This is a genomic window from Collinsella aerofaciens (genome assembly GCF_028209625.1).
Taxonomy (GTDB): domain Bacteria; phylum Actinomycetota; class Coriobacteriia; order Coriobacteriales; family Coriobacteriaceae; genus Collinsella; species Collinsella aerofaciens_AM.
The window spans coordinates 115343-173013 of sequence record NZ_JAQLDU010000002.1 but is presented as its reverse complement, the minus strand read 5'-3'; the positions used below and the strand labels follow the sequence as shown (position 1 = coordinate 173013).

The following is a 57671-nucleotide window of genomic DNA, read 5'->3' as shown; positions in this document are numbered from 1 at the left end:
CTGGCGCTCATCCTGGGCGAGGTCGGGCAGAACTTCGCTGCCGGCATGACGGGTGGCGTGGCTTATGTCTTTGACCAGTACGGCACGCTCGATGCCCGCGTGAACCACGAGAGCGTTGAGCTCAAGGCCCCGACGGCCGGCGAGCTGGCGCAGATTCGTGCGCTCATCCAAGAGCACGTGGACGCGACGCAGAGCCCGCGCGGCATTAAGCTGCTCTATAGCTTCGGCTCGATGAGCAAGCACTTTGTGAAGGTCATTCCGACCGAGTACGAGCGCGTGCTGGCGATTGTCGCTGCGGCCGAGGCCGTGGGCAAGACGCGTGCGCAGGCCGAGGAGTTGGCGTTTGACATCGTGACCGGTCGCGCGAGCGCCGCGGATGTCGCTCGCTTCGATATTGCGGGCGGTGCTGCGGGTGCTGCGTCCGCGGCCGCCAGCTCTGTTGCTTCGACCAAGAAGGAGGCGTAAGTGCCATGGGTAAGCCCGGTGCTTTTCTTGATATCGATCGCGTGACCCACGAGCTTCGCCCCGTGGAGGAGCGCAGCCGTGATTTCGATCCGCTGTACGTGGAGCTCGACGACGACGCACGTCGCGCCCAGGCGAGCCGCTGCATGATGTGCGGCGTGGCGTTTTGCCAGATGGGCGCGAGCTTTGGCAAGGCACGTCCGAGCGGCTGCCCGCTGCACAACTTGATTCCCGAGTGGAACGAGCTGGTGTACCGCGGCCGCTGGGATGAGGCTGCCGAGCGCCTGTCGCTCACCTCGCCCATGCCTGAGTTCACGAGCCGCGTGTGCCCGGCGCTGTGCGAGGCCGCGTGCAACCTGGGCTCGGTCGACGGCCAACCCACGACGATTCACGATAACGAGCGTGCGATCAGCGACCATGAGTGGGGAAACGGCGGCCCACGTCGCTTTGAGCCGGCAGGGGAGGACGCGCCCTCGGTCGCCGTGGTTGGTTCCGGCCCGGCTGGCCTGGTGGCAGCATGGGAGCTTGCGCGTCGCGGTGCTCGCGTGACGGTGTTTGAGCGCGACGACCGCCCCGGCGGCCTACTCATGTACGGCATTCCCAACATGAAGCTCGAGAAGTCTGTGGTCGAGCGTCGCGTGGCGCTCATGCGCGAGCTGGGTGTTGTGTTCGAGCTGGGCGCCGACGTGAGCGATCCCAAGGTTACCGCCAGGCTCGACGACTTTGACGCCGTCGTGGTGGCTGCCGGCGCCCGTGCTCCGCGTGGGCTTTCGGCTGCGAACATTGATGCCCCGGGCGTGGTGTATGCCGTGGACTACCTGACGGCTTCGACCGTCTCGGTGCTCGATGGCGGTGAGCCTGCTATTGACGCACGCGGCCTGGACGTCGTGGTCATTGGCGGTGGCGATACCGGCAACGACTGCGTGGGTACCGCGGTGCGTCAGGGCGCGCGCAGCGTGCGCCAGTTTGAGTTCTTGCCGGCTGCGCCCGATAAGCGCGCGGCAGGTAACCCCTGGCCGCAGTGGCCCAACGTTAAGAAGACCGATTACGGCCAGCAGGAGGCTATCGCTGCGATGGGTGGCGAGATGCGTGCCTGGGCCGTGGATACACTCGAGGTGCTGCTGGACAAGAAGGGTGCGGCTGCGGGTCTGCGCGTGGTCGATCTGGACTGGTCGGCGGGAAAGCCCGAGCGCATCGCGGGCTCCGAGCACGAGGTGCCAGCGCAGCTGGTGCTCATCGCCTGCGGCTTTACGGGTCCGGAGTACGGTGTGTTCGATGCGGTGAGCGTGCCTGTTGCCATCGCTGGTCGTCCGCTGCCGGTGATGGCTGTCGAGGGCTCGCATCTCGCGGCTCGCACGGAGGGCGTCGCCGCGGATGCCGCGCCGGTGTATGTGGCGGGTGATGCCCGCAACGGCAGCTCGCTCGTGGTGAGTGCCATGGCCGATGCCCTGGCCTGCGCAGCCGAAGTCGCCGAGGCGCTGGAGCTGTAAAGTAGTCATTTAAGAACGTCCCCAATGACTAGCCTTTTTTGTCTAGTCGTTGGGGACACTCTTTGCGAGCAGTTTGCGCGTTTGTCGACGTAAGGATGTTCATTTGTCGACTTCTTGGGCTGTGGTCACCTGTTGTTTCTGTGGTGGCTGCAGGCATCTGGCTCAAAAGGGCGGGTTGGCCGTCTATGTTTGCCTGCGGTTTTGTTGCGGTGCGCATTTTCGGTCAAGCTTTTCGTCAAGTGTTTGGTCAGCATCTGGTTTGCAGCCGGAGGCCTATTTTGCCCGCGCTGGTCGTGGCTGCCCACCCTCCTCGTAAGCTCAAATTGAGGTCCATCAGTTTGAGGAGGATGCCATGACTGACCACGCTTTTGACCGAGCAGAGCTGGCTGAAGCCGTCGGCAACGATATTGCCGACATGGCTCACTTTTGGATGCTGCGGAAGTTTCAATTCCTGGAGCCGGCACGCGAACAGTTCGAGGTCATTGTCGACCCGTGGCTCAGCTATTGCGAGGGGCCTTCTCAAAACGAAATCATGGCCTACAACATGGCGTTTACCGATTGGCTGCTCTTCGAGCGCCCCTATCGCCATGGCAAAACGCTGCTCGAGCTATATGTTGACGAGCCGCCGGCATCGCTTTCGCCTGCCTCGCTCAAGCGGCTCGAGCAGGTACGCGACACGCAGTATTTCTCGCGCTTTGGCATTTTGGACAAGAATCCTGCGTCCGGCATGGTCGTGCTGAAGGACACGCGCACCGATCATCGCTTTGATGTCTACGACCCGCATATCGTGCAGAAGGAGCATTGGAACGACGGCGCGATTGCGGTGCGCCTTGCCTGCGTCGACGATGCCTGGCTTACGGCGGGACAGCTCTACCTGTATGACATCGCGCGCCTGAACGACACGGCGGTCGATGGGCCGGGTGCGGTGCATCCCGAGGACCTGCAGGACGGCTTTGACACCTCGTGCATCAGCTTTTTCTTGCGTCTGGTCCGCGACATCATGGGCGCCCAGGGGCGTTACGTAAAGTCGCTCAATATTTACGAGCAAGAATGGGAGTAGGGGATGGGCGGTTGTCGCCTGCCTCGCCTTCTGCCTTTATGTGTCGATCTGTAACGTTTGGGGACAAAAAACCGGTCTACCTGTTACGGATCGAGACGAATGCTTGGGCGCCGCTGGTTTGTCTCAATCTGTAACGTTTAGGGGTCTGGAGAACGTCTTACTGTTACAGATCGAGACGTTTGGCACCTGGCTGGGGGGAATGTCTCAATCTGTAACATCTACAGTCCAAAAATCGGTCTTCTTGTTACAGATCAAGACGTTTGTCGGTGGAGGCAACGGTGACGATGGTCCATTTGTCCGATGTGGTGGTGATGGAAGTGTCTAATACCGTTTTCAAGCACAAGCATACGACTCGCAACACGTTGGCGCGGAATAGGATGCTCGCGCGACTCACGGAGGCGACCGAGCAAGGTGCGCTGCTCGCAACGCATGACAATGCCGAGCTCATGTGGCTGCGGCGTCATGTTGGAACCGACGATATCGCGGAACCCGAGCCGTATTTGTTCTGCTTTCAACATGATTGGGGTGTGCTGACGCCGGCGGAGCGAACGCTGCGTACCATCAAAGGGCTTGCAGAGTTTCATCCCGATTGGGCGTTTTGGGGCTATGACGCGGCGCTTTTGTGGGGTCTGGAGGTGCCGAATGATCTGCTTGGGTCGCGTTTTCTTGTTAAGACGGGTTGTTCGGTGACGTTGAGCGGCGGGTGCAGGTTGTTGCGTCCGCAGATGGCGGGCGCACTCGAGCATGTTGATGGCGTGCGGGTGACGTCGTTTTGGCGCACGGTGGAGGATTGCCTACTGCGTGCGCCGTTCTCCTATGGGTTGGCGATTGCCGATTCTGCACTGCGGGCGAAAGGCGTATCACGTGGGGATTTGTGCGAGCGCCTCCGCGCCGATTGCGAGGGCAGGCGAGGGTATCGCAGGGCACAGGTGATTGCGTCGTATGCGGACGGGCTGCCTGAAAACGGCGGCGAGTCTCGGTTCCGAGCATTCTTTATTGCGTACGGCTTTCCGGTTCCGGAGCTGCAGGTGGAGTTTCGCGACCCGCTCGATCCGAGCCAGGTGTTTCGCGTCGACTATTTTTGGCGGCTCGAGGACGGGACGTGTGTCATCGGCGAGCTCGACGGAAAGGGGAAGTACACCTTGCAGAGCGGCGAGGGTCGGGAGTCGGTTGACCCATTCGTGGCAGAACGTCAGCGAGAGTCTCATCTGACGATGCTCGGACACAAGGTGCTTCGGTTTACGTTTGATGAACTCAAGAACCCGGGGAACCTGGCTGAAAAGATGAGACTGGCGGGAATTCCACAGCGGGCCGATCTGGCTGAGGAATGGAGACGCCAGTGGTATGGGCGCTGAGAGGTTTTGTCTCGATCTGTAACGTTTAGAGGCTGTTTGAGCTCGTAATTGTTACAGATCGAGACATTTCCCTGGTGTCGCTGGGGTGGGACTGCAACGTGTTCCGTCTCCCCACATCCCCTCTTTCTTCCGTTAACCGATGCGTCTGCAGCAATCCAGCGGGACTAGGTGATAATGGACAAATGTTCAAGTTAATCGTGAGGGAGGAGCTCGATATGGCATCTGCCGATCGTTCCACGTTGTTTATCAATGCGACCATTCTGGATGGTTCGGAGCATATGGAGCCGCAGCCCGATATGGCCGTGACTGTTGAGCGCGGCATCATCACCTGGATGGGGCCGAGTGCTGTGGCGCAGGCGCCCGCGGGCGCCGAGGTTATCGACCTGGGTGGTGCGTATCTCATGCCCGGTCTCATCAATATGCACGTGCACCTGTGCGGCTCGGGCAAGCCTGTCTCGGCCGGCGATGCGGGAGCGCTGATGAAGAAACTCGATAATCCCGTGGGCCGTGCCATCGTCCGCCGCATCCTCAAGGGCAGTGCCCAGCAGCAGCTGGCAAGCGGCGTGACCACGGTGCGCGGCGCGGGCGACCCGTTGTTTGCCGACATTGCCGTGCGCGACGCTATCGACGCCGGCAAGTATCAGGGCCCGCGCCTGGTAGCGCCGGGAACGGGCGTCACGGTGCCGGGCGGCCATGGCGCGGGCTTGTTCGCCCAGGTGGCCAACAGCCCCGTCGAGGCAGCCGAGCAGGTGCGAGACCTGTATGCGCGCGGCGCCGACGTCATTAAGCTGTTCGTGACGGGCGGTGTGTTCGATGCGACCGAGGTGGGCGAGCCGGGCGTGCTGCGTATGCCGGTGGAGGTTGCCGCGGCGGCGTGCAAGGCGGCGCACGAGGTGGGCCTGCCGGTTATGGCTCATGTCGAGAGCACCGAGGGCGTGAAGGCCGCGCTTGAGGCCGGGGTCGACACGATCGAGCACGGTGCCCCGATGACGCCCGAGATCCTGGAGCTGTACCGTGGCGCCGCGGGCACGCAGCTCGAGGGACGTGCGCCCAGCGTTACCTGCACTATCAGCCCGGCGCTGCCGTTTGTGTTGCTCGATCCGGAGAAGACCCATTCGACTGACACGCAAAAGAAGAACGGCGACATCGTGTGCTCGGGCATTATCGAGAGTGCTCGTGCGGCGCTGGATGCCGGCGTTAAGGTGGGCTTGGGCACGGACTCAAGCTGCCCGTTCGTGACGCAGTACGACATGTGGCGTGAGGTTGCCTATTTTGCCAAGTATGTCGGTGTGAGCAACGCCTTCGCGCTGCATACGGCTACGCAAGTCAACGCCGAGCTGCTGGGGCTGGGCGGCGAGACCGGTACGATCGAGTGCGGCAAGGCCGCCGATATCCTGGTGACGCGCAAGAATCCGCTCGATGACCTGTGCGCTCTGCGTGAGCCGACGCATGTGATGTGTCGCGGTGATTTGGTACGCAAGCTCAAGGTGAAGCGTATTCCCGAGGTGGACGCCGAGCTCGACGCGATTATGGCCATGCCTGCCGAAGCGCTGGCTGAGGAGCTGGCCCGCGACGGTGTGGCGTAGATGTGACAAAGGGGCAGCTCCGTTGCCGCATGCAAAAAGCCGAGGTCTCAACACGAGGCCTCGGCTTTTTTATCGAACAAATACTTAAGATTTGGGACAAACAAACCTGATTAATTTGTCCCGCGTGCGGGCGCTAGGAGCGGGTTTCCATCTTGGCGTGGCACTTGGGGCAGGTGACGCGGATCTTGCCTTTGCCCTTGGGGACGGAGAGCATCTGGCCGCAGTTGGGGCACTTGAGGTATGCCGTGGTCTTGCGACCCTTCCACATCTTCTTGGCCGTGCGCTTGGCACGCTCAAAGTCTTCCTTGCTGGTACCGGCCGTGCGCGAGGCGTTGGCAGCCGCGGCGCCGCTACCCAAGCTCGCTACGAACTTGCCCAGGCCGGGGACGTTAGCGGTCGCGGCGACAAAGGCCGCGTTTTCCTTGCGACGTGCGTCGATGTTTTTGGACAGGCCGCGCAGCACGCCAATCACGATTACGGCGATGGCAATCCAGCTGAGCCACTGGATATGGGCTATCGATCCGATCATCGCGATGACGATGCCGACAAAGCCCATAACGATGGTGAGCTCATCGGCGCCATTGCGGCCCTTCATAAAGTCATTCATGCAAATTGCCTTTCGTTCGATATGCTGCACGCCTTTATACCCGATTTAGAGCAAGGGGGACAGGTCAATCTGCACCAAGGTGGTGCAAACATACCTGTCCCCGATGCACCAAGAAGGTGCAAAGCAGTCCGTCCCCAATGCCCCAATTACTTGGAGAGCTTGTCGACGACGCGTTCGATCTCGGCGAGCTTGGCGGCTTTGAGGTCTTCGTCGCCCGATTCGATTGCCGAAGTCACGCAGCCCTCGATATGCGCCTTGAGCACATCGGCGTTGATGCGCGCAATGAGCGCCTGCGTTGCCATGAGCTGCGTGGAAATATCGACGCAGTAGCGGTCCTCATCGACCATCCGCAAGATGCCGTCGATCTGGCCGCGTGCCGTCTTGAGCATGCGGGTCACCGATTTGTGGTCTGCCATCATGGCGGGTCCTCGTTTCTGGTCGGGGTGCGCGTGGGTCGTTACGCGGCGGTTACGGACAGGGCGTGGAACTTCTCGCCGGCGCCCTCGACGGCGGCGGCGAGCTGCTCGGCGGTCACGGTGTCGGCGCACTCCACCTGGACGGTCTGGGTCTCGTGATCGGCGTCGGCGTCGGTCACGCCGGCCACGTTGAGCAGTGCCGTCTCGACAGCAGCGTCGCAGTGGCCGCACATGAGGCCGGAAGTCTTGATTGTGTAACGCATGGGTATTCCTCTCTGTTGTGTCGGCTTTCCCAGGCACCCGACCTTGACCTTCAAGCCGTCGCTCGCGTACCAAAGTACGCGTCGCTCCTCTTTCAGGTCAATCTCTGGCACCTGGAAAACCCGTTCTAAATGGACGTAATAGTGAGCCTATTTTGCCACTTTAGGCTTAAAGGTTCGCAGGCGCAGCGCATTGCTTACGACGCACACGCTCGACAGGCTCATGGCCGCGGCGCCAAACATCGGCGAGAGCTGCCAACCGGTGAGGGGGAAGAACACACCGGCCGCCAGCGGAATGCCGATGCCGTTGTAGAACAGCGCCCAGAACAGGTCCTGCTTGATGTTGCGGATTGTGGCACGTGACAGCTCGATGGCACGGGCGACGTCCATGAGATCGCTGCGCATGAGTACCACGTCGGCGCCCTCCTTGGCGATGTCGGCGCCGGTGCCGATAGCAAGGCCCACGTCGGCGCGCGCCAGGGCGGGGGAGTCGTTGATGCCGTCGCCCACCATGGCGACCTTGCTGCCCGCATCCTGCAGTTCGCGCACGTGGCGCTCCTTGTCGGCGGGGAGGACGTCGGCGATGACCTGTTCGCTGCTCAGCCCCACGCGGCGGGCGATGGCCTCGGCCGTCACGCGGTTGTCGCCGGTGAGCATGCGCACGTCGACGCCGAGCGAACGCAGCGCGGCGATGGCCTCGGCGCTCGTCTCTTTGACCTCGTCAGCCACGGCGATGGTACCGACAAGCTCGCTGTTCTTGGCAAAGAACAGCGGTGTCTTGCCTTCGGCGGCGAGCTGTTCGGCAAGGCCCGCGGGCACGGTAACGCCCAGCTCGTCCATCAGACGCACGTTGCCGGCTGCGATGACATTTTGTCCCTCGCGCGCCGTAACGCCACGACCGGGCACGGCGGCAAAGTCCTCGACCATGCGCGCGACAATTCCGCGTGCCTCGCACTCGGCCATAATCGCCTCGGCCAGCGGGTGCTCGCTCGAGCGCTCCAACGCGGCGGCCAGCTTGAGCAGCGACTTTTCGCTCATGGCGGGCGAGCCGTCAGCACGCGTGGCTACTACGATATCGGTCACGGCAGGCTTGCCGCGGGTGACCGTGCCCGTCTTGTCGAGCACCACGGTGCCCACACTGCGCAGATTCTCCAGCGCCTCGGCACTCTTGAACAGAATGCCCATCTCGGCGCCCTTGCCGGTACCCACCATAATGGCGACGGGCGTGGCCAGACCCAGTGCGCACGGGCAGCTGATCACCAGCACGGCCACGGCGGAGGTGAGCGCCTCGTTCATGCTGCCGGTCAGTGCCATCCACACTACAAAGGTCACGACCGAGATTACAAACACCACGGGCACGAACACGCCGGCGACCTTGTCGGCCATGCGGGCGATGGGCGCCTTGGTGGCGTTGGCGTCCTCGACGAGCTGGATAATCTTGGCGAGCGACGTGTCGGCGCCCACACGCGTGGCGCGGAAGGTAAACGAGCCCGTGCGGTTGACCGTGGCCGCGTTGACGGTGGCACCGGCGGTCTTTTCCACGGGGATGGACTCGCCGGTGAGCGCACTCTCGTCCACGGCCGAGCTGCCCTCGAGCACCACGCCATCGACGGGGATGGACTCTCCGGGGCGTACGCGCAGGACCTGGCCGGGAAGGATGCTGTCGACGTCGACGGTGGTCTCGGTGCCGTCCTCTGCCACGACGGTCGCGCTCTTGGGCGCCAGGTCGATGAGCGCCTCGATGGCGCCGCCGGTCTTGGATTTGCTGCGTGTCTCGAGGTATTTGCCCACGGTGACGAGCGACAGGATCGTGCCCGCACTCTCAAAATACAGGTTGCCCATGCTCGTCATCATGGCCTCGTGGATTTGCCCGGCGGCCAGCTGGTCGGCCATGATAAACATGGCATAGAACGACCAGGCGACGGAAGCGGTGGCGCCCACGGCAATAAGGGCGTCCATGGTGGGCGCGCCGTGCGCGAGCGATTTAAACCCGTTGATAAAGTACGCGTCGTTGACATAGACGATGGGGATAAGCAGGACGAGCTCGGTGAGGGCGAGCGTCATGCTGTGGGTATGGTCGGTGAAAATGCCGGGCAGTGGCCAGCCAAGCATGTGCCCCATGCCTATGTAGAACAGTGGGATGAGGAATACGATCGAGACGATGAGACGAGTGCGCATGGCAGAGGCGGCGGCCTCCAGTTTTTTGGTGGGCGACTCCATATGGGCGGCGCCGGACCTGGCTTGCGTACTGCCGCTTTGGGCGGCGTCGGTGCCCGTGCTGACGGGTGAGGCCGAGTAGCCAGCGCGATCGACGGCGGTGCAGATGTCGTCGGGGGTGACCTGCGCGGGGTCGTAGTCCACCAGCATAGAGCCGGCGAGCAGATTGACCGCGACGCTCTCGACGCCGTCGAGCTTGCTCACGGCACGATCCACGTGCGCCTGGCAGGCGGCGCATGTCATGCCACCCACGTCGAACTTATCTTGAGCCATGGCTTCTCCTTTCTGTGGTTCGCTGTTGGAATTGTTAACCTGCTGATACTATACACCCATACCCCCTGGGGGTGTCCAGTAATGGTTGGAATGTATGACTTTTCATTACAGATGAGGGTGGCTGCTCAATCGGTGGCCGTCCCAACCAATCATCTCAATCTGTAACATCTAGAGAAGTTTTAACCCCTTACTGTTACAGATTGAGATGTTGTCTCGCGGGGTTGGGGTTTTGTCTCGTTCCGTAACATCTAGACCTGTATCTGCCGAGCTGGTGTTACAGATCGAGACAATTGCCGGGGAGGGGTCCCGTCACGGCAAGACGCCCGCTCCCTAGATGCAGAACCCGGGGATCACGCAGGTTCGCTTGCTTGGCTTTTCCGCAGGCGTTGCGTACGTAAAGACGTCGCCGTCGTAGCCCACACGGTTCATATAGAGCGTGCCTTCGCTCTCCGATGTGTCGGGGCTCACCGTTCGTTCCCACCAGCAGGTGTCCTTGCCCTTCCACTGGCGGACCATCGTCTCGTTCGTGGAATACGGGCTCACCTTGAGCTCGCGGAAGAGCTGATACTCCTTGCCCTCGCCGTTGTAGATGTCTGCCAGGTAGTGATAGCCCTCGGCAAACGAATCGGGCGGTTGCGTACCGCACAGCTCGACCATGGCGGGCAGCCAAAGGGTTGCGGGCAACTCGCTCAGACACGATGCACTGTTGGCGGCGCCCACATTGTTCGAGACCTTCTTGACCCCTTTAATGAGCGCGCGCAACTCGTTGGGCAGCAGCTTAAGGCCGTCGCCGTCGAGCCATTCCCGCAGCTCGCAATCTGCCCAGCCGGCGCTCGGCGGTTCAGTCGCAGCATCGCGCTCGGCAATACCCGCGTCGAACATAAACGTCAGCCCGGCCTTGCCCGTCCCGTCCAGAAGCTCATCGTGGCGGATGCCCACAAGCTGAGCGCCGACCTCCAGCCCGTTGGCGAGCTTCACACGCTTGGTGCACGGATAGGGGATATGCCCATCAACGTCGAGCAGGTGGTAGCGCTTGGCAATCTCGTGTGCCTCGCTACGGGTCTCGGCGGCCTTAATCTTGAGCGAAATCTCCTGCAGCTGAGCCCAGGTGTAGTCGTCAAGCGAACCGCGGATGCCGTCCAGGTAGTCGGGGATGCCAAAGCCATGGGTTGCCGCCCCGATAACGCCGAGCCCCGCAACGGCTGCAACGACGCCGCCGATGACAAAGCGACGGCGTGTCATGGCGTCGTGCCGGGCCTGCTCCAAAATCTCTCGCGTGCGCTCGCCGGCGACGTCGACCTTAAGGTGCGTGCCAGAATCGATATCAATTGCGGCCTCGTCTCCTGCACCCTCGTGGTCCTCAGATTCTGCAGCGGGGAGGTATGTCGAGAGCACCTCGAGCATCTGCTGCTCGGTAGGGCGATCGCCCTGTTCGACCGAGATGCCTTTCATGATGATCTGGACAAGCGCTTTGTCGCCCTCGCAGCGCGGCTCGAGCGGCGCCGGTTTGGTCTTGGTCTTTATGAGGTAGAACGAGCCGGTCGCCGCGGCACCCGTCGACTCGACATCGAACGGTTTGCGACCGCTGTAGAGCTGGTACAGAATGCTCGAAAGCGCATAGACGTCGATCGCGGGCGAGCGGCGAAGGGCCGCGATGCCTTCGATATCCTGCGTGAGCATTTCGGGCGCGGCGTATGCGGGCGTGGCAAAGCGCCAGATGTCGGCGCGCCGGGTGATCGTGTCGTCGCCGAGGGCCATGGTCGCGGAGCCCATGTCGATGAGACAGGGGTCAAAGGAGCAATCGGCAATCTGCTGCTTGAGCGTTCGGCTGGTGGTGCGGAACATGATATTGGCAGGCGACAGGTCGCGATGGATGACCGGATTCACGAGGCCTTGGGTCATCAAGAGCGCGCGAAGCACGGCGTTTCCGACGGCGGCGACCATCTGGGTGGTCAGCCCGCCCGAGGCGTCGTGCGGAAGCAAGGGCAGCGCCTGCTTGAGCGAGGTGCCCTCGACCCACTCCATGAGGATGAGTGGGTCATCCTCGCACGATCCGTAGCCATAGACGCGCGGAAATCCGCGCAGGTGCGAGACGGTACACAGATGACGGTACTCCTCGAACAGCGCGGCGGTGTTGGCCAGGTGAGCGGCCGATTGCTCGGCGGAGCGGTCGGGGGCTTGGCCGGAAAGGATGGCGTTGTCCTTGAGTAGCTTGACGGCAAAGACCTCGCCGCTCGTGTTGGTCGCGCGCAGCACGTGCCCGATGTTGCCGTTGTTGCGGTGGGCCGTCTGGAGAATAAGCGTCATAAACCGACGCTTGGCGTCGTCCTCGGCGCTGGGGTCGACCGCCACGGCGGTGTCGAACGTGTCAAGACGGATGAGTTTGTCGCCATAGGCGCTATCGGTAGTATCCATGGCGTTCCTTTGTCTAGCATGGGTTGCTGCGCGTATACGTGGGCAGTGTGGATATCGGTAAAGTACCATGATAGCCACACTGCCCACGTATACCGCTGAGTATTGTCGTTTACGACGCAGAAGGTAGAAGACGAAAGACGGACGGCGACCGTCTTTCGATCGCCGTCCGCGCTAGTCCACAATGACAAGGAATGTCGTGTAGAGACCCAGATGGAGCCTGTCGCTGTTTTCGATTTCCACCGGGGGATAGACTTTGCCGGGCTCGCGTTGGTCGCGCGGCGGCTCGATTACGATATCGCCGTCGCCCGCGCCCGATTCGAGCACTGTGCCGTTGGTCGACCCAAGGCCCTGGGCGTACCAGTGTCCGCCTTCGAGCCAAATGCGGAGATGCTCGCGCGATGCATCAGCGCCTACATCGGTGATGCTGGGCGAGGTTTTGGGCAAGGACCCAATTACCGTGCCGCGCGGATCGCGTGTGAGGGGATGGATTTGCATGTCGGCGCAGTTGTCGGCATGGGTTCTGAGCAGACCGAGGTTGGGGGCGACAGTGCGCGGCTGCTCCAGGCTGCTCATAAAGCCACGTCCGACGGTAGTTTCGGTGGTGCCAAAGTGCCCGCCTGTCTTGCTGTCGCAAAAGCGCTCGACGGTGGCCACGCCTTGGATGGGGTCAGCGAGCGCCCCCGTTGCCACAAAGAGCATAAGGTAAAGCGTACTCTTCTCGCGCACGGCATTGCCGTCAAAGTTGTCGATGTGATTGAGGGCATTTGCATATAGGCGGCTGTCCAGCTTGTAGCTGGCGAGAGCCGACATCATTTCGTTGGCGGCCGGGCCGCGATAGTGCTCGGCGATTGCCTGATAGGCGGACTCGCCGCCGAGCTTGCTGCAGATTGCCGCGGAAAGATTGAGCGTGGTGACGGCAAAGTCGCTGTAGATGGCGGGCGCGCACTGGTCAGGCTCGCGATGGACGATGTAACGGGTGAGATACGAGCGGTTGGAAGAGCATTTCTCGAGCAGGGTACTGCCGAGATAAGAGTTTCCATTGATGAGCATTCGGGCGATCTCGAGATGTTTAAGACCGCCGAACGAGCGAATATCGTTATAGAGGACCGAGCAAGGCGTCTCTGCTGCCACGGATACCTCCTTTGATTGCTTCCTAGCCAATAAGGCGATAGGAATTAATGGCCCCCGGTGGGCGACGTATTAAATGGCTGCGCAATATGTAGCGTAACCAAAGCAACATTATAGGCCACATGTTCGAAATTGCAGGAAGACTGAGAGATTTGGTTTGGACCGGACGGAAATCCCCCTCTGTCTTGATCTATAACAATTAGGACCGATTTTACTCGGTAACTGTTACAGATTGAGACGTTTGTGAACCGTGTCGACCGTTTGTCTCGATCTGTAACACGTAGAGGAAGATTTGCCCTGTTGATGTTACAGATTGAGACAATTGGCCCAGACCTGCTCCGTCATCTGTGGTTTACGTGGGGGCATACGGAGTACGGGTATACTAACCCGCGGCGAATCTGCTCCATCGCTTAGAGCTGCTGCGTCTGGACGGCGCGCGATAGGGCTGCCAAAGCGATCGCCAGCGTGCTGAGCAACGTCCTCTCTGTGCGCACCCGTTTTTGTATGTATTGGCGCACTACCAAGCACGCCCGCGCGGCCGCATGCCGTGCCCATTGCGCGTGCAGATAAGGAACAACAACATATGCGTAATTCTGTATCCGACGTCACCGACGCCGAGATCCTGGACGAGACCCGCGAGGCCATGACCCAGGCTGCCTTCGATGCCGCCGATGAGGCCAATGCTGCCCAGGCCGTCGAGTCCGCTACCAAGAGCCTGCCCGCCTTTGACGAGCTGGGCCTTTCTGACGAGATGCTTCGTGCTATCGAGAACCTGGGCTACACGGCGCCGACGCCCGTGCAGGCCGGCTCGATCCCCGTGGTGCTCGAAGGCCGCGACCTGCTTGCCGCCGCTCAGACCGGCACCGGCAAGACGGCCGCCTTTTTGCTGCCGACCATGAACAACCTGGAGCACATCGCTCCGCCCAAGCCTGTGCGCGAGCGCAGCGGCCGCAACCGTCGTCGCGGTGCTAAAAAGCCCGAGGGCAACGGCCGCGGCCCCGTGATGCTCGTCATCACCCCTACGCGCGAGCTTGCCCAGCAGATCGACGAGGTCGCGAGCAAAATCGCCGACGTCACCGGCCATGTTGCCGTGACCGTCGTGGGCGGCGTGAGCTACAAGCCCCAGACCGCTGCCCTCAAGTACGGTTGCGACATCCTGGTCGCAACGCCGGGCCGTCTGGTCGATCTGATCGAGCAGGGTGCCTGCCACCTGGGCGAGGTCAAAGTGCTGGTACTCGACGAGGCCGACCGCATGCTCGACATGGGCTTTTTGCCCGCCGTCCGCCGCATTGTGCGCGAGACGCCGGCCGAGCGCCAGACGCTGCTGTTCTCGGCGACGCTCGACGAGGAGGCCGTGGGCGAGATCACCGACCTGGTGAGCGACCCGGCTCGCGTGGAGATCGCGCCCGCCACGTCGACCGCCGACACCGTCGACCAGTTTGTGTTCCCGGTGTCCATAGAGGCCAAGAACAACCTGCTGCCCGAGTTCCTCAAGAAGGAGGGTCCGGAGCGCACTATCGTCTTTATGCGCACCAAGCACCGCGCCGACAGCTGCTGCCGTCGTCTGGAGCGTAAGGGCATCAAGGCCGCCGCGATTCACGGCAACCGCAGCCAGGCCCAGCGCGAGCGTGCCCTTTCGGCCTTCCGCGACGGCACCGTCGACGTGCTGGTGGCAACCGACGTGCTCGCCCGCGGCATCGACATTAGCGACGTGCGCTACGTTGTGAATTTTGACGTGCCGGCCGAGCCGACTGACTATATCCACCGCATTGGCCGTACGGGCCGCGCCGGCGAACTGGGCTGGGCCATCACGTTTGTGACCGAGCAGGACGTGGACGAGTTCTACGAGATCGAGAAGCTCATGGACAAGACCGCCGACATCTACGAGGCCGGCGACCTGCACGTGGGTCCCAACCCGCCCGCGGTTGATCCCGAGCGCGACCCTGCGGCCTTTAAGGCGAAGAAGAAGACCAAGCGCGGCAAGTCCAAGAGCAAGAAGAAGCTTGAGCAGGCGCGTCGCGACGGCAAGCGCAACGGCGACGATTACGGCGATGTTGCCGGTCATTCCAACCGCGGTCGCGACGAGCGCCGCGGCGACGGCGAGCGTCCGAGCCGTCCCAAGCGCGGCGGCAAGACCCGCGTGCGCGAGGGCGTTCAGGCTCGCGTAGACGAGGCTGTTGAGAGCGTGGCCCGCGAGGTAGCTGCCGAGGAGCGCGGCGGTGCCGCTGCCGTCGAGCAGGCCCCGCGCGGTAACCGTGCCGAGCGTCGTGCCAAGCAGTTCCAGGGCGAGGCGCATCGCCGCCGTCGCGAGGATGGGGATCGCGGTGGCCGTCGTCGTGTCGAGCGCGAGGACGAGGGCCGCGGTTCGCGCGGTGGCAAGCGCGGTGCGGGCGACCACCGTCGTTCCGGTCGTGATGACGAGCGCGGTGGCCGTGACGAGCGCCGCGGCGGCGAGGGCCGTGGTGAGCGTAGCACCCGCGGCGGCGAGTCCCGTGGCGGCAAGCGCTTTGAAGAGCGCGGTAGCCGCGGCGGCGAGCGTCGCGAGGGTGCTCGCGGCAATGGCGGCCGCGGCGGCGCTGGTCGTTCTAACGAGTCGCGCGATCGTCGTGACCCGCGTGCCAGCCGCGATCGTCGCGATGACTGGCGCAACTACGACGATACCCGCGAAGAGCGTCGCGGCGGCTACCGTGGTGGTCGCGGCGGCAACCAGGCCGGTTCCCGTGGCGGTCGTGCCGGCGGTCGCGATAACCGTGGCAGCTATGGCAATAGTCGTGGTGGCAAGCGCGGTAGCAGCTCCCGTCGCCCCGGTGACGGCGGCGGCAAGCGCAAGTAACATACGCGTCGCACGCTAGTGTGAGGCAAGCTAAGGGCCCCGAGCAACTACGCTCGGGGCCCTTTTTGGTGCAAAGGGGCCAGAGCAAGGAGTGTCCCTGGGTGCCGGCAGAAAAGGAACGCCCCTAAGTGCCGCCTAAATACCGTTTATCGAAGAAAAAATACCGCTCACCGGTCATAATGATTGTTCTGGCTTTGGGCTTGTCTACAATAACTCCCGTAAAAAGAAATGCGGAAGGTTACCGAGTCCCTCGGACGTGGGCCTAACCAAAGTCTTTGAACGGATGTGTCTCTATGGACGCATTCGCTTGATTTTGGTTGGGCTATATTTATGAAGGGACATGCCACCATGGGTTTCTTTTCTCGCCTGATGGGCGGTTCGGATGAGCAGAAGACTGCAACTTCCGAGTTCGAAATCCTCGCTCCTGTTTCCGGCGAGCTTGTTCATCTAGAAAATACCAATGACCCCGCTTTTAGCAGCCGTGCCGTGGGCGATGGCGTTGCCGTGGTTCCCCAAGAGGGAACGGTGTGCGCTCCTGTTTCCGGCACCGTCGCCGCGCTGTTTCCGACTGAGCACGCGCTGGGCATCATGTCCGACGACAGCTCTGCTCAGGTGATGCTGCATATCGGAATCGATACTGTTAAGCTTGAGGGCAAGGGCTTCCATGCGCTCGTTGCCCAGGGCGATCATGTCGACGCGGGCCAGCCCCTCGTCGAGGTCGATTTCGACGCGGTCCGCGCCGCCGGCTTCGATCCCACGGTCTTCGTTATCGTGTGCGAGCGCTCGGAGAACTCGACTCTTCGTGAGCATGCTTCCGGCCCTGTTGCTGTTAAAGAGCCTGTCGTCTGGCTTTCCGAGTAAATTCTTGTGGTGGGTACCGTGGTTATCAAGCGAGTTTTTAACAACAACGTCGCAATGGTCACTTCGGACGATGGCTCCGAGCTCATCGTCATCGGTCGAGGCCTCTGCTTTGGCCGTCATGCCGGCGATGCCATCGACGAGGCGTCAGTCGAAAAGACCTACGCGTTGCAGGAGGGAACTTCTCAGGATTCGCGTACGATTGACCGCTTGGCTCATCTTTTGGAGTCCATCCCCACCGTCAACCTCGTGATTTCCGAGGAAATCGTTCAGATGCTTCGTCGAGAGCTCAATGTCGACATCAACGATAAGATTCTCATTGCTCTCGCAGACCATATCAGCCTTGCCTTGGAGCGCGAGCGCAAGGGCGTTCCCTGCGAGAACCCGCTGCTGCTCGAGATCCAGCAGTTCTATCGCAAGGAGTATGCGCTTGCGGGCCGTGCGCTGCAGATTATCAAGGAGTATATGGGCATCCAGATGAGCGAAGAAGAGCAGGGTTTTATTACGCTGCATATCGTCAACGCCACTATGCCGCAGCGCTCTGACCGTCTGATTGTTTCGGTCCAGCTTGTTCGCGACGTGCTCGCGATTGTTTCCGAGCACTATGCCACGACCCTTGACGTCACCTCGTTGCCGTACGAGCGTTTCGTTCGCCATCTGCAGTTTTTTGCGCAGCGAGCGCTCGATCCCGCGGCGGGGCAGGTCAATGGCGACGCGCTGTTCCGTATCGATGAAACGGCGTATCCGAGGGCGTTCTCGTGTGCGGAGTCAATTGCCGACCACTTAGCGTCTACCTATAACGTTGTCGTTACCGATGCCGAGAAGAGTTATCTCGCATATCACATTGTTAACCTGCTTGGAGAACCTGGTCTCTAGGCATAACGTGCCCACACATCGATTGATATAAGGCAAGGCTCACGGTCTTGCCCAGGGCACATCTGTCTTAATTTGCGGAAAAGGAAGGGGAGTACCGCTATGACCGCAAAAAAGAAGTTCAATTTCAAAGCGCCGTTGGAGGTGTTCGCGAAGTCAATCGTTCAGCCGATGATGTATCTCTCGGTTGCCGGCATTCTGCTCATCGTGGGCATTATTCTGACCAACAAGACCATCTGCGCCGTGATTCCTGTGCTGGGCTCCGGTCCGTTCCAGCTTGTGGGCGCCGTTGTCTATCAGTCGCTGATGTTTATCATCAACAACCTCTCGATTCTGTTCTGCGTGGGCATCGCCGGCGCCATGGCAAAGAAGAACAAGGGCCATGCTTCGCTGATCGCCCTGATGTCGTTCTTCCTGTTCCTGCAGGCCAATAACATCGTGCTCAACGCCACCGGCTCTCTTGCCGAAGCGAGCGGCATGCTCGGCCTTACCGGAACCGGCCAGGCCACCGTTATGGGCATCCAGGTGCTCGATACCGGCGTGTTTGGCGGCATCATCCTGGGCTGCATCACCGGTGCTGTGTTCAACAAGTACTCGAACAAGCAGTTCCCCATTGCCCTTTCGATGTTCTCGGGCGTTCGCTTTCCGTTCCTGATCATGATCATCATTTCCTGGATTATGGGCGCTGGCTTCTGCATCGTTTGGCCTCCGGTTCAGGGTGCCATCTCCTCCGTTGCCGGCATCATTAAGGAGTCGGGCAACATCGGTCTGTTTATCTACGGCATGCTCAACAAGCTGCTCGTTCCCACCGGTCTGCACCACCTCATCTACACCCCGTTCCAGTTCTCCGATGTGGGTGGCACCCTGACGCTGGGTGATCAGGTTATCGCCGGCGCCTATCCCATCCGTGTTGCCGAGATGGCAATGACGGGCCAGCCCTTCTCCGATAGCACGTATTTCAACAGCTACACCTTCAACAACCTGTGGCCCTACATCGGTATCGGTCTCGCCTTTATCTTCACCGCTTACAAGGGGAACAAGGATAAGACCAAGGCCGTTATCATCCCGCTGATTATCACCGCCGTGCTCTCCTGTGTCACCGAGCCCATGGACTTCCTCTTTGTCTTTGCCGCTCCCGTGCTCTTTGTCGTTCACTCGGTTCTTTCCGGCATCTTCCTGGTTCTGCTCAAGGTCCTCTCCGTGCCCGCTTCGACTGCAGGCGGTATCATCAACATCGTGGTTTCCAACCTGGTCCTCGGTGTCGACAAGACCAACTGGCCGATGATGCTGGTGCTTGGAGTCGTCAACGCCGCTCTGTACTTCTTCCTCTTCACCTTCCTTATTAAGAAGCTCAACCTCCACACGCCTGGCCGCGAGGAGGAGTCCGAGCTCGCCGAGTCCGTTGCCGAGGGCGAGGCCGCCGCGTCTGTCGCGGTGAAGCAGGGCGCTGTTGCCGCAGCTCCCGCAGAGGGCGTCGATGCAGGTATTGCCGACCTGGTCGCAGGTCTTGGCGGCAAGGACAACATCGAGGAGCTCGAGAACTGCTTTACGCGTCTTCGCGTGAACGTTAAGAACCCGGACCTCATCGATGAGAACCTCATCAACCACGTGCCCAACAGCGGCATCAACCGCAACGGCAACAATATCCAGATCATCTTTGGCATGAAGGTCGCCGAGATGCGCGACAAGGTCGAAAACGCAATTGAGAAGGAGCAGTAAACAATGATCATTACTCTGTGTGGTGGCGGATCCACCTTTACCCCCGGCATCGTCAAGTCCATCGCCCTGCGCAAGGACGAGCTCGACGTTGACGAGATTCGTCTGTACGACATCAACGAGGAGCGTCAGCGCAAGATCGGCGTGCTCGTGGACTGGATTTTGCACGAGGACCTTGGCCTGGACATCAAGCTTACGGTGACCACCGACAAAAAGACGGCTTTTACCGACGCGAGCTTCGTGTTTGCCCAGATGCGCGTGGGCGGCTACGCCATGCGCGAGCAGGACGAGAAGATTCCGCTGCGCCACGGTTGCGTGGGTCAGGAGACCTGCGGCTGCGGCGGCCTTGCCTACGGCATGCGCACCATCTTCCCCATGGTCGAGATGATCGATGACGTTGAGAAGTACGCCAAGAAGGACTACTGGATTCTCAACTACTCCAACCCTGCTGCCATCGTGTCCGAGGGCTGCCGCGTGCTGCGTCCCAACGCTCGCATCATCAACATCTGCGACATGCCGATCGCGATCATCGACGTGGTTTGCGCCGCACTCGATATCGACAAGAAGGATGTCGAGTACGATTACTTTGGCCTCAACCACTTTGGTTGGTTCACCTCGATCCGCCACAAGGGCGAGGAGGTGCTCCCGCAGCTGCGCGAGTACATCAAGGAGCATGAGATTCTGCTGCCCGACTCCTACCTCAAGGGCATGGGCTCGCTCATGGCAAAGAAGCCCGAGGAGGCCACTGACGAGCACCCCGAGCAGAACCGCCACACCAAGGGCAGCTGGTACTACGTCTGGAAGGGCGAGTACGAGATCATGGAGTGCTTCCCGGAGTACCTGCCCAACACGTATCTGAACTACTACCTGCAGCAGAAGGAGTTCGTCGAGCATTCCAACCCCGAGCGCACCCGTGCTAACGAGGTTGAGGAGACGCGTGAGAAGAACCTCTTCGACGGCATCGACCACTACGAGAAGACGGGCGAGATCGACGAGAGCACGTTCTATGCGGGCAGCCACGGCGACTGGATTGCCGATTTGGCTATCGCTCTGAAGAACGACACCAAGCAGCGCTTCCTGGTCATTTGCGAGAACAAGGGCGCTATCCCCAACATGCCCTACGACGCTATGGTCGAGCTGCCTGCCTACATTGGCAAGAATGGCCCCGAGGTCATCAGCCGCGACAACATTCCTCTGTTCCAGCAGGGCCTCATGATGCAGCAGCTGAACTCCGAGAAGCTCGTGGTCGAGGCTACGATCGAGGGTTCTTACGAGAAGGCGCTCAAGGCCTTTACGCTGAACAAGACCGTGCCTTCGATGAAGGTCGCCAAGGAGGTTCTCGACGACATGATCGAGGCCAACAAGGGTTACTGGCCCGAGCTTAAGTAAAAGCAACAGGGTCGCTGGCCGCATACCTGGAGCAATGCCCCGTCCACGTGATTGCGTGGGCGGGGCATTGTCATTTGGTAACGCGTTTTACCAAATATGGCATTTATCTGCGGTAATGTTCTATTTCACCGCCGAGGGTGACATTTCATACCGCCTGCCGAACTGCGTGGAGACCTAACAACTTTTTAGGTCAGTGTTGTGCGTGTAGCAACTTCGCCCGGCCTCGCCTCCGGGCTGCCATGTGAGAGGGGATCTTATGGCTCGACTGCACGTAATGGAACGCAGCCACGCTCAGGCCGTCATGGACGACCTGCACGATGCGCTCGGACGTCGTCTGGCGGTGAGTTCGCTCGCCCCGTGCCCCGTTGAGTTTACGGCAGCGCTCGTCAATCTGTGCTCCACCCAGAGCTGCGGCAAGTGCACGCCCTGCCGCGTGGGCCTGAGCGCGCTGAGCGACCTGCTCGCCGATGTGCTCGAAGGGCGCGCCGATGAGTCCACGCTCAACTTGATTGAGCGCACCGCCCGCACCATCTATCTTTCGAGCGATTGCGCCATCGGCTACGAAGCTGGCGCCATGGCACTCACGGCCATTCGCGGCTTCCGCGACGATTTTGAGCATCACATCCGCGAGCGCTCCTGCGGCTTTGACCGCGAGGCCCGCGTCCCGTGCGTTTCGGGCTGCCCGGCGCACGTCGACATTCCCGGGTACATTTCGCTGGTCGAGGCCGGCCGCTATGCCGACGCCGTCAAGGTCATCCGCAAGAACAATCCGCTGCCGCTCGTCTGCGGCCTGGTGTGCGAGCATCCCTGCGAGATGCACTGCCGCCGTGGCATGGTCGACGACCCCATGAACATCCTTGCCCTCAAGCGTTTTGCCGTCGAGCACAGTGACCTCAACGACCACAAGCCGCATGTAGTGGACAACACCGGCAAGCGCGTCGCCGTGATCGGCGGCGGCCCGGCCGGCCTTTCCTGCGCCTACTACCTGGCCGTGATGGGCCATAAGGTGACCATCTTTGAGCAGCGCCACCACCTGGGCGGCATGCTGCGCTATGGCATCCCCAGCTACCGTCTGCCGCGCGAGCGCCTGCAGGCCGAGATCGACTGGATCTTGAGCGCCGGCATCGACGTGGAACTCGACCACTCCGTCAACGGCGAGGAGCTTGCCCTCCTGCGCGACGAGTTCGATGCCGTCTACCTGGCCATTGGCGCCCACAGCGATAAGAAGCTCGGCCTTCCGGGCGAAGAGGCGCTCGGCGTGGAGTCGGCCGTCAAGATGCTGCGCGCCATCGGCGACGACGAACTGCCCGACCTGAGCGGCCAGCGCGTGTGCGTCATCGGCGGCGGCAATGTGGCCATGGACGTGGCGCGCTTCGCCGTGCGCTGCGGTGCCGAAAAGGTGAGCATCGTCTACCGCCGTCGCATCTGCGATATGACGGCTCAGGATGCCGAGATTGCCGGCGCCCAGGCCGAGGGCTGCGAGGTTCTGGAGCTGACGGCGCCGCTCGCTATCGAGACGGGCGAGGACGGTCGCGTGAGCGGCCTGCGCGTGCAGCCGCAGATTATCGGTGAGCCCCGTCGTGGACGTCCGGCCCCGCGTGCCGCCGCCACGCCCGAGCGCGTCATTCCCTGCGAGCGCGTGTTTGTGGCCATTGGCCAGGACATCGATTCCAAGCCGTTTGAGGACATGGGCATCGCTTGCAAGTGGGGTCGCGTCGTCACCGATTCGGATGGCGCCGTGCCCAACTTCGATGGCCTCTTTAGCGGCGGCGACTGCCAGACCGGCCCCGCCACTGTCATCCGTGCCATCAACGCCGGCCGCGTTGCTTCGGCAAATATCGACCGCTATCTGGGCTTTGACCACAAGATCAAGCTCGACGTTGGGCTGCCGACCGTGCAGTTTAAGGGCAAGCACGAGTGCGGCCGCTGCGAGCTGGGCGAGCGCGAGGCCGGCGAGCGCATTCACGATTGGAATCTGGTTGAGCAGGGCCTTACCGAGGAGGAGGCGCGCCAGGAGGCGAGCCGCTGCCTGCGTTGCGACCACTTTGGCTTTGGCGCGTTCCGCGGAGGGAGGAACCTGGAATGGTAGAGCCCAACAAAACCACTGTCAGCGACAACACAAAAAACGGAGCGCATAACATGGTCAAGCTCACTATCGATAATTGCGAGGTTGTGGTTCCCGAGCACACCACGATCCTGGACGCGGCTAAGTCCGTCGGCATCCAGATTCCCACCCTGTGCTATCTGCGCGATCTGAACGAGATCGGCGGCTGCCGCGTGTGCGTGGTCGAGGTCGAGGGCTGCGACCAGCTGGTTGCCGCCTGCAACAACTACGTGCTCGACGGCATGGTGGTCCACACCAACAGCCCCAAGGCCCGCGAGGCCCGTCGCACCAACGTGCAGCTGCTGCTGTCGCAGCACGATGCGCAGTGTGCGAGCTGCGTGCGCAGCGGCAACTGCAACTTGCAGACCATCGCCAACGACCTGGGTATTTTCTACCTGCCGTATCAAAAGCACTTGACGGGTGAGGACTGGGACTTCGATTTCCCCATCATTCGCGACAACGACAAGTGCATTAAATGCATGCGCTGCATCAAGGTATGCGAGAGCGTGCAGGGCTTAGGGATTTGGGACCTGACCAACCGCGCCACGCATACCGCCGTGGGCACCCGCGGGCGTGCGCCGATCGGCAAGACCGATTGCGTCGCGTGCGGTCAGTGCATCACGCATTGCCCGACGGGCGCCCTGCGCGAGCGTGACGATACCGAGACCGTGTTCGACGCCATCGCCGATCCCGACAAGATCGTACTGGTGCAGATTGCGCCGGCCGTGCGTAGCGCCTGGGGCGAGGAGCTCGGCATTCCGCGCGAGGAGGCCACCGTCGAGCGCCTGGCTTGCGCCCTGCGCCGCGTTGGCTTTGAGTACGTGTTCGACACCGATTTCTCGGCCGACCTCACCATTATGGAGGAGGGCTCCGAACTGCTCGAGCGCCTGGGCGCCGCCGCCAAGGGCGAAGGTGACAGCCGCGGCTGGCCCATGTTTACGAGCTGCTGCCCGGGTTGGGTTCGCTTTGTGAAGGCGCGTTATCCGGAGTTTGTCGACAGCCTGTCCACGTCCAAGTCGCCGCAGCAGATGTTCGGCGCCATCGCCAAGACCTACTACGCCAAGGTGCTGGGCGTGGAGCCCGAGCGTCTGTTCGTGGTGTCCGTTATGCCGTGCACGGCCAAGAAGGCCGAGTGTGCGCTGCCGAGCATGATGGGCGAGGGCGGCGCGCCCGACGTGGACGTTGCGCTGACGGTGCGCGAGATGGTGCGCATGATCCGCGCGAGCCACGTGAGCGTGGACACGCTGGTTGAGGAGCCGCTCGATACGCCGCTGGGCTTTGGCACGGGCGCGGGCGTGATCTTTGGCGCCACGGGCGGCGTGATGGAGGCCGCCGTGCGCTCGGCCTATTACCTGGTGACGGGCAAGAACCCCGACGCCGACTTCTTTACCGACGTGCGCGGCCTGGACGGCTGGAAGGAAGCCGTGGCCGATATCGATGGCACCAAGGTGCGCGTCGCCGTGGCGCACGGGCTGGGCAACGCCGCCCGTCTGCTCGACGCGATTCGCGACGGTCGCGTGAGCTATGACTTCGTTGAGGTCATGGCGTGCCCGGGCGGCTGCGTCGGTGGCGGCGGTCAGCCCATTCACGACGGCTGCGAGCTGGCAGCTGAGCGCGGCCAGGTGCTGTGGGGCCTGGATGCGAAGGCGGACATTCGCTTCTCGCACGAGAACCCCGATGTCCAGGCATGCTACCGCGAGTTTTTGGGCGAGCCGCTCTCGCCGCTGGCCGAGGAGCTGCTGCATACCGACCATCACGCATGGACGATGCCCAACGAGGGGGCGTGCTAGCGATGCGCACGTTTGATGTTGAGATGACGCGCCGAGGATTTGCCTCGGCGCTTGCCGCGGGCGCGTTGTCGCTCGCGCTGGCTGGCTGCGGCGGCGGAGCTGTGGGGGCGGGGTCTGCAGCGGGTTCGGCTGCCGGGAAGGCCGCCGACGGTGCCGCTGCCGAGCCGGTTGAGGTGCACGTCGCGTCGCTCAAGGGCCCGACGTCGATTGGGCTGGTGCAGTTTATGGACCAGGCGGCCGATGGCGAGACGGACAATGAGTTCGACTTTGCGATCAACACTGCCGCCGACGAGATTGTGCCCAAGGTCATTCAGGGCGATATCGACATTGCCCTGGTGCCCGCCAATGTGGCGAGCGTGCTCTACAACAAGACCGAGGGCGCGGTGCAGGTCATCGACATCAACACGCTGGGCGTGCTGAGCGTGGTGACGGGCGACGCGGGCGTGATCTCGTTTGGCGACCTGGCGGGCCGCACCGTCTATATGACGGGTAAGGGCACCACGCCGGAGTACGTCATGAACTACCTGCTGGAGCGCGCAGGTCTGACTGGCCAGGTGGCGCTTGAGTTTAAGAGCGAACCCACCGAGGTGCTGTCGGCCCTGCTTGCCGACCCGTCCGCCGTGGGCGTGCTGCCGGAGCCATTCAAGACCGCTGCCATCGCCAAGAGCGAGGGCAAGCTGTCGGCACCGGTGAGCCTGACCGATGTGTGGGACGAGCTCGCGGATAACACGGGCTCCCGTTTGCTGACGGGCGTGACCGTGGTGCGCCGTGCCTTTGCCGAGGAGCATCCCGAGGCTGTGGCGGAGTTCTTAAGCTGCCATGCGGCGAGCGTTGAGGCCGTAAACGCGGCACCGGCGGACTGGGCTCAGGCGGTGGTCGATGCGGGTATCGTCGATAACGCCACGATTGCCGAAAAGGCGATTCCCGGGTGCATGCTCGTGTGCCAGACGGGGAAAGATATGAAGGCGGCGCTCGGTGGGTACCTGCAGGTGCTGGCCGATGCGGACGCGAGTGCCGTGGGCGGTAAGCTCCCGGCTGACGATTTTTACTACATGGAGTAGCCCGTGCGTGCGTTTGCTCGACACATGACTGAGCGTGCGAAGGCGGTGGCGGCAGTGGGTGCCGTCGCCGCCTTTTGGCTTGCCGTGTGGATCTTTGCGGCGTCGCTGGTGGCGCAGCCGCTGATCTTGCCGGGGCCGGGTGCTGTTGCCTTGGCGCTTCTGCGCCTGGTGTGCGATGGCGGTACCTGGGCGATTTTGGCGGGCTCGGGCGCGCGGATACTGGGCGGGCTGGCGCTTGCCGCGGTGTGTGGTGGTGTGCTTGCCGGGATTTCGTCACGTTCGCGGGCGTTTGCGCACCTGGTGGCTCCGGCGCTGTCGTTTGTAAAGGCGACACCGGTCGCCTGCGTGGTGGTCCTGTTGCTAATCTGGCTGGGGTCGGCGCGCGTGAGCATCGCGGCAGTCTTTTTGATGGCGCTGCCGGGCGTGTATTTTTCGCTGGCCGAGGGCTTGGCACAGGTGAATAAACCGCTGGAGCAGATGTTCCGTCTGCATGGCGTGCGCGGCTGGCGACTGTTTTGCGCCCATACCTGGCGCGAAGTCCTGCCGTTTGTGCTTTCGTGTGCGCGTGCCGTGATTGGCATGAGCTGGAAGGCCGGCGTGGCAGCCGAGCTCATCGGCATGGCGGTGGGCACCGTGGGTGAGCGCATCTATCAGGCGAAGCTTTTGATCGAGACAGCTGATCTGCTGGCGTGGACCGTGCTGGTCGTTGCCGCCTCGTGGGCGTGTGAGCGCGTGCTGGTGTGGCTGCTGCGGGTTTCGGGACCCGTGGCGTGGCGCGTGGCCGTGCGGGCGCATGGGCGCGGCGCTCGCGGGCGTGCGGGGGCTGCCGGGGGCGGCGCTGCGGCGGAGCTTGCGCTCGCCGTGGGCGAGCGGGCGCCCTGGGCTCCGGCGCTCGACGGACTGACACTCCGTGTGCCCGCCGGTGGGCGCGCCTGCGTGATGGGCGCCTCGGGTGTGGGCAAGTCGACGTTGCTTGCGCTGGCTGCGGGGGAGTGCGCGCCGTGCTCCATGGTGTTTCAGGACGTGCGCTTGGTTGAGGACGTTTCGGCTTTGGAAAACGTGCTGGTGTGCGCCGACGCGCGCGTGGACGCCTCGGGTGCCGCGGCCCTGCTGCGCCTGTTGGTGCCGGGGGTCGATTTGCATGCTCGCGTGGCCGAGCTCTCGGGTGGGCAGCGTCGTCGCGTCGAGATTGCCCGAGCACTGCTGTGCCCGGGCGGCGCGGTGATTCTGGACGAGCCCTTTACCGGCCTGGATGTCGTCGCGCGCGATGCGACGGCCGAGGTCGTGCTCGATCTGCTCGACGGTCGCACGCTCCTACTCGCCACACACGATGCCGCTGACGCTCGGGCCCTCAATATCTCGGACATCATCACGCTCTAAATACTTACTCAGCAACAAAATAATCCGTTTTTCTCCGTCCCCATGGGGCGGGTGTGGTATTCTATCTGCGGGGTAATACTTAGGAATACCAAGTAATACCAATGCCGTAGAAACAAACTCAGGATGCGGGCCAATCGGGTTGCCTTCACAGCCCGTCGCCCAGCCGCGTGGCCCGCATCTATCCGCACCACCGTCGTTTCAAAAAGGAAGCGCCATGGCAGAACACATGACCCCGGTTGTCGCGAAGGTCTTGCCCGAGGAAAAGGCGGCCTTCGCGGCGGCAACTCAGCTCGTGGGCACCACGCCGTCCAACGCCATCCGCATGTTTATCGCTGCGTTCAATCGCTGCGGCACCTTCCCGTTCGACATCTCGCCGAGCGGGGCTTTTGGCACTGCGCCCGATTCTCATCAACAATGACTGTCCCAAACTGCCGGCACTTGGGGACGTTCCTTTTCTGCCGGCAGTTAAGGAACGTCCCCAAGTGCCGGGTTTTGAGGAGGTTGGCATGCTCAATGCGCTGGTTTGGGCGCTTGCTTGTTTTGGCGTCGTCGCTGCCGATATTGCCCTGAGCATCGTTTTGTTCTCCGCGCTGGACATCGTGTCGGCACTGACGGGTTTCCCGATCGACAACCTCGATATTCAATGGTTTCAGGCCGCCGCTCAGACGGCGTCGTTTTTGATGGCGCTGCTGTGGTGGCGCTATCTGTGGCCCCGCTCCTTCATGGCGCGCCGGCAAGGTGAGCGCCCGCTCGGCGGGGGAGCAAATGCTGCATGGAAGCGCATCGCATGCGTTGTCGTGATCGGCCTATCCATGCAGGTGGTCATTAGCTACCTATGCGACGGCGTGCTGTCGCTGCTGCCCGAGGTTGCGGCAGACTATAGCGAGCTCGTCGAGGAAACAGGCATGGGCGATACCAACCTTCTTGCCGTCCTGACCACGGTGCTTGGTGCGCCGTTTTGTGAAGAGCTCCTGGTACGCGGCGTCATCTTTGAGTTTTCACTCCGGGCGTTTAACTCCCAATGTCGCCCACTTTGGAAGCGGCGGCGTCGTGCGAGCGCGCAGGACGGCGCCATGGTGCCCTGGGCGGCCCCGAGCACGCGGGGTATCGCCGCGGCGGTCGTGCTGCAGGCGGCGATCTTCGGTTTTATGCACATGAACTGGGTGCAGGGCTGTTATGCAGGTGCCGCCGGCCTCATCTTTGGCTGGGTGCTTGTGACCACCGGAAAGCTCCGCTACACGATCCTGCTGCACTTTGCTTTTAACGCCGGGTCGTACCTGATGGGTCTGTTGTGGTTTGTGAACACACCGCTCGACGTGGTAATCACGGTCACCATAGCCGGCATCGTCCTCGTGGAGGCGATGCGCTCGCTGCGCCGCGCGTGTGGGATGGATGCAGCGAGCGCACCGCTGCCCTAGTTGCGGCGTCCGCCTCCGTTGGCGCCTTGACGTCCCTGAGCTGCACGGTTGCGCCCGGCAGTGTTTTGCGCGCGCGACATGCCGCCGTGCCCCTTGCTGCCTTTGGGTCCCTTGCCAGCGCCGCCAGCGCCGCCGTGGGCCTTGCCGCCCTTCTTGCCGGTGCTATGCCCCCCGCCAGCAGATGTCTCGCCCGGGCGTGGCGGCACGGGGCGAATCAGGCAATGCTTGGTGTAGCCGATCAGGTCGCGACGGCCAGCCTTTTCCAGCGCCTCGCGCACGAGCTTGTAGTTCTCGGGTTTGCGATACTGAATCAGCGCACGCTGCATGGCCTTTTCGTGCGGGTCGCGCGCCACATAGATCGGCTGCATGGTGCGCGGATCCACGCCGGTGTAGTACATGCACGTCGACATGGTGGACGGCGTGGGGTAAAAGTCCTGCACCTGCTCGGGCATGTAGCCCATGTCGCGCACGGCCTCGGCAAGGTCCACAGCTTCCTTCATGGTCGAGCCGGGGTGGCTCGAGATCAGATACGGCACCACGTACTGCTTGAGTCCGTACTCGCGGTTCAGGCGTTCAAATTTACGGCAGAACGCGTCGTAGACGGCGCGGCTCGGCTTGCCCATCACGGAGAGCACCGCGTCGCTCACGTGCTCGGGCGCTACGCGCAGCTGGCCCGAGACGTGATGTTCCAGCAGCTCGCGCAAAAACTCGTCCGAGGTGTCGGCCATGGTGTAGTCAAAACGGATGCCGCTGCGGACGAAGACCTTTTTGACGCCCGGCAGCTGGCGCAGGTCGCGCAACAGCTGCGTGTAGCCGCTCTCATCGACCACCATGTTCTTGCATACGCTCGGCCACAGGCAGCGCTTGTTCTTGCACACGCCGTGCTTGAGCTGTTTGTCGCAGGCAGGGCGGCTAAAGTTTGCCGTCGGTCCGCCCACGTCGTTGATATAGCCCTTAAACTCGGGATCGCGCGTGAGCAGCTCGGCCTCGCGTATGATCGAGTCGTGGCTGCGCATCTGCAACACGCGGCCCTGGTGGAAGGTGAGGGCGCAAAACGAGCACTCGCCAAAACAGCCGCGGTTGGAGCTAATGGAAAACTTGATCTCTGCAAAGGCCGGCACGCCGCCTGCCGCGTCGTAGTCGGGATGCCAATCGCGTGCGTAGGGGAGCTCGGCCACCTCGTCCATCTCATCGGTCGTTAACGTCGCCGACGGCGGGTTCTGCACCACATAGACGCCGTTGGGGTAGGGCTCTACCAGGCGGTGTCCGGTGATGGGATCCATGTTCTGCTGCTGCACATTAAAGCTGCGCGCGTAGTTGAGCTTGTCGGCGGCAAGGTCGTCCCAGCTGGGCAGCAGGTCGTAGTCGTAGACCTCGTCGAGCGAGCTGGTGCGGTAGACGGTGCCGTTGATGTAGGTGATCTGATCGACGGGCAGTCCCGCGTCGAGCGCGTCGGCGATCTCGACAATCGCGTGCTCGCCCATGCCGTAGATGAGGATGTCGGCGCCCGAGTCGAGCAGTACCGAGCGCTTGAGCTTGTCCTGCCAGTAGTCGTAGTGGGCCAGACGACGCAGGCTCGCCTCGATGCCGCCGATGATAATGGGGGCGTCCTTGAACGTTTGGCGGATGAGGTTGCCGTAGACCGTGACGGCGCGGTTGGGGCGGTGACCCTCCTCGCCACCAGGGGTATAGGCGTCGGTGTGGCGGCGGTGCTTGGTCACCGAATAGTGGTTGACCATGGAGTCCATGTTGCCGGCGCTGACGAGAAAGCCCAGGCGTGGCTCGCCAAGCACCGTGATGCTGGCGGGGTCGGTCCAGTTGGGCTGACAGATAATGCCCACTTTGTAGCCGTGCGCGTCGAGGACGCGGCTGATGATGGCCATGCCAAAGCTAGGGTGGTCCACGTAGGCGTCGCCGCAGATGTAGACAAAGTCGCACTGGTCCCAGCCGCGCGCGTCCATATCGGCGCGGCTGACGGGGAGGAACTTGTCGCGGCCCGGACGCCAGGGGCGGACGGGTGTCGCCTTGACGGTTGTGGCCTGTGCCTTACCGCCGCGCTTTCGCTGCTGGCCCTGTTTGCCCTGCTGACTGCGCTGGTTGTTCTGAGCGTGCTGAGGCTTTTTTGCCACGATCCCTCCCGGTGTTTGTATGCTGCACGTAATTGTAACCAGTCTTTTTAGGACGGGGCTAAAAAGACTGGTGGAGTACACGAGGTCTCGGGTGTCGGTGCCGCGCCCGCCGTTTGTTTCCAGACTGTGTATCTGCGCGTTGGAGAACCCGTCTCGCGCGCACGCCATGTTGTCAATGGGTTACAGTATGAACGGCGGCTATGTCTCCGCCAACGCACGAGAGGGTCGTCAACAAGGAGGATGCACGACGATGCAGCGTGCCAAACAGATATCGGAGTCCATTGAGCTGGGCATCATCTTGGCGCTCGCCGGTGGCTTTATGGATGTGTATTCGTACATTGGGCGCGACCATGTTTTCGCCAACGCGCAGACGGGCAACATCCTGCTGGTGGGCGTGAGCATCTCGGAGGGCAATTGGGCACTTGCGGGGCGTTACTTCTTCCCTGTGGTTTCGTTTGCTGTGGGCATTATGCTTGCCGACCTGGTACACGAGCGGTTTGGCAGTGTGATTCACTGGCGCCAGGTGACGGTGTTCTTTGAAGCCGTCATCTTGCTGGGCGTGAGCTTTATCCCCGGTGGCGGTTACAACCTGCTCGCCAACTGCCTTACTTCGTTTGCCTGCGGTATGCAGGTCGAGAGCTTCCGCAAGATTCATGGACACGGCATCGCCACGACCATGTGTATCGGCAACCTCCGTAATGCCTTGCAAAACGTGGACGATTACATCATTACCCACAAGCGCGGCTTTTTGGAAAACGGCCTGCTGTACTTTGGTGTGATCTTTACCTTTGTGTTTGGCGCCGTGCTGGGCAATTGGTGCATTGAGCGCATGGGTCTGCACGCCATCGTCGTGGCGAGCGTGCTGCTGTTTGTCGCGTTTGCCATCATGTTCATCGACCGCGAGCGCGACTTGCGTTTTCGCTGGAAGGTTGCGGCCGAGGCTTGGAAAGAGGGCTGTCGAAAGTAACCGAATGCGGCAAAGGGACAGCCCCTTTGCCGCAATATATTTTCATCTCTATGTAGTACAGCTTCAGGAGCCAGAAAAAAACTATCTAGCTCCTGAATGTTGTTACGAACTGCTTTTTGCAATTTATTCGAGATGCTCTTCAATCCGAGCCCTCAGAAGGGCAATGGCTGTGGGTATTCCAATTGCGGCGGCTAATTCGGCTTTATCCAAAACCTGTATGTTAAAGCACGATTGTTTATCACATTGAAGGACGTTAACTGAAGATAGCTTCACTTCCCGTTGACTGAATATATCGTAATCTCCAAATAGGAAGTTACCTTTTATTGTGTAATTCGGTATGTTCGTTACGCACTTCATCTCAAGTCTGTTTAGGCCATAATCGAACACCGCAACTTCCTTGTGTTCGATTATGAGCGCAACCCTGGGCATGTTACTAAAACCACCGTCGACGACAGTAAAGAGCTTTTCATTTGCATCGTCATAAACGGTGTATTTAAGACTCAATAGCTGTCCTAGTGGACCCGTGAACCCATGTCTTTTGATGTTGAGGTTGTCTCCCGCTGGGTTGACGAGAGCCAGAGCATGCGGATAAGGGTTACCTTCAATTGAGATTCGATATTCGTTTGTAGCCGTCTTGCTCGATTTAGGACCAGTAGCCATCACGCGTCATCGCCTCGATCGAATTGGAACCGTCTTCTGCTTCGTGCGGAGAATTACGCTGTACGTTGCAGTACATGCAGCTGCAATAACCGCATGGGCAATTTCTAACAAAATGAATGACACTATTTGCTGCATGCATATTAATTACTATAAAGTATCCTTTTATAAACGTATTGTCAAACATATATTGCTAAAACAGAAACAATTTATAGACTGAGTTGGTCGTATTCTTTGGGCAATTGCTCCTATAATCTAGCCTTCGCTGCAGTCGGGAGGGAAGGGCTGGGGCTCCGTTATTATGTTGAAACGCTTTAACACTTTTGACGTTCTCATGCATTTTTTGTTTCAAAAGCGTTAGGATGGAACTTGCAGCGCGGGGCGTAATGGGTGCCCCGCACACGATGGGAGGCTATCAATGGCTAATCGTTTCGTTCTCAATACCATTTCTTATCATGGTTCCGGCGCCATCAAGGAGATCCCCGGCGAGCTCCAGCGTCGCGGCTACAAGAAGATCTTCGTCTGCTCCGATCCCGACCTGGTCAAGTTTGGCGTTACCGCTAAGGTGACCGACGAGCTCGACGCCGCCGGCATCGCTTGGAGCCTCTACTCCGAGATTAAGCCCAACCCCACCATCCAGAACGTCAAGGACGGCGTCGAGGCCTTCAAGGCCGCCGAAGCTGACGCTATCGTGACCATCGGTGGCGGCTCCTCCATGGACACCGCTAAGGCCATTGGCATCATCATCAACAACCCCGAGTTTGCCGATGTCCGCAGCCTCGAGGGCGTTGCTCCCACTAAGAACCACGCCGTGTTCACCATCGCCGTGCCGACGACCGCCGGTACTGCTGCCGAGGTGACCATCAACTACGTCATCACCGACCCCGAGAAGGTCCGCAAGTTCGTGTGCGTCGACACCAACGACGCCCCTGAGGTCGCCGTCGTCGACCCCGACATGATGGCTTCCATGCCCGCCGGCCTGACCGCTTCTACCGGCATGGATGCTCTGACCCACGCCATCGAGGGCTACACCACCAAGGGTGCTTGGGAGCTCTCCGACATGTTCCACTTTGAGGCCATTAAGCTGATCAGCGAGAACCTGCGCGACTCCGTTGCCGAGGCCAAGTCTGGTCAGCCCGGCTCCGGCCGCGAGGGTATGGCTCTTGGCCAGTATGTCGCCGGCATGGGCTTCTCCAACGTCGGCCTGGGCATCGACCATGCCATGGCTCACACCCTGTCTGCCCACTACGACACTCCGCACGGCGTCGCTTGCGCCATGCTGCTGCCGATCGCCATGGAGTTCAACAAGCCGGTTTGCGCCGAGCGCCTGGCCAAGGTTGCCGTTGCCATGGGTGTTGACACCACGGGCATGAGCACCGACGAGGCTGCCGACGCCGCCATCGCCGCCGTCAAGCAACTCTCCGCCGACGTGAACATTCCGCATGTCTGCGAGGCCATGAAGGCCGACGAGATCGAGGTCCTGGCCAAGGACGCCATGGCTGACGCCTGCTTCCCGGGCAACCCGCGCGAGGCGACGCTCGACGACGTCATCGAGCTCTTCAAGAAGATCTGCCCGGCTGCCTAGCCCAGTTTGGTGGTCCTTCGCCCGTAGGCGTATGGTCTTTTGACTTGCTGCTGGCCCCGCCGTGCTACGCGCGGCGGGGCTTTTTGTGCCGCGCCGATGCCCCAAGATGGGCAAAACCAAGGCATGCTGCCCGCTGCGGATAGGTGTTGCACTTCTCAGCGTGCATTTTTGGGAGTATTCAGCAAGCTCTGAAAAATGCATAACGTTGTGAATGGCCCGCAGACGCCCATCGACAGCCCTTGTGGGCGGGCTATCGATGAGCGGAGGGGGCTGCCACCGCGTTTTTGGTTTGCGACGACCTGCAACACTGCTGTAACCGCGTCGCTTTGCCGTTTGCGATGGGGCTGACGGGGTCCACGGTGCTGAATACTCCGTATTTTGCACGGTCCAAGGTGGGGTACCCTGAGACGAAGCAAATAGATGCCTCATATTTATGCAGATACCGATAGGATTTATGCAAGATTGGGACTGTAAACCGAGCGCGTGCACAAAACCGGTGCGGGGACGTCTGGAGTCGGCTCGGTTTCTAGAGTATTGCACGTGCAGAAAGGTTAAAATCGGGGCTCGGTCTTAGTTTTACTTGGAAGGATGCATATGGCTTCTAATGTTGATGCTTCTCTAGAGGAGACGCTCTCCTATATTACTGACCAGTTGAAGACGCTGACTTCTATTGCTTCACCTACGGGCTATACCCGTGCGGCTACTGACTATCTAATGGAAACGTTGCGCGATATGGGCTTTGGCCCCGAGCGCTCCAATAAGGGCAACGTGTTGGTTGAGCTTGGCGGCGAGGGCGAGCCGCTCGTATTGGCGAGCCATGTCGATACCCTGGGCGCCATGGTGCGCTCCATCAAGGACAATGGTCGCCTGCGTCCCACGACGCTTGGCGGGCATCAGTGGTCTACGGCCGATGGCGAGAACTGCACCGTTTACACGCGCGATGGCAATGTCTACACGGGTGTGGTTCTCAATACCGAGCCCTCGGCGCATGTGGCCGATGAGCCGGTCAAGACCATCGAGAAGAATATGGAAATCCTGCTCGATGAGAATGTCGACAGCAAGGACGACGTACTTGAGCTGGGCATTCAGACTGGTGACATCATCGCTATGGATCCGCGCACCACGGTGACGGAGAGCGGCTACATCAAGAGTCGTTTCCTTGACGACAAGCTGTCCGCGTCGATTCTGCTGGGCTTGGCGCGTGCCGTCGCCGCTGGCGAGGTGACGCTCTCGCGCAGGGTGTCACTGCTCTTTACCGTGTACGAGGAGGTCGGTCACGGCGGCGCTTTTGTGCCGGCCGACACGCGCGAGATGATCAGCGTGGACATGGGCTGCGTGGGCGACGACCTGGGCTGCACCGAGCGCATGGTTTCGATTTGCGCCAAGGATTCGGGCGGTCCGTACAACTACGACCTGGTAACCACGCTGTCCAACATCGCGCGCGAGCTGGAGCTCGATTACGCCATCGATGTGTACCCGCACTACGGTTCCGACGTCGAGGCCGCGCTCTCGGCCGGCTATGACATTCGCCATGGTCTGATCGGCCCCGGCGTGTACGCGAGCCACAACTACGAGCGCAGCCACATCGACGGTGTGCGCAATACCTACGAGCTCGTTCGCGCCTACGTTCAGCGCTAGGGGAGCAGCTTGCGACTCGGCTGACCAATCGCTAAGGCCCGATTTCTCGGGCCTTTTTTCGCTTTTGGTCGTTTAGTATTATGATGTCTGTAATCTATTAACTAAACGTGTAAATTACTTAACGAGGTGATGCAGTGTATGGATACGTTTGAGTACTTGTCTATGGGTGATGCTGCCCGCCTGTTGGGCGTTACGAAAGCCCGCATATCTCAACTTGCCGCATCGGGAACGCTCGCGTGCGATATTGTGGGCGGACGGAAGATGGTTGAGTATGATTCTGCGCTCGCTTATCAAAAGATCCGCAAACGTGGACGCCGTCCTGCGGCCGATGTGGGGCGCAAGTTTACGCTGATGTCGGCCGACCATGAGATCGCTCATGTCTCATTTGATCCGACGCGCGAGTTTCCCTTCGAAATCGCCGAGGTCCTCGATGCGCAACGAATGCCGTTTGGCACATGCTCGAGCTCTTCTCCAACGGTGAATAAGCGGGAGCTCAACGCGTGGTGGGGGCATCGGTCGGTGCCCGATGTCCGCCCTGGGCTTATCTCGCGCTATCGCGAGCTGGGAATTGTCAGTGGCATCGAGGTTCCGGTTCGGTGCCTGGGCCTATCGCTTTCGGATTGCTATTGGCTGCGGCCGGCAGAATGCGACGGACTCGAATGGCGAAATCTCAATTACTTCGAGAATGATTTTGAGCGATCGGCGCCCGAGGGGCGTTCGAGTTGGCTGGAGGGCATCGGTCTTAAAAATCCCGATAACACATCCGAGGGCGAGCTTCCTAAATCGTGGATGATCCGAAACGGCATTCGCGTTTTGGCTAAAGGGTGCTGGATGGACGATCAGCGTCCCTTTAACGAGGCGGTTGCAACGGCTCTGCATCGTCGCTTGCTTCCCAAGGGGGAGTTTGTTCCTTACACGGTTGAGCGCATGTTCGATGGCCCTGTGTGCTTGTGCGAGGATTTTCTTGACGGCCGCGAGGAATATGTTCCGGCTGTTTACGTTAAGAACGCCCTTGGCGGCCAGCGAGGAAGCTCGACGTACGACCGGTACTGCCGCTTTCTTGGTAAGCATGGAGCAGACGAGGCTGTCGTGAGAAGGTCTATGTCGCAGATGATTGTCTGCGATGCCCTTTTGGCCAACAGCGACCGCCATTGGCGAAACTTCGGCATCATCCGCAATGTCGATACCCTGGAGATAAAACCTGCTCCGCTGTTCGATAGCGGCAACTGCCTGTGGTACAACGTACCAACTGCCGTGCTCGCAGCTGGGGAGTTTGGGTTTTCCGCTAAGCCGTTTGGGCCCGACCCTTCCGTCCAGCTGGCGCTTGCGGATTTGCTCGATTGGTTCGATTCATCGCGGCTCAACGGATTTGTTGATGAAGCGATCGAGATTCTTTCGCAGAGCGAGTGGGCGACGGCGGAGGGTCGACTCGAGGCCATCCGCCGCGGCCTCGAGCGTCGCATAATCGAGGTTGGTGCCGCTGTTGAGGTACTTCGACACGTGCAGCGATAAACCCGCGGCTACTTAAGCGCGCCGGTCACGGTGCCGCCGCCCAGGACGATGTCGCCGCGGTAGACGACGACTGCCTGGCCGGGGGCGATGGCTCGCTGTGGCTCGTCAAAAGTTAGCAGCATTTGCCCGTCTTCGCCACGTGTAAGGGTTGCTACCTGGTCCTTTTGACGGTAGCGGTACTTGGCGCCCACGTGAATGCCGCCGGCGTCGAGCTCTGCCTCCATGCGGTCAGCAGGGGCGCTCCAGATCCAGTCGTTGGCCGTGAGCGCTGCGGCCGTCAGGTCCTCGGCCTCGCCCAGATGCACAATGTTGTTGGCGGCATCGACGCCCGTTACGTACACGGGGTGCGCCATCGCGACGCCCAGGCCCTTGCGCTGGCCTATGGTATAGCGCAAGGCGCCATTGTGGCTTCCGACCACGCTGCCGTCGCGCCACACGATATCGCCCGGTGCAGCGGCATGTCCGCGGCGACGCTCGATATAGCCCGCGTAGTCGCCGTCCGGGATAAAGCAGATGTCCTCGCTCTCGGCCTTCTTGGCGTTGATGAAGCCCCGCTCGGCGGCTATGCGGCGCACGTCGTGCTCTTTGTCTAGGCCTGCCAGCGGAAAGATCGTGTGCGCCAGGCGCTCCTGCGTGAGCGAATACAAAAAGTAACTCTGGTCCTTCTTGGGGTCCTCGCCGCGATGCAGCTGCCAGGTGCCGTCGGGCGCCTGGCTCGTTTTGGCATAGTGGCCTGTGGCGATGTAGTCGCAGCCCATATCGAGTGCCGCATCGAGCAGCGCACCAAACTTAATGTGGCGGTTGCAGATAATGCACGGATTGGGCGTCAGCCCCTCCTGGTAGGCGTTCACAAAGCGCTCGATCACGTTGCGGTCGAAGGTTTGCTGCAAGTCGAGCACGTGATGGGGTATCCCCAGGCGCTTGGCGACGGCCTTCGCGTCAGCGATGTCGCGGTCGACCTTACTCATGCCCGTGGCGGGGTCGGGTGCGGGGCAGGTGAGGCGCATGGTGGCGCCGACGCATTCGTAGCCCTGGCTTTTGAGCAGGTACGCGGTCACGCTGGAATCGACGCCGCCGCTCATGGCGACGAGCACGCGCTTGTTGTGCATGGGGAGGTTCTCCTTGGTGGCATGTGGCCAAAAAAGAAAAGCGGCGCGGGAGGCTGGTTCCGCGCCGCAGACATTGTAGCAAGTTCGGACGTCTCGTGGGACACCCTGATGGGATGGGCTCAGACTGCTGGGAGAGAGGAGACCGGCTCGTCCGTGGGCTCAACCTATGGGCGACAGGCCCTTAGTCCTGGAAGAGCGCCGTGGACAGGTAGCGCTCGCCGGTGTCGGCGAGCAGCGCCACGATGGTCTTGCCCTCGTTCTCGGGGCGCTTGGCCAGCTGCAGTGCGGCCCACACGGCGGCGCCAGACGAAATGCCCACGAGCACGCCTTCCTTGTGGCCCACGGCGCGGCCGGTGGCAAAGGCGTCGTCGTTTTCGACGGGGATGATCTCGTCGTAGACCTGGGTGTCGAGGACGTCGGGCACAAAGCCGGCGCCGATGCCCTGGATCTTGTGCGGGCCGGCCTGGCCCTTGGAGAGCACCGGGGAGGTGGCGGGCTCGACGGCGACGACCTGAATCTCGGGGTTTTGCTCCTTGAGGAACTCGCCCACGCCGGTCACGGTACCGCCGGTGCCGACGCCGGCGACGAAGATGTCGACCTTGCCGTCGGTGTCATCCCAGATCTCGGGGCCGGTCGTGGCCTTGTGGATGGCGGGGTTGGCGGGGTTCACGAACTGGCCGGCGATAATGCTGCTGGGCGTCTCCTTCTGCAGCTCTTCGGCCTTGGCGATGGCGCCCTTCATGCCCTTGGAGCCGTCGGTGAGCACGAGCTGTGCGCCATATGCCTGCATAAGCTTGCGGCGCTCGACGGACATGGTCTCGGGCATGGTGATGATCACCTTGTAGCCGCGGGCGGCCGCCACCGAGGCGATGCCGACGCCGGTGTTGCCGCTCGTGGGCTCGATGATGGTGTAGTCGCCGCCGCGCACGAGCTTGCCGGCCTTCTCGGCCTCGTCGATCATGTTCTTGGCGACGCGGTCTTTGACGGAGCCGGCGGGGTTGAAGTATTCCAGCTTGACGAGCACGCGCGCCTTGAGGTCCTCGTCTGCCTCAAAGTGGGTGAGCTCCAGGAGCGGGGTGTGGCCGATAAGCTGATCGATGGACGTGTAAACCTTGCTCATGGTGAACCTCCAAAGTGTTCAAATGACTGGATACCGTGTGGTTTTACGGCATGGGTAGCAGCGAAACCCACAAACCTTATGGGTTGTTCGTTTTGCTGTTGGCAAGCATAGTAGGCACTAAAGCCTAGTAATGCAATAGGAAATAGAAGATTACTACGAGTCGATTAACCATCTTGACGGGAATAGGTATTTTCAAAACCAATATTTCGGCTAGAATTTCTACGAATTAAAAGACCGAAAGGCAGCAATATATATGTTGGTTTCCACAAAGGGCAGATATGCCCTGCGCGTTATGGTCGACCTGGCCGAGCACCAGGCGGCAGGCCGCATTCCCCTCAAAGAGATCGCCGCGCGTCAGGGGATTTCGGAGAAGTATCTGGAGAACATTTTGGCCACACTCGTGCGCGCCAATATGCTCTCGGGCATGCGCGGCAAGGGCGGTGGTTACGTGCTCACGCGCCCGCCCGAGCAGTATACGGTGGGCGAGATTCTGCGCCTGACCGAGGGTAGTCTGGCACCGGTCGCATGCCTGGACGGCGACTGCAAGGGCTGTTCGCGTTCGGATGAGTGTCCCACACTCGATGTGTGGAAGAACCTGGACAAGCTCATCAACGACTACCTCGATGGCGTGACGCTCGATACGCTCGTCGCCCCCAGCGAGGGCTACGACTACGTCATCTAGCCCCACCTGCTATTGGGGGACGGGGTAGAAATGGTAGATTTTCCTGCCCTCTGAGGCTCGACAAATGGCAAGGCCGCCCATCGTTGCGATGGACGGCCTTCGTTTTGGCGTGTTGTGGCGGTCCGTATCCGGTCGCTTTAGTTTCCGGCGATGCTGTCGAGAATGCTGCGCATGATGGATACCAGGATGCTGCCCATAAACGCCGATCCAAAGCTGGCGATGGAGATACCCGCGCCCAGCAGATTGACCGACAGGTAGCTGGCCAGCTCGAGCATAAAGCTGTTGACCACAAGCTGAAAAATACCAAGCGTGATAATAGTGAGTGGCAGCGAGATGACCGTCAGGAACGGCTTAACGAGCGAGTCGACGATGTTGAGGAACAGTCCCACGAAGGCAAAGCAGACCCAGGCGTCGGCCATGCCGAAGGGCTGAATGCCGGGGACGAGAAACGTTGCGATCGCGATGGCGATTGAGGTCAAAAGCCAGTTGAGCATAAAGCGCATGGTGTGAATCCTTTCTTGCGAATGGCATGGTGAGGGAGCGTGAGAGGCACATGCCTTTGCAACTTGGATGGGTGCGGGGCACGGCCCTGTTTGGGCGCCCATTGTCTCAGATATTCGTGGAGCTTGCGTGCGCATTCGGTTTCAAAACGGCGTTCGTCCTAGAAAACGTGCCGCTGGCAGAGAGTCTTGTCGCTTTAGTTTGGTGGTGTGCTAAACTGCTACGGGCAAAAGCCATAGGCGTTGCCCTATTGCATAGAACGGGCGAACGATGCCCGATGTCAGTATCAACTTCGATGCCTTTTGGCGGGTTTGGCGGTGATCGATGAATATCGAGAACATGTTTGACAAGCCTGATGTCAAGCAGCTGGTCCACGCATTTAGCCTTTTGGACGACGAGAAAGATATCCAAGCGTTTTTGACCGATATCTGCACGCCGCGCGAGATTTGCGATCTATCGCAGCGTCTGCAGGTCGCGCGTTATCTGGACGAGGGCGAGCCCTATGTCGAGGTTCAGGCGCGTACCGGCGCTTCGTCCACCACGGTGAGCCGTGTGTCCAAGGCGCTCAACGGCGAGTACGGTGGCTACCGCAAAATCCTCATTAAGCTGGAGGATGGCGAGTAGGCCGCGCCAAAAACGAATTGTGCAAAACCGCTCCTCCGGGGGCGGTTTTTTGATCCCTTGGGGACGGAGGAAAACGGATCACCGAAGGGGCCAGTCTAACCCGGTGATCCGTTTTCCTCCGTCCCCAAGGGATCAAATCTGTTGGCGTGGGGCAAATCTGTCCGCGTGGGCGGGTAGGATGGATACATTGATTATTGCGAACAGTTTGAGCGGAGGACCATGCCTGTTCGAATCTATACCACCAATGCCGGCACGGATTTGAGCGATGCCGAGTCGGCGTTGCTTGCCGACCTTATTGCCCGCCATGGACGTGCCGTGCTTCTGGCGCTAACGTTTGCCGAGCTCGACCTGTGCCGCCATGATGCGGCGGAAGCCGGGATTTCGCTGGGTATTGACTACAAAACGCCTACATCGTGGCTTCGCTCGCTGTGGGAGCTTTTGGGCGACGGGCGCGGTTTCGTCGACAACCTGCAGCGTCAGATGCTGTTTTCGGACATGGTAGCGCGCCTCGACGACGCCGACCTGCAGCCGCTTTCGCGCAGCCAGGGCACGGTGCGTATGCTCGCGCGTATGGCTCGCGATGTGCTGCCGGGTGTGGCAGGGACAGGTGCCGAGCGTTGCTGCGACAACGTTTGCAAGCCCAAGCCCAGAAGCGACGCCGAGGCTCGCGTGTTTGAACTTTTGTGCGCCTATGCGCGCGGTTTGGACCGTCGAGATATGGTCGAGCCCTGCGAGGCGGCTGACATTATGGCCGGCGCTTTGGCCGACAACCTGCCGGGGTGCGCCCGCGCCGTTTGCGTGCGCGGCGTCACGTCATTTACGTATAGCCTGCTCGAGCTGCTGTCCGCCGTGGCAAACAACGGGGGAGAGGTTGTCGTGCTGCTTGCCCGCGAGCAAGCGGCGATGCGCGAGGAGCTTGCCGCGGCATTTGATGTCCGCGGTGTGCTGTTTGAGATCGCGCCGCTGGACGAGGATGCCGGCGCTCCCGCGATTGCTCCAAAGTCCGTCGTACGTCCTGCCTTTGTGGAAGTCGCCGGGCCCCATGCCCGTGCCCGTGTCTATGCGGACGTCATCGATAAGATGGTGAAAGCGCGCAAGGAGTCCAAGGTCAACGATGCCGCCTCCGCACCCGTCGATCCCGTGCGCGTACTCGTGGTGTCCGCCCGGGCACCCCAGCTGTTCGGCGAGCTTGCCGCTCGTTTGGCGGCGCGCCACGTTGCTGCCGAGACGGCCGAGTTCACGGCGTTTTCCCAATCCATTGCGGGCAGGCAGTTCACGGCGCTCGCCAACCTGATCGAGCGTATGAAGGCCGCCGACGAAGGGGCAGCTTCTAAGACTGAGTGGTGGCCCGCTCCGGAGCTTACCGACTGGATTTACAGCCCGCTTTCGGGTGCCGACGCCGCCAGCGCGCGCACGTTCGACAAGAATATGCGACTGTCGCGCAGCAAGACCACTGCGGGCGTCAAGAGCCTGCTGCAGAGCGTGCAGGGCCAGGTGAGGGGCGCGCGTAAAGCGGCGAGCGACGAGAACTGGTTTAAGAGCGTGCCGTGCGTGATCTCGGACGTGTTCCAGGCGCTGTGGCGCGACAAACCCGTGACGGCGCTCAAGGCCATGCTTGCCGTTGCCGAGGCACTGCCCGATCGCGCACTTGGCGGTCTCGACGGTCAGGCCCGTCGCCAGGCGGAGGTGGCCCTGCTGCGCCACGTCATCGACATCCTTATGAATGACGCCCGTGCGCTCAACGTGTCGCAGGCCGCGACCGTGCCCGTGCTCGATGACATTCGAACCAAGGTGGACAAGCGTAGCGCCGCCTACGATTACGAGACCTACGAGGTTGACCGTGCGCCGCGCGCCCAAGTTCGCTTTGCTTCGCTTGCCGATGCGGCGGCTCTGCGCCCCGGCAGCTACGATGCCGTGCTGTTTGCCGATGTCGATCTGGACAGCTATCCGCTCTCACACGAAGAGGGGCCGCTGACCACGCTGACGGCGAGCCTCGGTCGCGAGGACGTGACGCTTGAGCCTGCGGCCTTGCTGCGCGCACGCTTTGGCCGCGCGATACAAGCGTCGCGTGGTCCGGTTACGCTCGCCCGTGTGACCCACGATCGTCAGGCGCGCGAGTGCTATCCGGCGGCCGTGTGGACCGAGTTGCGGGCGCATGCCGAGGCCGCTGGCGCTGCCGAGGCCGCTGAAGCTGCTAAAGCAGCTGACGACGCTAAGACCGCTGGCGCCGACAAGGCGAAGTGCGTGGGTGAGGGTGATATCGTAAGGGACTTCGATCCCGCGGCGGGCGAAGGTCTCAAGCGCGAGCGCGTGGCCTGTGAAGCCCCTCAGCATCTGAGTGCCGAGGCCGTGCCGTATTTGGTCCTGCGTCGTCGCGATGGCGAGGGCGAGGACGCGCCACTCGTGCCGCGCCTGACGTCCGCCTCGCAGATCGAGGCCTATTCCGCCTGCCCGTTATGCTGGTTCGTCTCGTATCGCGTCAAACCTCAGTCCATCGATGCGGGCTTTGGCAACATGGAGAAGGGCAACTTTGTCCATGACATGCTGGAGCACTTGCATGCCCGTCTGCCCCAGGAGGGCATGGAGCGCGTGACGCCCATGAACCTGCCGCGCGCGAAGGAGCTGCTGCACGAGGTCTTTGCCGAGACCCTGGCCGAGCACGCCGGCAAGCGCGGTACCGAGGGCCCGCTGGTGCCGCTCTCTCCAGTGGAGGAGCGCCAGGTGGCCGAGATTTTGCCGCAGCTGGAGGGTGTGCTTGCCTACGAGTCCGAGGCGCTCGCGCCCTTCGCGCCGCGCTACCTGGAGTTTGCGTTCAACGAGCTCCAGGTCGAGTATGCCGGCTGGCCGCTCGGCGGGCGCATCGACCGCGTGGATGTGGATGCCGAGAATCGCGCCGTGGTAATCGACTACAAGCATCGTTCGGGTGTCGAGGAGTTTAAGCTCGCCGATCCCACGGTGCGCGACGAGGAGTCGGGCGAGGCCCCCATCGACGACCCGCGCTGGTTGCCGCCCCATACTCAGACACTCATCTACGCGCAGGCCATGCGCCGGGCTCTGGATCTGGATACCCGCGCCGCACTCTATTTTTCGACCAAGGGCGGCAAGCCCGCGCTGCGCGGTGCGGCGAGCGCCGAGTTGCTTGAGGAAGAGCGCGGCGACGGCCGCATCCCAGGCCTTAAGAAGGGCTTTCCCGGCGAGGGCGGCAACATGGACTTCGATGCGCTGCTCGATCGCGTGGAGACCGGCATTGCCGAGCGTCTGCGCGAGCTCGAGGCGGGCAACGTTGCCGCCGTCGACCCGACGTCGGCTCAGGCCGCGCATGCGCGCTGCTCGTATAACCACGAAGGAACGTTTGTAAGGAGGGACGTGTAGACCATGGATCTTTCGACTTTGATGCCGCAACAGCTGCAGATCGTCAAAACGCTCGACCGTCCGCTGTTTGTCTCGGCGGGCGCCGGCTCGGGCAAGACCTTTACCCTCACGCGCCGCATCGTCTACGCGCTCTCGCCCGAATCCGGTCCGTTTGTCGAGCACCTGGACCAGGTGCTCGCCATTACCTTTACCAAAGACGCCGCGGCCGAGATTCGCGACCGTGTGCGCCGCGCGCTTATCGAAGAGGGTATGGACGAAGAGGCCCTGACCGTCGACGACGCTTGGATTTCGACCATTCACGGTATGTGCTCGCGTATCCTGCGCACGCACGCGCTGGAGCTGGGCATCGATCCCGAATTCACGGTGCTCACCGATACCGATGAGCTTATGGATCAGGCTGTCGAGCATGTGCTGGGGCGCGCGACGGCGCCCGATGCCGCGCCTGAGCTCGCCGCCTCGCTTAAGGCCCTCTACGCTTGGTATCCCATGGCGGGCGAGGGCGGGCCGTTTGGCGCCGGTACCACCATCAAAGGTCTGGTGCGCGACCTGCTGGAGCTATCGAGCCAGCTGCCGGGCAGCATGGACGATGTGTGCGTGGCGCGCGGCCAGGCCGACACCTCTGCGCTTGCCGACGCCTATCGCGCGGCGTTGGGTGCGAGCAAGGCCGCGACCGAGAAAGCGCAGATGGCGCTCGATGCCATCGACGCGTTCGAGGCGAGCGGCAAGACCATGGCCGATGCGGCACGACTCATGATGTCGTGCACCATGCCGCGCGCGAGCAAGGCGTTCCCCAAGGAGCAGGTCGAGCTGCTCAAGGCCGAGGCTGCCGATGCGTTTATCAATATCGTGCTTGCCTGCGGCGGTCCGGCGCTCGATGCGCTGGTGGGCTTGGCCCGCTCTGTAGAGGCTGAGTACCGCGCGCTCAAGGCTGCCCAGTCTGCCCTCGACAACAACGACCTGCTGCGCATGGCCTACGAGGCCCTGCGCGATTACCCGGCCATCCGAGAGGCATACGAGGGCCGCTTTAAGATGGTCATGATCGATGAGTTTCAGGATACCGACCAGATGCAGGTCGACCTGATCCGTTACCTGACCGGCGCGGGCGAGCGTGCGCTGTGTACCGTGGGCGATGCACAGCAGTCGATCTATCGTTTCCGCGGCGCCGAGGTCGAGGTCTTCCGCCGCCAGGAGCGCAAAGTGGACGCCTCGGGGACGGCCGAGGCGGCGGCCGTCGCTGGCGCTGCTGCCGATGTCCCCGCCGGCGAGCTCGTCAAGCTCGTGCGCAACTTCCGCAGCCATGACGAGGTGCTGCGTTACGTGGCACGCGTCTTCGACGGCGATGACGGCGGCCTCATGCAGGGCTTTTTGGATCTTGAGGCGAGCGACGGCCGCAAGGACACGCTGGTAGCGGACGCCTCGCGTCGCCAGGCGCTCTTTGTTGCCGGCGGCAGTACGCAGGAGCGCACACAGGCCAAGGCCCGCGCGATCGCGGAGCGGTTCCGCGCGCTTGCCGATGCCGGCCAGCCCCAGGGCGGCATGGTGCTGCTGCTGGGCCGCATGACAAACGCCGACGTTTATGCCCAGGCTTTCCGCGACCAGGGGCTCGACTGCGTGATCGCGGGTGGCTCGGTCTTTGCCCAGGCAGCCGAGGTGCAGACGGTGCGCGCCCTAGTCTGCGCGCTCGCCAACCCGGCCGATACGGCGCAGGGCCTTATGCCGCTGCTCGCCTCGCCGATGTTTGCGCTCGGCGCCCAGGAGTTCCTGGCGCTGGCGACCAAGCTCGATAGCGAGACGGGGGAGACCTCGCGCCGGAATATCGACGCGGGCATCATGAGCGATTTCGACGTGCCGGGTTTGCAAGACTTGCCGCTCGTGACGCGCGCCCGCGAGGTGCTGCGGTATGCGCTTCGTCGCGTGGGCCGCGATTCGTTCGCTGCCATCGCGCGCGACGTGGTCAACGCCTCCGGTTGGTTTGTGCGTCTGGCACAGCGTGGCCCCGAGGGCAAGGCCATCGCCGCCAACGTGCTCAAGGCGCTTGATGCTGTGGTTGAGGCCGAGGCCGAGTTCGGTAACTCGCCGCGTTCCATCGCGCTGGCCTTCGACCGCTTTTTGGCGGGCAAGGAAGCTCCGGGTGCCCTCAACGAGGAGGGCGACGGCGCGGTACGCATCATGACGGTGCACGCCTCCAAGGGTCTGGAATATCCGGTCGTGGCGGTCGCCGAGTGTTTTGGCGTGCGCAAATCGTCCGGTGCGGCACAGATGGGTCGCGTCGACGGCGGGGCGCAGGTCGTGGCGCTGCCGGCACGCTTCGACGGCGTTAAGCTCGCCGACGGAACCTTTATAAAGGGCGACGACGTCAAAAAGCAGTTTGAGCATGCGTTTAAGGGCAAGGGCACGTCGCTGTGGCTGTCGCCGGAGCTCATGGAGGATGTCTGCGCGACAGGTTCTCCCGCCGAGGCATTCGTTCGCCTGCGCAACGATGACCTGCGGCTCTCGCTCGAGGAGCGGGCCCGCTTGCTCTACGTCGCCATGACGCGAGCGCGCGAGTTGGTCATTCTGGCGATGGATGCCGGCGTGAGCCGCGGCAAGGTGTGTGCGCCGACCTTCGATGCCGAGACCGATCTGACCTACGAAGTGCTGCGTCGCATCCTACCGACCGACAGTCTGGACATGCCGCAGCTCGATAGCGACCGTTTGGTGTTCGACAACTCCAAGCCGGGCGATTACGAGCTCATCTCGCTGGCGGACTTTACCTTTGGCGAGCAGGCGTTTGAGGCTAACGCTTCGCTGGATGCCGAGGGTAGGCTTGTTCGCGGCGATGTCGATGTTGCTGATAATGCTGCGCACTCAACTGTGCCCGGTCCTGCCGACCCCGAGCCCGATTCGTTTGAGCTTGTGTATCCCCAGGCAGTGGGCGTGCGCATGGGCACCTGTCCGTTCCCGGCGCGTGACTCGTATAGCTACTCGTCAATCGCCGCGGCGCTCCATGCCGAGACAGAAGACCGTGCCGCCGAGGCGCGTGTGCCCATGGACGAGTCCGGCGATGATGCGGAGTCGGATGGCTCGGAGATGGCCGATGCAGACGTGGCCGCCGTTGAGCCCGCCGGCAACCCCATGGCGCTGGGCTCGGCGTTCCATGCCGCCTGCCAGTGGCTGATCGAGATGGGTGCCGATGCGCTGCCCGCTGAGCGTGCCGATGCGCTGGCGCGCCTGTGGTGCCTGACGCCGGAGCGGCGCGAACGCTTCGACGTTGCCCTGGACCGCTGGCTCAAGTCGGCGGTCCGTGCCGAGCTGCTTGCCTGGCCGTGCGTCCGTGCCGAAGTGCCGTTCTTTTCGCTGGGCTGTGAGGACGAGGACATCGCTCGCTACGGTGCCTATGCCGAGGGCGCCATCGATGCACTGGCGACCGACCCGGCCGATCCGTCACGCGCACTGGTCATCGACTACAAGACGGGTGGCACGCCGGATGAGACGCCCGACCAGCTGCTCGAGAAGCATGCCCTGCAGGCGCGCGTCTACGCTGATGTTTTGCACAAGGCGGGCTTTGAGGCCGTGACGGTCAAGTTCGTCCGCGTGGAGCAAGTCGACCCCGCCAACCCGTGCGAGCCTCAGGTGGTCACCTACAGCCTCTAGCCACCTCAGGCTTTATGGTGCTATTTGGTTGGTTTTGCGGCCGTAAGGCCCTCAATCGTCCAAATGGCACCGCAACGCATGGGAGAGCTTGGGGCGGTACAATGGCCCGAACGGTTCAAACGGATAAGGGGCCATCATGCAGCTCACCAAAACGCTTAAGGTGACGCCGGAGGAGCTTTTTGACGCTCTGGCGGGGTCCATCATGCAGGATATCGAGAACGCCACGGGCAAGTGTCCCAGCCGCAACAGGCTCAACGGCTATAAGTACGAGAAGCGCCCATACCGCAAAAGGTAAGGTGACTCTTCATCGGAAACCGTGAACGCTTCGGGTTTCGAGTCAGTAGCGAACAGCCCGACAAAAAATGTTGTTGGAAGTGCCAAATGAATAAGAATGCCGCTACGCAGCTGCACATCTATTCCGCCTTTTTCGTTCTCGCGGGATTTGTTTTAAATCGGGGAGTGTTTCTACTTTTCCTTGCGGAGAAAGGAATGTCTGTCACGGAAATCGCGCTTTATCAAGCCCTGTTTAACATTGCAACGGTCGTTCTCGAGCTGCCAACAGGGCTGATAGGCGATTTCTTTGGAAAGAAGTTTTCGATTCAAGTGGGCGTGCTGCTGCTTTTCTTCCATACGGCTGGCATGCTGTTACTCTCAGGCCCCTTTCTCGTCGCGCTTTCCCTTGTTGAGGCACTCGCCTACTCCCTTCAATCGGGATCCGAACAAGCACTTTTATATGAAATTGCCCGAAATGCCGGTCAAGGAGAGCGCTTCCTCACCATCAACGCTCGGCTGCTTGCCGCGCAATCAATCGCGACGGGAGTGGCAATCGTACTTGGATCATTCATTGCCCAAGTATCTTGGAGTGTCCTCTACGTATGCGTTTCCGTTTTCTATCTCCTGCAGCTTTTCCTTCTGTATCCCATTGAGAGGATGGAAACGACCCATTCCAAAAACTCTGGGGAGGAAAGGTTTGACGTAGCCAAGATCTTCAGACGCGAAACCTGGTGCATTGGAGAATCCGCTTTTGCGGTATTGCTTCTTCTAATCGGCACAAGCATGCTCGATGGATTCTATGGGAGTTATTACAACTTGAATCAGTTGGTATTCGATGCATTTGATGCTCCCGTCTCCATAATAGGAATCTTTTTCGGTGCATCCTATGCAGTAAATGCGACGGCCTACATTGCAGCAGATTTCTTCTCATCGCGTTTCGGGAAAAGAAATACCATGCTCGGCTCGATGTTAATCGAGGCCGGTCTTTTCATGATTCTTCCGTGGTTCGCTTCAAATCCGCTGTGTTTGTTTGGCCTTAGCATGGTGCTTTGTTTTCTCCCGGAAGTGGTGTACATCACTTCGGAAAACTTAATCCAAGACGCGATAGCGGACGATCTCCGCGCGACGATCCTTTCCGTCGCGTCTCTGGTAAGGGCCCTCTTTTCTGCAATGTTTTTCTCCATATTTGGATATGTGTTGGGGTTATATCCCATTCAGATAGCGCTCGGTGTTATTGGCGCAATCGCGATAGCAATTACCGCCGTTGTTTCTTTAAAAATGGTAGGAATACATGTCTCCAAGAATTGATATATCGATTGACGAGCTGCCCGAAGCGTCGAGCCTTCTTGATGGACATGACTATTCGTCACAAATCATTCAGCGTATCGCCGGGGTTTCAGTAATACTCGATATATCTGGATGCCCTTATTCCCCTTTTTGAAGGTCCCAAAAAGACTACCGTGTGGGTTTGGCTAGGTTCGGGTGCTGTCCGTGCCGTGGGGTAAAATCGTTCAGTCAGAACACGAACCCGCATCGGAGCTCATCACATGGCATTCGTCCATCTGCACAATCACACTGTTTTCTCCATGCTCGACGGCGCAACCCGTATCCAGGATATGGTTAACCGTGCCGTTGAGCTTGGCATGCCCGCCGTGGCCATTACCGACCACGGCTACATGTATGGCGTGCCCGACCTGGCGCTGGCCTGCGACGCCGTCAACCACAACACGCCCGAGTACAAAACCTGGAGCCACGACAAGGCCTTCTTGGAAAAGGACCGCCGCGACGAGCTGGTGGAGCCCGATCCTGAGGCAAACCCGCGCGAGCATGCCCAGTATGTGAAGGACATGGCCATGTGGGACGAGAAGGGCAACATCGACGAGCTCAAGCCGCCCCTGGTCATCAAGCCCATCTTTGGCTGCGAGGTTTACTTTACGCCGGACGAGACCCTTGCTCGCGACCATAAGCCCGAGCTCTACCACATGATCCTTCTGGCCAAGGACCAGGAGGGCTACGTCAACCTGATGCAGACGGTCTCCGAGGCCGCCGTGCAGGGCTTTTACTACAAGCCGCGCGTGACGCTCGACAACCTACGCCGCCACGCCAAGGGCATGATCTGCACCAGCGCCTGCATCGCGGGCATCATTCCCAAATACATCGACCGCGGTGACATGGAGGGCGCCATCAAGTGGGCCGAGACCTTCCGTGATACCTTCGAACCTGGCGACTTTTATATCGAGATCCAGGAACACGGCATCACCACCGACAATGGCCTGACCGACGAGCAGATGGACCGCACGCTCATCGACATCGCCAAACAGGTGGGCGTCAAGGTCATCGCCACCAACGACTTCCACTACCTGCGCCGCGAGGACGCGCCCGTGCAGGACGTCATCATGTGCATTGGTATGAACGCCAAGGTCGACGACCCCAACCGCATGCGCATGACCGGCTCGGAGTTTTACATGAAGACCGAGGAGGAGATGCGGGCGATGTTCCCGTATTGCCCCGAGGCCTGCGACAACACGCTCGAGATCGCCGATAAGTGCTACGTTGAGCTGGACTGGGATTCCATCATCCTGCCGCGCTTCCCGTTGCTCGACCCCGGCGAGACGCACGAGAGCCAGTTCCGCCGCGAGTGCGAGAAGGGCCTGCGCCAGCACTATGGTGACGACTGGGCCACGCGCGAGATCGGCGGCGTCAATATCAAAGAGCGCTTTGAGTACGAATACAAGGTCATCTGCGACAAGGGCTTTGCCGCCTACTTCTTGATCGTTGCCGAGTACGTGCAATGGGCCAAGGACAACGGCATCGGCGTCGGCCCCGGCCGTGGCTCGGCCGCCGGCGCCATCGTCGCCTACGCCATGAACATCACCGCGTTCGACCCGCTCGAGAACGGCCTGATGTTCGAGAGGTTCCTGTCCCCGCAGCGTACCGAGATGCCCGATATCGATATGGACTTCGACGATGAGCGGCGCCTCGAGGTCGTGGAGCACGTTCGCCAGCTCTACGGCCCCGAGAAGGTCACCCACGTCATCACCTACTCGACCATTAAGGCCAAGCAGGCCATCAACGACGCCGCTCGCGTCCTGGACTACCCGGTCTACATGGGCCAGCGTCTGTCCAAGATGGTCTCGAGCGACCCCAAGGTCAAGCTCAAGCAGGTGCTCGAAAAGCAACCCGGCAAAGAGGACCTGTTTAACCCCGATTTTGCCGAGGCATATAAAAAGGACGACGACGCCCGCCGCATCATCGACACGGCGCTCTCAATCGAGGGCCTCACCCGTGGCGAGGGCGTGCACGCGTGCGCCGTTCTGATCTGCCGCGACCCCGTCAACGAGCACGTGCCCACCAAGCTCGACACCAAGGGCGGCGTCGAGATTACCCAGTACGAGGGCCATACCGTTGCCGACATGGGCCTGCTCAAGATGGACTTCTTGGGCCTGCGCACGCTGACTGTTATCTCCAAGGCCAAGGCAAACATCAAAAAGAACTTCGGCATCGACATCAAAGAGGAAGAGATTCCCTTTGACGACCCCGAGATCTTTAAGCTCATGGGTTCCGGCCACACCGCCGGCGTCTTCCAGGTCGAGTCCGCCGGCATGACGGCCACGATCAAGAACATGAAGCCCACCGAGTACAAGCACGTCGTAGCATTGATCGCCCTGTACCGCCCGGGCCCGCTGGGCGCCGGCATGGTTTCGTCCTACATCAACCGTATGAACGGCAAGGAGCCGGCGGTCTCCTACGACGACCGCCTGGACGACATCCTGGGCGAAACCTACGGCACCATGGTCTACCAGGAGCAGGTTATGCTCATCTCCGTCGAGATGTGCGGCTTCTCCAAGGGCGAATCGGACTCGCGTATCCGTAAGCCCGTGGCTAAGAAGAAAATCAAGCTGCTCACGTCGACGGTGCTCCACTGGGAGGATGGCTCCGACGAGACCACCTACGACCACTGGATGAACGGCGCCATCAAGAACAACTACACGCGCGAGGTCGCCCAGAAGATTTGGGACGATGTTCTCGAGTTCGCATCTTACGCCTTTAACAAGTCGCACTCTGCCGGCTACGCCATCCTGGTTATGCAGACGGCGTGGCTCAAGGCGCACTATCCGCACGAGTACATGGCGGCCGTTCTGACGTCCTACACGGGCAAGACCGACAAGATCGTGCACTACGTCTCGGCATGCCGTCACGACGGCATCCCCGTGCTTTCGCCAGATGTCAACGAGTCCGGTACCGAGTTCACGGCTACCAAGGAGGGCGTGCGCTTTGGTCTGGCCGGCATCCGCGGCGTGGGCACCGGCGTGGCGCAGGCGATTATCGCCGAGCGCGAGGCGGGCGGTCCGTTTAAGACGCTGCACGACTTTGTCGAGCGCGTGGACTCGAGCCAGGCCAACCGCCGCGTGATCGAATCGCTCATCAAGGCAGGCGCCTTTGACTCCACGGGGTATCCGCGTCGCCAGATGATGCACTTTGTGGACAAGAACAACCCCGAGAACATCATCGATGCCGCGGTGAAGCGCCAGAAGGATCGTGCGAGCGGCCAGACGTCGTTCTTCGACATGTTTGGTGATGTTGAGGGCTCGGGCTTTGAGGTGAGCGTGCCCGATCCGGATGGCCAGGAGTGGGACCGCCACCTTAAGCTGAGCCAGGAGAAGGAGGTTCTGGGCATCTATGTCTCGGACCACCCGCTGCGTCCGTTTGAGTATGCACTCAGCAAAGCGCGCGACTTTTCGTTCTCGCAGATCGACACCGGCTACGAGGTGCAAAACCCCACGGGCGGTACCATCAACCAGGAGATTCCCGAGGGCAAGGCACTGTGGTGGGCCGGCATGGTCTCGAGCGTGTCCAAGCGCGTGACCAAAAACGGCGACCCCATGGGCATCGTGCAGCTCGAGGACATGGAAGGCGAGGCCACCGTCGTCGTGTTCCCCAAGACCTACAAGGAGGCCGAGGGGTACCTGTACGGCGAGGTCGATCCCGAGACCGGTGCACAGCTGTCCGATGCGTTTGTGCGCATTAAGGGCAAGCTCGAGCGCTCGGACCGCGGCGACCAGATCATCGCGCAGGAGATCGTGCCGCTGGAGCTCAACGAGGAGAACAACAAGCCCAAGGTGTTTGAGGTTATGGTGCCCAACAGCCGCTTTAGCCAGGGCAATATGGCGCGCCTGGCCACGGTGCTCACCACCAACCCGGGCGGCGATCGCGTGGAGATCTTTATCGAGCAGGTGGACGGGCGCGTGCTGCGCGCCGAGGTGCCTGCCAAGGTCAACGCGCGCTCGATTCCGCTGCTGGCCGAGGCCAAGGCCATCGTGGGCAACCAGGGTCGCGTGACGGTGATCTAAGCTACCCCGGGTGAGATTGGAGGAAGTGATGGCACAGGGAACGTTTGTGCAGGCGTTTCGGAAAGAGGCGGCGCTGAGCGGCACCTTTATGAAGGGGCGCTCGCTCATGCTCAACGGCGCCGTGCTGTCGATTGAGGACAGCGGCTCGCGCTTTTCCAAAAACGTGACGGTCGAGGGCTCAGTGCGCGGCTCGCGCGGCGACCTGTACAAGACGCGCGTGGCGCTCGACATGGACGAGCATGAGGTGATCGACTACGACTGCGATTGCCCCGCTGCCTATCGCTATCCCGGCATGTGCAAGCACGCCATCGCCACGGCGCTGGCGTATCTGGACGCAAGCGGCACCGAGCCCGTCGAGGGCCTGCGCACGCCGGTCCGCACGTTTACGGCGCAGCCGAAACAGCCCGCGCGCACCGCGCCCAAAGCGCCGGCCGTCAACCCCAACTTTCCCTTCCCGGCGCCCGTCCCCACGAGCCCGAGCCTTGTGGCGGCGCTTTCCGATCTTTCGGACGCGCGCATGGATGAGCTGGCGAGCATGCGCCGCAAGCTTGCCGGTGCCGTTGATCCCGACGCCCCCAAAGCGGCGTTGGAGCCCTCGTTGGTGCCGTACTACAATCCGCTGTTCGCTGACCGCTTTAGCTGGGCGCTCGAGTTCCGCATTCGCTGTGGATCGGTCTCCTACGTGGTCAAGGACATCGACGGCATGGCCGATGCCTACGTGCGCGGCGGCACGTTCTCCTATGGCAAGAAGCTCACGTTTGTCCATTCACCTGAGGCCTTTGACGAAACATCGGCAAAGCTGCTCAACCTTGTTGCGACGACAGTTGCCTATCTCGATGACATCACAAGCTCGCGTTCGGCGTCGTACGACTTTGCCCGCAGTGGTTTTGTTGCCGAGCGTCAGTTGCCGCTGTCCGAGCATAGCATCGTATATGTGCTGGACCTGCTGCGCGGCCAGACCATCTCCTTTGAGCCCGCCTGGTCGCGGGGGATGACGACGCATCGCACCTACGACGTGGCGGTTGAGCTGTCTCCGCAAGGGGAGGACGAGGCATCCGCTAAGCGCCCACCGCTGCTTGCCGCCAAAATCGCGCCGGCGGCTGGTGGTAGCTATGACCTGCGCCTGCCCGCCGATGTGTACTGCTTTGCGTCGGGCGATGCCGCCTACTTGGTTGACACGCGCCGCGCGCGCCGTACCGACGCTGCATTTGCTCAGCATGCCGCACCTTTTTTGTCGCGCTTGCTGCCGTGCCGCACGCCCGCCCATATTGCCGCCGAGCAGGTGGGTGAGTTCTGCCGTATGGCGCTGCCCATTTTGCGCGACTACACCGACCTCACCGCGCCCGCCGCGCTCGATACCGTGGCACCCGAGCCGAGCTTTGCTATGGCGATCGGTGTCGACGATGGGCTCGTGACCTGCAAAATTACGGTTACCTACGGCGATTGGTCGGCGGATCTCTTTAGCCTGGGCGCTCCGGGCAGCCCCTTCGAAGAGCAGCGCCCCGGTGTGCCGCCCCGCGACGAGGTGGCGGAGTTTCGCGTTATGGACACGGCGGCCCTGTACTTCGATTTCTACGAGCGCGGTCTGGCGTTTGAGGAGCGCGATGACGCCCGCTTGTTCTGCCTGCTGACCGAGGGCCTGTCTGCCCTGTCCGAACTGGGTGAGATCATGCTCAGCGACCGTCTGCGCCAGATCTCGGTCCGCCCCGCGCCCAAGCTCTCGGTTCGTGCGACCGTTAAGAGCAATCTGCTCGATGTCGAGCTGGGCGCGAGCGGGCTTTCGGCCGCGGACCTTGCCGTCTATCTCGATTCGTACAAGCGCCATCAAACGTTTGCGCGCCTTACGTCCGGCGACATCATTCGCCTGGACGAGGGGGCGCGCGCCGCGTTTGGCCTTGCCGAGGACCTGGGTGTCGATGCCGTCGACCTGCTCGACGGCGTGTCGCTTCCCGCGTCGAGCACCCTGTTCGTCGACAGCATGCTCGCACGCACGCCGGCGCTCGAGGCCGATCGCGACGCTGCGTTCCGCCGTACCGTCGAGCGCCTGGACACGCTCGGCAAGATGGACTTTACGGTGCCGGCATCGCTCAAGGCAACGATGCGCGGCTACCAGGTCGACGGATACCAGTGGCTCGGCTCGCTCGAACACCTGGGCCTTGGCGGCATCTTGGCCGACGACATGGGCCTGGGCAAAACGCTCCAGATGATTGCGCATATTCTGGCGCGCGTGGAGGCGGGGGACACCAAGCCCACGCTCGTGGTATGCCCGGCCTCACTCGTGTACAACTGGACTGCCGAGCTGGAGCGCTTTGCCCCGTCGCTCGATGTGTGCGCCATTGTGGGCGCCAAGGCTCAACGCCGCGTGCAGATCGCCGGCGTGGCCGAGCATAGCGTGGTCGTGACGTCGTATGACCTTATGCGGCGCGATATCGACGAGTACGTCGAGCGGGATTTTGCCCGCGTGGTGCTCGATGAGGCACAGTACATTAAAAATCCGCTCACGCAGGTGGCGCGCGCCGCCAAGCGCCTGCCTGCCGGCGTGCGCTTTGCCCTGACGGGCACGCCCATCGAAAACCGCCTGTCCGAGCTCTGGAGCATCTTCGACTTTTTGATGCCGGGCCTTTTGGGGACGCGCGAGTCGTTTGCCAAGCGCTTTGAGAGCCCCGTCGAGCATGCCGAGGGCGATAGCGCCGCTCGCCTGCAGGCGCTCGTGTCGCCGTTTGTGCTGCGCCGTGTTAAGGAAGACGTGGTGGCCGACCTGCCCGAGAAGATCGAAGACACCGTCATGGCACAGCTCACCGGCGAGCAGCGCAAGCTCTACCTGGCCAACCAGGACCGCATCGCCCAGCAGGTGCAGCACCGCGAGGCATCCGAGTTTAAAAAAGACAAGCTCAAAGTGCTCGCCGAGCTCACCAAGCTGCGCCAGATCTGCTGCGACCCGCGTCTACACTACGAGGATTACAAGGCGGGGAGCGCCAAGCTCGATACGTGCATGGAGCTCGTGCACGGCGCACTCGACGGCGGGCATCGCATCCTGTTGTTCAGCCAGTTTACGGGCATGCTCGATATCATCGGCAAGCGCTTGGCCAAGGAGGACATCGCCTTCCTTAAGCTCACGGGCGCTTCGTCTAAGGAGAGCCGCGCCAAGATGGTCGCGCAGTTCCAAGCGGGCGAGGTTCCGGTCTTTTTGATTTCGCTCAAGGCGGGCGGCGTGGGCCTCAACCTGACGGCGGCCGACGTGGTCATTCACTACGACCCGTGGTGGAACGTGGCGGCGCAGGACCAAGCGACCGACCGCGCGCATCGTATTGGCCAGCAACATACCGTGACCGTGTACAAGCTCATCGCCAAGGGCACGATCGAGGAACGCATTATGCAGATGCAGGAGTCCAAGCGCGACCTGGTCAACAGCGTGCTCGGCGGCGACGGCATCTCGTCGGCGCTGTTTACCCGCGAAGATGTTCTGGCACTGCTGGGCGGCGACGGGCGCTAGCCGCGCGCGGGGTGGGACTGCTGGAGTGGGCAGGACGGTCGACGCATTTTGGCCCGACCGCTTGCCTGATCCGTTATGTGTTCATTTGCAATGCCGTGGATGGTTTGTCTGCCTTTGGGCATAAGAACCATCAAGAACATTGGCACGTCAGCAAAGGAGAACATCATGGCGAAATTCTTTAAGGACCCCGACGGTAAGCTCATTGCCGCCCTTGGCAACGACGTTGCAACCCCTGCCGGTTGCACGGAACTGACTGCAAACACTGAGGACGCGGCGCACGAGAAGCACGTGCCTGTTGTCGAGACCGAGCGCGACGGTCACGTGATTCGCGCAC

40 protein-coding genes (2 of these 40 running past the window's edge) are annotated in these 57671 nt (G+C 61.5%); 29 read left to right on the top strand and 11 right to left on the bottom strand.

Annotated elements, in window-relative coordinates:
• The 5 genes from gltB to PMW70_RS01990 all read left to right on the top strand — a co-directional run.
• Positions 1 to 465, top strand: the 3' portion of a protein-coding gene (gene gltB / locus PMW70_RS02010) for a glutamate synthase large subunit (RefSeq protein WP_271743731.1). 4233 nt of this gene lie to the left of the window's left edge; only the last 465 of its 4698 coding nucleotides appear in the window; its start codon lies beyond the left edge, outside the window; the stop codon is at positions 463 to 465.
• A 5-nt stretch (positions 466 to 470) separates the two neighbouring features.
• Positions 471 to 1952 carry a glutamate synthase subunit beta gene (locus tag PMW70_RS02005; RefSeq protein WP_271743730.1) on the top strand — a complete coding sequence of 494 codons (1482 nt, stop codon included), beginning with the start codon at positions 471 to 473 and terminating at the stop codon, positions 1950 to 1952.
• Positions 1953 to 2304: 352 nt separating this feature from the next.
• Positions 2305 to 3012: a hypothetical protein gene (locus PMW70_RS02000; protein ID WP_117806254.1), complete on the top strand. Its 708-nt coding sequence runs from the start codon at positions 2305 to 2307 to the stop codon at positions 3010 to 3012.
• A 266-nt stretch (positions 3013 to 3278) separates the two neighbouring features.
• Complete coding sequence (locus PMW70_RS01995) at positions 3279 to 4367, top strand: hypothetical protein (protein ID WP_271743729.1); 1089 nt, start codon at positions 3279 to 3281, stop codon at positions 4365 to 4367.
• Between the two features lie 215 nt (positions 4368 to 4582).
• A complete protein-coding gene (locus tag PMW70_RS01990) occupies positions 4583 to 5953 on the top strand; it encodes an amidohydrolase family protein (protein WP_271743728.1) in 1371 nt (456 codons plus the stop codon).
• Between the two features lie 133 nt (positions 5954 to 6086).
• Here the strand turns inward: PMW70_RS01990 and PMW70_RS01985 are convergent, their stop codons facing one another.
• The 6 genes from PMW70_RS01985 to PMW70_RS01960 all read right to left on the bottom strand — a co-directional run bounded on the left by PMW70_RS01985 (position 6087) and on the right by PMW70_RS01960 (position 13272).
• The gene (locus PMW70_RS01985) at positions 6087 to 6560 is read right to left on the bottom strand and encodes a hypothetical protein (RefSeq protein ID WP_117716904.1); all 474 of its coding nucleotides are present in this window, start codon (positions 6558 to 6560) and stop codon (positions 6087 to 6089) included.
• A 146-nt stretch (positions 6561 to 6706) separates the two neighbouring features.
• Positions 6707 to 6979: a metal-sensing transcriptional repressor gene (locus tag PMW70_RS01980; RefSeq protein WP_055285698.1), complete on the bottom strand. Its 273-nt coding sequence runs from the start codon at positions 6977 to 6979 to the stop codon at positions 6707 to 6709.
• 38 nt (positions 6980 to 7017) lie between these two features.
• Positions 7018 to 7239 (bottom strand): heavy-metal-associated domain-containing protein, encoded by a 222-nt coding sequence (locus PMW70_RS01975; RefSeq protein WP_117774299.1) that lies wholly within the window; start codon positions 7237 to 7239, stop codon positions 7018 to 7020.
• A 147-nt stretch (positions 7240 to 7386) separates the two neighbouring features.
• Positions 7387 to 9726 (bottom strand): heavy metal translocating P-type ATPase, encoded by a 2340-nt coding sequence (locus PMW70_RS01970; RefSeq protein WP_271743727.1) that lies wholly within the window; start codon positions 9724 to 9726, stop codon positions 7387 to 7389.
• 330 nt (positions 9727 to 10056) lie between these two features.
• Positions 10057 to 12141 carry a protein kinase domain-containing protein gene (locus tag PMW70_RS01965; RefSeq protein ID WP_271743726.1) on the bottom strand — a complete coding sequence of 695 codons (2085 nt, stop codon included), beginning with the start codon at positions 12139 to 12141 and terminating at the stop codon, positions 10057 to 10059.
• Positions 12142 to 12312: 171 nt separating this feature from the next.
• Positions 12313 to 13272 carry an FHA domain-containing protein gene (locus PMW70_RS01960; protein WP_271743725.1) on the bottom strand — a complete coding sequence of 320 codons (960 nt, stop codon included), beginning with the start codon at positions 13270 to 13272 and terminating at the stop codon, positions 12313 to 12315.
• Between the two features lie 580 nt (positions 13273 to 13852).
• On the opposite strand from PMW70_RS01960, the gene PMW70_RS01955 reads away from it, so the two are divergent.
• The 11 genes from PMW70_RS01955 to PMW70_RS01905 all read left to right on the top strand — a co-directional run bounded on the left by PMW70_RS01955 (position 13853) and on the right by PMW70_RS01905 (position 28691).
• Complete coding sequence (locus PMW70_RS01955; RefSeq protein ID WP_271743724.1) at positions 13853 to 16102, top strand: DEAD/DEAH box helicase; 2250 nt, start codon at positions 13853 to 13855, stop codon at positions 16100 to 16102.
• A 348-nt stretch (positions 16103 to 16450) separates the two neighbouring features.
• Positions 16451 to 16963, top strand: coding sequence for a PTS sugar transporter subunit IIA (locus tag PMW70_RS01950; protein ID WP_158549283.1), 513 nt, complete (start codon positions 16451 to 16453; stop codon positions 16961 to 16963).
• A gap of 18 nt (positions 16964 to 16981) precedes the next feature.
• Positions 16982 to 17836 carry a PRD domain-containing protein gene (locus PMW70_RS01945; protein ID WP_271743723.1) on the top strand — a complete coding sequence of 285 codons (855 nt, stop codon included), beginning with the start codon at positions 16982 to 16984 and terminating at the stop codon, positions 17834 to 17836.
• Positions 17837 to 17935: 99 nt separating this feature from the next.
• On the top strand, positions 17936 to 19552 hold the full coding sequence (locus PMW70_RS01940) for a PTS transporter subunit EIIC (protein WP_271743722.1): 1617 nt from the start codon (positions 17936 to 17938) through the stop codon (positions 19550 to 19552).
• 3 nt (positions 19553 to 19555) lie between these two features.
• Positions 19556 to 20938, top strand: coding sequence for a 6-phospho-alpha-glucosidase (locus PMW70_RS01935; RefSeq protein WP_271743721.1), 1383 nt, complete (start codon positions 19556 to 19558; stop codon positions 20936 to 20938).
• A gap of 256 nt (positions 20939 to 21194) precedes the next feature.
• Positions 21195 to 23027: an NAD(P)-binding protein gene (locus tag PMW70_RS01930; RefSeq protein ID WP_271743720.1), complete on the top strand. Its 1833-nt coding sequence runs from the start codon at positions 21195 to 21197 to the stop codon at positions 23025 to 23027.
• Positions 23028 to 23077: 50 nt separating this feature from the next.
• Positions 23078 to 24832, top strand: coding sequence for an NADH-dependent [FeFe] hydrogenase, group A6 (locus tag PMW70_RS01925; protein ID WP_271743719.1), 1755 nt, complete (start codon positions 23078 to 23080; stop codon positions 24830 to 24832).
• A 2-nt stretch (positions 24833 to 24834) separates the two neighbouring features.
• Entirely contained in the window at positions 24835 to 25893 is a 1059-nt protein-coding gene (locus PMW70_RS01920; protein WP_271743718.1) for an ABC transporter substrate-binding protein, read from the top strand.
• A gap of 3 nt (positions 25894 to 25896) precedes the next feature.
• Positions 25897 to 27273, top strand: a complete 1377-nt coding sequence (locus PMW70_RS01915; RefSeq protein WP_147325409.1) for an ATP-binding cassette domain-containing protein — start codon at positions 25897 to 25899, stop codon at positions 27271 to 27273.
• Positions 27274 to 27487: 214 nt separating this feature from the next.
• Entirely contained in the window at positions 27488 to 27691 is a 204-nt protein-coding gene (locus tag PMW70_RS01910) for a type II toxin-antitoxin system RelB/DinJ family antitoxin (RefSeq protein WP_117647680.1), read from the top strand.
• Between the two features lie 88 nt (positions 27692 to 27779).
• Positions 27780 to 28691: a CPBP family intramembrane glutamic endopeptidase gene (locus PMW70_RS01905; RefSeq protein ID WP_271743717.1), complete on the top strand. Its 912-nt coding sequence runs from the start codon at positions 27780 to 27782 to the stop codon at positions 28689 to 28691.
• On the opposite strand, the gene PMW70_RS01900 is transcribed toward PMW70_RS01905, so the two are convergent.
• On the bottom strand, positions 28688 to 30820 hold the full coding sequence (locus PMW70_RS01900) for a YgiQ family radical SAM protein (RefSeq protein ID WP_271743716.1): 2133 nt from the start codon (positions 30818 to 30820) through the stop codon (positions 28688 to 28690). The genes PMW70_RS01905 and PMW70_RS01900 overlap by 4 nt on opposite strands.
• A gap of 250 nt (positions 30821 to 31070) precedes the next feature.
• Here PMW70_RS01900 and PMW70_RS01895 point away from each other — a divergent pair, with 250 nt between their 5' ends.
• On the top strand, positions 31071 to 31787 hold the full coding sequence (locus tag PMW70_RS01895; RefSeq protein ID WP_117639796.1) for a YoaK family protein: 717 nt from the start codon (positions 31071 to 31073) through the stop codon (positions 31785 to 31787).
• A 123-nt stretch (positions 31788 to 31910) separates the two neighbouring features.
• Here the strand turns inward: PMW70_RS01895 and PMW70_RS01890 are convergent, their stop codons facing one another.
• On the bottom strand, positions 31911 to 32447 hold the full coding sequence (locus PMW70_RS01890) for an LURP-one-related/scramblase family protein (RefSeq protein WP_117639794.1): 537 nt from the start codon (positions 32445 to 32447) through the stop codon (positions 31911 to 31913).
• A gap of 415 nt (positions 32448 to 32862) precedes the next feature.
• On the opposite strand from PMW70_RS01890, the gene fucO reads away from it, so the two are divergent.
• The 3 genes from fucO to PMW70_RS01875 all read left to right on the top strand — a co-directional run bounded on the left by fucO (position 32863) and on the right by PMW70_RS01875 (position 37179).
• On the top strand, positions 32863 to 34029 hold the full coding sequence (gene fucO / locus PMW70_RS01885) for a lactaldehyde reductase (RefSeq protein WP_022094861.1): 1167 nt from the start codon (positions 32863 to 32865) through the stop codon (positions 34027 to 34029).
• Between the two features lie 594 nt (positions 34030 to 34623).
• The gene (locus PMW70_RS01880) at positions 34624 to 35667 is read left to right on the top strand and encodes a M42 family metallopeptidase (RefSeq protein ID WP_271743715.1); all 1044 of its coding nucleotides are present in this window, start codon (positions 34624 to 34626) and stop codon (positions 35665 to 35667) included.
• Positions 35668 to 35805: 138 nt separating this feature from the next.
• A complete protein-coding gene (locus tag PMW70_RS01875) occupies positions 35806 to 37179 on the top strand; it encodes a HipA domain-containing protein (protein ID WP_271743714.1) in 1374 nt (457 codons plus the stop codon).
• Positions 37180 to 37187: 8 nt separating this feature from the next.
• Here PMW70_RS01875 and mnmA read toward each other — a convergent pair whose 3' ends face one another.
• Positions 37188 to 38411, bottom strand: coding sequence for a tRNA 2-thiouridine(34) synthase MnmA (gene mnmA / locus PMW70_RS01870; protein WP_271743735.1), 1224 nt, complete (start codon positions 38409 to 38411; stop codon positions 37188 to 37190).
• A 58-nt stretch (positions 38412 to 38469) separates the two neighbouring features.
• Positions 38470 to 39408, bottom strand: a complete 939-nt coding sequence (cysK, locus tag PMW70_RS01865) for a cysteine synthase A (protein ID WP_271743713.1) — start codon at positions 39406 to 39408, stop codon at positions 38470 to 38472.
• 253 nt (positions 39409 to 39661) lie between these two features.
• Here cysK and PMW70_RS01860 point away from each other — a divergent pair, with 253 nt between their 5' ends.
• A complete protein-coding gene (locus tag PMW70_RS01860) occupies positions 39662 to 40090 on the top strand; it encodes an RrF2 family transcriptional regulator (protein WP_117637349.1) in 429 nt (142 codons plus the stop codon).
• 137 nt (positions 40091 to 40227) lie between these two features.
• On the opposite strand, the gene PMW70_RS01855 is transcribed toward PMW70_RS01860, so the two are convergent.
• Entirely contained in the window at positions 40228 to 40593 is a 366-nt protein-coding gene (locus tag PMW70_RS01855) for a phage holin family protein (protein WP_118270913.1), read from the bottom strand.
• A 322-nt stretch (positions 40594 to 40915) separates the two neighbouring features.
• Here PMW70_RS01855 and PMW70_RS01850 point away from each other — a divergent pair, with 322 nt between their 5' ends.
• The 8 genes from PMW70_RS01850 to PMW70_RS01815 form a co-directional block, all read left to right on the top strand.
• Positions 40916 to 41215 (top strand): YerC/YecD family TrpR-related protein, encoded by a 300-nt coding sequence (locus PMW70_RS01850; RefSeq protein ID WP_022094855.1) that lies wholly within the window; start codon positions 40916 to 40918, stop codon positions 41213 to 41215.
• Between the two features lie 219 nt (positions 41216 to 41434).
• Positions 41435 to 44587 carry a PD-(D/E)XK nuclease family protein gene (locus tag PMW70_RS01845; RefSeq protein WP_271743712.1) on the top strand — a complete coding sequence of 1051 codons (3153 nt, stop codon included), beginning with the start codon at positions 41435 to 41437 and terminating at the stop codon, positions 44585 to 44587.
• 3 nt (positions 44588 to 44590) lie between these two features.
• Positions 44591 to 48220, top strand: a complete 3630-nt coding sequence (locus PMW70_RS01840; protein ID WP_271743711.1) for a UvrD-helicase domain-containing protein — start codon at positions 44591 to 44593, stop codon at positions 48218 to 48220.
• A gap of 136 nt (positions 48221 to 48356) precedes the next feature.
• A complete protein-coding gene (locus PMW70_RS01835; protein ID WP_271743710.1) occupies positions 48357 to 48515 on the top strand; it encodes a DUF3284 domain-containing protein in 159 nt (52 codons plus the stop codon).
• Between the two features lie 86 nt (positions 48516 to 48601).
• Positions 48602 to 49801 (top strand): MFS transporter, encoded by a 1200-nt coding sequence (locus PMW70_RS01830; protein ID WP_271743709.1) that lies wholly within the window; start codon positions 48602 to 48604, stop codon positions 49799 to 49801.
• A gap of 239 nt (positions 49802 to 50040) precedes the next feature.
• Positions 50041 to 53844: a DNA polymerase III subunit alpha gene (gene dnaE / locus PMW70_RS01825; protein ID WP_271743708.1), complete on the top strand. Its 3804-nt coding sequence runs from the start codon at positions 50041 to 50043 to the stop codon at positions 53842 to 53844.
• A gap of 28 nt (positions 53845 to 53872) precedes the next feature.
• Positions 53873 to 57337 (top strand): DEAD/DEAH box helicase, encoded by a 3465-nt coding sequence (locus PMW70_RS01820; protein WP_271743707.1) that lies wholly within the window; start codon positions 53873 to 53875, stop codon positions 57335 to 57337.
• Positions 57338 to 57502: 165 nt separating this feature from the next.
• Positions 57503 to 57671: the beginning of a desulfoferrodoxin family protein gene (locus tag PMW70_RS01815; protein WP_089572163.1), read on the top strand. It continues 194 nt past the right edge of the window; the window shows 169 of its 363 coding nt (coding positions 1-169); it begins with the start codon at positions 57503 to 57505; the stop codon falls past the right edge of the window.

Coding starts and splice junctions, on each gene's coding strand:
- PMW70_RS02005 (WP_271743730.1), top strand. CDS start 471: ATGGGTAAGCCCGGTGCTTTTCTTGATATCGATCGCGTGACCCACGAG.
- PMW70_RS02000 (WP_117806254.1), top strand. CDS start 2,305: ATGACTGACCACGCTTTTGACCGAGCAGAGCTGGCTGAAGCCGTCGGC.
- PMW70_RS01990 (WP_271743728.1), top strand. CDS start 4,583: ATGGCATCTGCCGATCGTTCCACGTTGTTTATCAATGCGACCATTCTG.
- PMW70_RS01985 (WP_117716904.1), bottom strand. CDS start 6,560: ATGAATGACTTTATGAAGGGCCGCAATGGCGCCGATGAGCTCACCATC.
- PMW70_RS01980 (WP_055285698.1), bottom strand. CDS start 6,979: ATGATGGCAGACCACAAATCGGTGACCCGCATGCTCAAGACGGCACGC.
- PMW70_RS01975 (WP_117774299.1), bottom strand. CDS start 7,239: ATGCGTTACACAATCAAGACTTCCGGCCTCATGTGCGGCCACTGCGAC.
- PMW70_RS01970 (WP_271743727.1), bottom strand. CDS start 9,726: ATGGCTCAAGATAAGTTCGACGTGGGTGGCATGACATGCGCCGCCTGC.
- PMW70_RS01965 (WP_271743726.1), bottom strand. CDS start 12,141: ATGGATACTACCGATAGCGCCTATGGCGACAAACTCATCCGTCTTGAC.
- PMW70_RS01955 (WP_271743724.1), top strand. CDS start 13,853: ATGCGTAATTCTGTATCCGACGTCACCGACGCCGAGATCCTGGACGAG.
- PMW70_RS01950 (WP_158549283.1), top strand. CDS start 16,451: ATGGGTTTCTTTTCTCGCCTGATGGGCGGTTCGGATGAGCAGAAGACT.
- PMW70_RS01940 (WP_271743722.1), top strand. CDS start 17,936: ATGACCGCAAAAAAGAAGTTCAATTTCAAAGCGCCGTTGGAGGTGTTC.
- PMW70_RS01935 (WP_271743721.1), top strand. CDS start 19,556: ATGATCATTACTCTGTGTGGTGGCGGATCCACCTTTACCCCCGGCATC.
- PMW70_RS01930 (WP_271743720.1), top strand. CDS start 21,195: ATGGCTCGACTGCACGTAATGGAACGCAGCCACGCTCAGGCCGTCATG.
- PMW70_RS01925 (WP_271743719.1), top strand. CDS start 23,078: ATGGTCAAGCTCACTATCGATAATTGCGAGGTTGTGGTTCCCGAGCAC.
- PMW70_RS01920 (WP_271743718.1), top strand. CDS start 24,835: ATGCGCACGTTTGATGTTGAGATGACGCGCCGAGGATTTGCCTCGGCG.
- PMW70_RS01910 (WP_117647680.1), top strand. CDS start 27,488: ATGGCAGAACACATGACCCCGGTTGTCGCGAAGGTCTTGCCCGAGGAA.
- PMW70_RS01905 (WP_271743717.1), top strand. CDS start 27,780: ATGCTCAATGCGCTGGTTTGGGCGCTTGCTTGTTTTGGCGTCGTCGCT.
- PMW70_RS01895 (WP_117639796.1), top strand. CDS start 31,071: ATGCAGCGTGCCAAACAGATATCGGAGTCCATTGAGCTGGGCATCATC.
- PMW70_RS01890 (WP_117639794.1), bottom strand. CDS start 32,447: ATGGCTACTGGTCCTAAATCGAGCAAGACGGCTACAAACGAATATCGA.
- fucO (WP_022094861.1), top strand. CDS start 32,863: ATGGCTAATCGTTTCGTTCTCAATACCATTTCTTATCATGGTTCCGGC.
- PMW70_RS01880 (WP_271743715.1), top strand. CDS start 34,624: ATGGCTTCTAATGTTGATGCTTCTCTAGAGGAGACGCTCTCCTATATT.
- PMW70_RS01875 (WP_271743714.1), top strand. CDS start 35,806: ATGGATACGTTTGAGTACTTGTCTATGGGTGATGCTGCCCGCCTGTTG.
- cysK (WP_271743713.1), bottom strand. CDS start 39,408: ATGAGCAAGGTTTACACGTCCATCGATCAGCTTATCGGCCACACCCCG.
- PMW70_RS01860 (WP_117637349.1), top strand. CDS start 39,662: ATGTTGGTTTCCACAAAGGGCAGATATGCCCTGCGCGTTATGGTCGAC.
- PMW70_RS01855 (WP_118270913.1), bottom strand. CDS start 40,593: ATGCGCTTTATGCTCAACTGGCTTTTGACCTCAATCGCCATCGCGATC.
- PMW70_RS01850 (WP_022094855.1), top strand. CDS start 40,916: ATGAATATCGAGAACATGTTTGACAAGCCTGATGTCAAGCAGCTGGTC.
- PMW70_RS01845 (WP_271743712.1), top strand. CDS start 41,435: ATGCCTGTTCGAATCTATACCACCAATGCCGGCACGGATTTGAGCGAT.
- PMW70_RS01840 (WP_271743711.1), top strand. CDS start 44,591: ATGGATCTTTCGACTTTGATGCCGCAACAGCTGCAGATCGTCAAAACG.
- PMW70_RS01835 (WP_271743710.1), top strand. CDS start 48,357: ATGCAGCTCACCAAAACGCTTAAGGTGACGCCGGAGGAGCTTTTTGAC.
- PMW70_RS01830 (WP_271743709.1), top strand. CDS start 48,602: ATGAATAAGAATGCCGCTACGCAGCTGCACATCTATTCCGCCTTTTTC.
- dnaE (WP_271743708.1), top strand. CDS start 50,041: ATGGCATTCGTCCATCTGCACAATCACACTGTTTTCTCCATGCTCGAC.
- PMW70_RS01820 (WP_271743707.1), top strand. CDS start 53,873: ATGGCACAGGGAACGTTTGTGCAGGCGTTTCGGAAAGAGGCGGCGCTG.